Raw genomic sequence first — 57,671 nt, 5'->3', positions numbered from 1 at the left:
ATTTTTAAATTTATCATTTTCAAAAACCAAATTTGCAGCCCAAACACCGATAGACCAAGCTATAAGATATATATGTTTGTATTGTAAAATATCTTGCAATACATCAAAATTTAAATTTGAATAGTCATAAACCACGCACAAATCAAACTCTTTTTTTTGAGTATTTGCAATTAATAAATTTAAGCATTGTGGTAAAAACGAATATCCTAAAAAAATCAATATAAGTTTTTTATTTTCAGCATTATTTTTTATACATTTAACTTGCATACAAAATCTCTTTTAACATTTTAAGTTCGCTTTTTTCTACATCGCCACGAAGAGATATCCTTAAGCGAGATGTATTTGTTGCTACAGTAGGGGGACGAATAGCTGGTATAAAATATCCGTTTTGGATAAGTTTTTTTGAAAGCTCAAGCGTTTTTGAGTTTTCATATGTTAAAAATGGCTGTATATGACTATCATTTAGCCCAAGATAAGCTATATTTTTTTCTAAATTTTGTCTTATTAGACTAAAATCTTTTGAAAGTATAAAATTAGTCCAAGCTACACAGATGCTCGGAATTGCCGTAGAAAAAATAAGGCTTCTAGCTGAGTTAACAAAAATATCTTTATAAAAAGCATTTGATAAAATCACCGCACCGCTACTTCCTATGCCCTTTCCAAGCGTTACAAGTAAAAAGTCAATATCTTTATCAAGTCCGAGTTTATGTGCATTTCCAAGCTCATTTCTAACAAAAAATGAGTGTGCCTCGTCTATATAAAGTTTTACATTTTTATACTCTTTTTTAAGCTCACACAAATGCCTAATATCGGCACTATCGCCATCCATACTAAAAACAGACTCACTTAAAATTATTATTTCATCAAATTTAGAATAATTTTTTAAAAGCAAATCATTTAGCATTTCATAATTATTGTGCTCATATCTTTTAAATTTTGCTTTTGAAATTTTTAGTGCATCAATCATACTTGCGTGAATTAGTTTATCGCATAAAAATAGCGTTTGTTTGCCATTTAAAGCAGAAATACAACTTAAATTTGCACAATATCCGGTGTTAAAAATTGTAGCTTTTTTCCCACAAAATCTCTGCTCAAAATAACTCTCTAGTTTGTTAAATTCATCACTAGATGTATAAACAAGCCTACTTGCACTACTTCCAAAAAAGTAGTCTTTATTTTTAGAAATTTCTAAAAATTCATCTTTTAAGGTCGTGTTTGTAGCAATTCCAAGATAATCATTTGAACCTAAATTTAAAAGCTTTTTGCCATCAAGATATATAAATTTACAAACAGATTGTGAATGTTTTAACTCTCTAAAATTATCATTATTTTTTGCATATTCTATATCAAACATATCTTATTTTGTGTTACACTTTAAAATAAATTTATGGGGTATAAACCCCAAAATGTTTTATAAATTTTCTTTGATTTGTATAGTTTTTATAGTATCGTTTGCCTTTATAGCATCTAGCACTTTTTTACTCTCTTCGTCAATTAAATCACCAAAAACCGTGTGGACGCCATCAAGATGGGATTGTTTACTATGGCAGATAAAAAACTGACTTCCACCAGTATCTTTCCCAGCATGAGCCATAGAAAGAGTCCCTCTTTGGTGTTTGTGTGTTTGATTATCACATTCGCATTTTATTCTCCAGCCAGGTCCGCCTGTGCCAGTTCCGTTAGGGCAACCGCCTTGTATAACGAAATTTGGTATAACTCTATGAAAAGTAAGATTATCATAAAAACCGCTATTTGCAAGGTTTGCAAAATTTGTAACCGTTTGCGGTGCTTCATCCCCATAAAGCTTAACTTTCATATCGCCTTTATTTGTAGAAATCACGGCAAATTTACATTTTTCTAATTCATCTTTATTGATATCATAAATTTTTAATTCTTCTCTCATTTTTTACTCCAAATTTGTATAAACAGCTTGAACATCATCATCATCTTCAAGTTTATCAATAAGTTTTTCTATGTCCTCATACTGCTCATCACTTATCTCTATAGGCGTGTTTGGCACAAACCGCAAAGAACCTTTTTTTATTTCCAAACCAAGTTTTTCGATGCCCTCACTAAGAGTCCCAAAACTCTCATAATCTCCATAAATTACTAAAATTTCGTTATCTTCTTCTTTTACAAGCTTAACATCACTCATTCCATAATCAATCAATTCAAGCTCAAGCTCTTCTATGTCTTTATTTGGCTTTACAACCTCAAAAACCGACTTTCTACTAAACATAAAATTTAAACTCCCGCTTGGTAAAAACTCTCCGCCATTTTTATTGAAAATTGCTTTTACATTTGCAACAGTTCTTGTTGGGTTATCTGTAGCACACTCAACTATTACAAGTCCGCCGTGAGGCATTTTGCCGTCATAATGAATTGTTTTTATCTCGCTACTATCTTTTCCATTTGCTCTTTTTATAGCAGCATCTATATTGTCTTTAGGCATATTTTGAGCTTTTGCAGTCGCAATTGCAGTTCTTAGTTTTGGGTTCATATCAGGATCCAAACCACCCTCTTTTGCAGCAACAGTTATAGCTTTACCAAGCTTAGGAAAAAGTTTACTCATCTTATCCCATCTAGCTTCTTTTGAAGCACGCCTATATTCAAACGCTCTTCCCATAAAAATTCCTTAAATTTATAAAATTAAAATGTAATTATATCAAATTTGAAATTACGCTCTACTTACTCCATTTCAAGTCGCATAAGATACATATCTTCGCCATCTGTCACATCAAGCTTATTTGAGCCACACTTTGGACAAATAAAGTTATTTTCATCAAGTTCAGTGTCAAAACCACACTCTTTACAATGAATTACTATATTTTGAATATGTATCATAAGCTCTGCATTTTCACAAACAGTTCCAGCTTTGAAAACATCAAAACAGCTCTGCAAATAATGAGCCTCAACGCCACTTAATCTGCCTATTTTAAGCTCTAATTTTAATACATTTGTAGCATTATTTTTTTTTAAATTATCCTCACAAAGCTTTACAAGATCTGCTACTATAGAAAGTTCATGCATTAACAAATCCTTGGTAAAAGTTCGCCTTTTGGAAGCTCTAAAAATCGCTGCGATTTATAGGCGTTTTGTAAAATTACTCTTGGCTTTTTGGCCTCAGTAACTTCGCCTATACAAGCTGCATTTTCATCAAAACTTTTTAAAATTTCCAAAGCTTTTTTTTCATCTTTCTCATCAACTCCTAACACGAAAGTTCCTTCATTTGCTAACTCATATGCTTCAAAACCCAAAAGTTCGCAAATTCCCATAACTTCATCTTTTATTTTTATGTTTTCTTCATATATTAAAATTTCGTTTTTACTAAAATTTGCCCACTCGTTTAACACTGCACTAAGTCCGCCACGCGTAGCATCTCTCATACATTGTATATTTATGTTTGAATCAATCAAAGCTAAAACAACATTTTTAAGACATTTACAATCACTCTGAAGAGAACTTTTAAAACCTATATCATCTCTAGCTTCAAGTATCACAGCCCCGTGTCTTCCTATATCTCCGCTAAGTAAAATCTTGGCTTTAGGTTTTAAATTTTTTGTTTTAATAGGTTTTGATATGATTTTACCTATTCCGCTTGTATTAATAAAAATTTTATCACATTTTCCTTTTTCAACTACCTTTGTATCGCCACAAACTATTTTTATATCATTTTTACTAGCTATATCGTGCATTGATGTTAAAATTTCTTTTAGCTCTTCTATTTTTAAGCCCTCTTCTATAATCAAAGAACAGCTTATATACATTGGATTTGCACCAACCATACTAAGATCATTTGCAGTTCCACAAACAGCAATTTTTCCTATATCTCCGCCACGAAAAAAAATCGGCGTTACAACAAAAGAATCCGTGGTAAAAGCTAATTTGCCATTCATTTCTAAAATAGCAGCATCATTTGCTTCACGCAAAATTTCATTATCAAAAATACCAAATATAGTCTCATTTATAAGACTATTCATCTCTTCGCCACCACCGCCATGACTTAAAAGAATCTCTTGCAAATTAACTCCTCTTTTGATATTTGTAGTAAGCCGCACAAGCGCCTTCGCTTGAGACCATACATGAGCCTATAGGATTTTGTGGATTACAAGCTTTGGCAAAAACTTTGCAATCATATGGTTTTGCCCTACCACGAAGTATCTCTCCACACATACATGCCTTGCTTTCGCCTTTACTTTCTACACTGCAATCAAAAACTTTCTTAGCATTTATCTTATCAAAATCACTTTTTAAATCATATCCGCTTGATTTTATAATCCCAAGACCACGCCAATTAAAATCACAAATTTCAAAATATTTATTTATAAGTTCTTTTGCTTTTAAATTTCCATCTTCTTTTACAACTCTTTTATACTGATTATAAACCTCATAAGTACCATTTTCGTGTTGTATTACTAAATTTAAAATGCTATCCATCATATCAAGCGGCTCAAATCCACTTACAGCAATTGGAGTTTTATACTCATTTGCTAAACTTTCATAAATTTTTGATCCAGTTATCACACTTACATGGCTTGGTCCTAAAAATGCATCTATATGAACATTTTCATCATTCATTATAGCTCTAATTGGTGCTGGAACTGTAACATGATTGATATGAAAAAAGAGATTTTTTAAGTCAAGTTCTATGGTTTTTTGTATCACAACTGCACTCATTGGTGTTGTTGTCTCAAAACCAATAGCAAAAAATATAACTATTTTGTCCTTGTTTTCTAATGCTATTTTTATAACATCTAAAGGCGTGTAAAGCGACCTTATATCATGCCCTTTTGCACGAAGTTTTTGTAGTGATGTGTTACTTCCTGGAACCCTTAGCATATCAGCAAGTGTGCAAAATATAGTATCTGGCATAGAAGCAAGTTTGATAGCTTCATCTATGCTTCTTTTTGGCATAACACACACGGGACAACCTGGACCATGAATGAAATTTATATTTTCTCCAACCAAATCATTAAGTCCAAATTTCATCAAACTATGCGTATGTCCGCCGCAAATTTCCATGATATTAAGCTGATTTTTGCTATGTTTTTTTATAAGCTCACTTAATGCTAAAATAAGCTCTTTGTCTCTAAATTCAGATATTAAATCCATTTGATTTCTTTAAGAATTTTTGCTAAGAAGTCCCATATCGCCTTCAAATTTGTCTATGGTACCATCTTTCATCATTTTAGCTATTTCTTCATATGCCTTTAAGCTCTCTAGAGCATAAGCTGTGTCTATTTTTTCCATCGCAAAACCAACATGAATCAACACATAATCCCCAACTCTAACAGGTTCACTTATGAGATCTAAGCTCACACCCCTTTCTACGCCTAAAGTTTCAACTATAGCATAGTTGTTCTCATCTATGCTTTTAACTTTTGATGGGATACTTAAACACATTATCTAAGCTCCATTTTTATTTTTAAATAATTAATCCACTTATCAAAACCATCGCCAGTTCTGCTATCTAAAACTATGATATCAGCTTTTGGATTTAGTTTTCTAAGTTCGGCTGTAACGTCTTTTATATCAAACTCAAAATGTTCTATCAAAGATGATTTTGTAATAACCACAAGATCGGCTGTCCTAAACATAACAGGATATTTAGCGACTTTATCACCTCCTTCTGGAGTGCTTAATAAAACTACATTTAAATGAGCTCCGACATCATAACTTGCAGGGCAAACTAAATTTCCAACATTTTCAATAAAAACCAACTTTACATCATTTAAATCAAGATGATGAAGACCATCGTGAACCATGAATGCATCCAAATGACAGCTTTGTCCAGTTGTTATCTGATAAGCTCTAGCACCAGCTTTTAAAATTCTATCTGCATCGCGGTTTGTTTCTAAATCCCCTTCTAATACCGCTATATTTAAATCCATTTTTTTTATAGTGCTTTCTAAAAGCGTAGTTTTACCAGCACCTGGGCTACTCATTAAATTTATACACAAGATACCATTTTCATCAAAATGCTCTCTTATATGAGCTGCTTGATTATCATTTTGAGATAAAATTTTAGTTATAACCTCAACTGTTTTTGTATCATTTAAAGCAGGGTGTGAGTGCTCGTGTATAGCATTTTCTCCTTCTTTATGCATATGCTCGTGAGTGTGAGTATGAGAATGAGTTACGCCATCGCTGTGTGTATGTTCGTGAGAATGTAAGCTACAACCACAATCTTTGCACATTTTTTACTCCTTATAATTTATTTAAAGATTATACTATTTTGATTTAAAAGCATACTTAATTTAAAAAACTACTATTTTTCAACAAAGGTTGCTCTATGTTTTCCAAAATCTTTTGATATATAAAGCCCACGATCAGCTCTTTCTAGCATAGTTTCAAAAGTATCGCCATCTTTATATTTTGTATATCCAACACTGAAATTTACAACTAATTTTTCTTCTATTCCATTTTTATTTACAGCATAAACAAAGTCGTATTTTTGATTCATTACTCTATCTATAATATCTTTTATGAACTCATCACTAGCCCCACAAATACTTATCAAAAATTCATCTCCTCCATATCTTGATACGATGTCTATTTTTCTTACGGTATTTGCTATTTTCTTTGCGGTAAATATTATGATATCATCTCCAACACTATGACCATATTTGTCATTAAAGCTTTTGAAATTATCAATGTCTAAAAAAATCAAATATAAATTATCTTTATTTCTTTGAGCCCTATTCATCTCTCTTGTGAAAATATCTATAAATACAAATCTATTATAAACGCCGGTTAATCTATCTGAATTTGAAACTTTTTGGAGTCTATAGTAAAATAATTTTACATAATTTATAAGTGCTATGACTATGATAGACATCAAAAGAGATATCATAGCCGCCATTATCATAGTTAATATAAATATATTTCTAGTTTTTTGCATAATTTCTTTATATTTTTCTATGCTTACATCTATACCAATAGCTGCAACAAATGTTTGATTTTTATCATACACAGGAGCTATTGCTGAAAGAAATGTGCCATGGTTATCTGTCTCAAAATCTTTATTTATATACACTTTACCAGATTCAACTAACTCAAACCAATTGTCAGGGTTGTCTGTTTCTACAAGCTCTTCCATGATCTCAGCAGGAACAGAAATGGGGTCTTTAGCGATTGCATTTTGTGCATTTGCAACATCTAAAACATAATACTTTTTACCATCTCTTTTTACAACTGTGTATATATCATAAACTTCCCTATAAAGAGCAAAAAAATCAAACAAAGGAGCTGTGGCTTTTTGATAATTATCACTTGAAGCATTTTGCTCATCTTCTACAATCTTATGTAAATTTGGATTTACACTAAAAGAAAGTGCGTATGCCGCCATTCCAAGATGGTGCCTAAATTCCTCATATGCCAAGCTATTTCGTTTTTCATAAGTATAAATAATTGGTATAGAAATTATTATAAAAAATATAAAAAAACATACAATACCAACATGTTTTGGTTTATTTAAAAATATATTAGAAATTCTTTGCATAACCTACCAATAAAAATTTTATAATAAATTATGTTATATTGTATCATATTTTCAATTATTTTTGTGAAATAATGCAAAGTTTCTCGCTTTTATTCATATTAAAACTTTGTATGTTTTTATAACCTACTTCTTTTAAAATATTGATTAATTCATTTTTTGTAAGTTGATTTTTTAAATACACTTCTTTACTCCACTCTTTTAAAATCTCTTTTGTGCTTCCTTCAACAAAAATTAAAAATTTTCCACCATCTTTTAAAACTCTTTTTATCTCTAAAAAATCATTTTTTATATCAGGCCAAAAATATATCGTCTCAAATGCACAAACAATATCAAAAAAACTATCTTTAAAGTTCAAATTTGAAACATTTTGTTCGTCTATAAAAACTCTTTTTTGCTCTATAAGATGTGAATTAATTTCACTTGCAAAATCTACACTAGTGCTAGAATAATCTACTCCATAGATAATACTATCGTTAAATTTAGTAGCTAAATTTGATATATTTTTTCCGCCACCGCAACCAACATCTAGTATATTTAAATTTCTGCCAAACTCTAAATTTGATATAGCCCAAGTTGAACCCTCATTATGCATCTCATTCATTCTAAGAAGCGTTTCTTTACCCTCTTTCCCTTTTGGAAACCTGCAATTATCTTTATTCATTTTTATCCTTTAATAAATTTAATCTTTTTTGTGCCATTTGTGCCAAATTTTCATCCATATCATAATACTCAAAAGTCGCACCGTGTTGAATAGTTCCATCTAGTATATCGCCACTTTGACGGTTTTTAAGATCAATATTTGCTACCTTAAAACCATCTAGAGTTTGGCTAAATTCTTTTAATCTAGACGGAATATTTTTTAACTTTGTATACAAATAGCACCAACCATCGCCACCATTTCTACCGACTCTGCCACGAAGCTGATGAAGTGAAGCAAGACCAAGTTTTTCAGCCCCAACTATGACAATAATGCTAAGTTTTGGTAACGATATTCCAACTTCAACTACAGTTGTAGTAAGCAAAAGCGAACCTTTATCTCTAAAATCTAGCAAAATTTGTTCTTTATCCTTGTCTTTCCCGTGTGTCATATAAACATTTTTAAAATTCTTAAACCAAAAATCCTTTGCTTCATCTATACTTTGATAATTACTAACTTCACTTTTTTCTACAAGTGGATAAACCACTATAGCTTGTTTTCCACGATTTATTTCTTTTTTTATATGATTAATAAGATTTTTAAAACCATCATTTTGAATCACAAAAGTATGTATATGTTTTTCATATGGTAGAGTTTTTAAAAAACTAAAATTTACAAGAGAAGATTGAATCAAGCTAAGCGTTCTTGGTATCGGGGTTGCACTAAATTGTAAAAAATGCGCCCTAAATCTGCCGTCACTTGTTAAAAAATTGATTTTTTGCCTTTGATTTGAACCAAACCTATGCTGCTCATCTACCATAACAAGGGAAGTTTTTGGAAGTTTTTGATATAATAAAACATGTGTTCCTATAATCAAATTTACGCCATTAAAATTTAAGTTTTTATCGCCACTTTTAACAAGCATTACATTCATAAAACTTGGTAGTAATCTTTTTGCTTCGCTATAAATTTGCTCAGCTAAAATACTCGTTGGTGCCATCAAAATAGCATTTTGCGGATACGCCATAAGAGCTGCTCCAAGCATCACAAGAGTTTTACCGCTTCCAACATCACCCATTATCACTCGCTTTGCTGCTTTTGCTAAAAGAAAATCACTTTTTATATCATCTAGTGCATTTAACTGATCTTTTGTTGGCGTAAATGGTAAAGTTTTTAGCCATAATGTTATATCAAAAATATCAATTTTTTTAGCCATAAAATTAGTTTTTTTAGTGCTTAATTTTTTCATATAATTATAAATTTCAACAAATTTAAGAGTAGTAAAAATTTCTTTGTGTTCTTTTAAATTTGATAGCATTTCTATGCTTTTTGAATTGTTTTTATGTAAATTTAGTAATAAATTTATCTCTTTTTCATTTAAACCTTGGGAGAGTAAATTTTCATAAGTTATGTATTTGTGTATTAAATTTGCAATATCTTGATCTTTTATATCTCTTTTAAAATGTGGCAAAATCTCGCCTATTTTTGTAACAATTTTTGGATTTATAAATTGCCAAGAGCCATAAACAAACGACGATTTTGCATGTATAAACACTTTTTGACCGCTTTTAAATGCAGCAAAATGCCATTTTCTAGCATTAAAAATTATGATTTTTACATCACATTGCCAAGTTATACAAAATGCGGTTATTTGAAGAATATTAAGTTTTCTAGTTTGATATTTGATTTCTATTTCTACTACATTTTCGCCCTCATTGGGGCTATTTTTTACGCTTAAATCATCATACTTTTTTGGTAAAAGCAAAGCAAGATCAAGTAAGCTAGTTACTCCTATTTTTTCTAAATTTGATCTATCTTTTATATCAAATTTCATTACTTACTATGCTAAAACTTAACTTTGTTATCTCATCGTGAGATGAAATGTAATCATTTATGTCTTTTAATTTTAAATTAGCGATTTTCTTTAAATTTTCATCAAAAAAGCCCTCTTTTTGTCCTAAATAATACTCACTTTGAGCTACGCTTAATCTTTTTGATAAAGTTTCTTTTCTAAGAGGCTCACTTCCAAGAAGAAAGTTTTTTGCCATATCAAGTTCTTTTTTACTAACGCCATTTTTTACAAATTCATCAAACTCCTTTTTCACAACGCTTAATGCTTCGTCTTTGCTCTCATTTTTGGTTTGCAAATATCCCCATATCTGTTTATGAGAAAGATTTAGAGAATTTCTAGCGTAAGCACTATACGCAAGCCCTCTTTTTACGCGTATTTCTTCCATAAGTCTACTTCCAAAGCCACTACTTCCTAATATAAAAGTAGCCACATTTGCTAGATAATACTCATCTATGTTGACATTATATGGCGAACCAAAATATATATAAGCTTGTTTGCTATCTTTTTGTTTTTGATTTATAATCTCTTTGCTTGAAGTTTCAAATTTTGGCAATACTCTAGGAATTCCTGCATGTAGAGAATTTAACATATCTTTTAACATATATTCCTCAAAATCTACATCACCTCCTAAAACTATAAACAAATTTGAAAGATCTAAATTTTCTTTTAAAAATGTTGAAATTTCATCCTTTGTTATGGCATTTAAACTATCTTCGTATCCTAAATCAGGATGTGATAAAATACTACCTTCGTATAAAATTTTATTTAATTCTGTCTTTGCTAAATAATCAAAATCGCTATTTAAATTTGAAATTTCACTTGATGTTATAAGTTTTAGTTTTTCTATAGTATTTTCATCTAAATTTGGATCACTTAAAAGCTCTTTTATCGCCTTAAGCCCAAATTCAAAATGCTCTTTAAGCAAATCTAAACTTATACTAAATGTCTCAAATCCACAACCCACATAAAGACTAATTGCTCTCATATCAAGTTTTTTGTAAAACTCACTAACTCCGTCTTTTTTAGTTCCTTCGTTCATAATTTTTTCACAAAATTTAGCAAGTCCAAAAATATTATTATTTTGTATGCCACCAGCAACTCTGAAAACAAGCTGCATACTAATTATAGGCAAAGAGCTATCTTTTTCGTAAATAACAGGAACTTTTATATCTTTTATATCTATAAATTTTCTTTCCACCTAAAATACTCCATCATTTATAAATTTCTAAAATATCATAATTTGTATTGCGTTTCGCAGGCGTTTCTCCAACATCTTTTATGATATCAATGAGTTCTTGTGTATTCATTTTAAATGTTGCACCAGCTGCGTTTACGACATTTTCTTCCATCATTGTTGAGCCCATATCGTTTGCACCAAATTTAAGTGCGAGTTGACCTACATATTTTCCCTGCGTTACCCAGCTACTTTGAATGTTTTTAAAATTATCTAAAAATAATCTTGCAGCTGCAACCAAACGAAGATATTTGTTTGGTGATTGCTTGATAATATTAGGGTATTCTTGTATTAGTTTTGTATTTCCACTTTGAAAACTCCATAAAATAAAAGCCCTAAACCCGCCTGTTTCATCTTGCAAATCCCTTATCATTTCCCAGTGCTCTACTATCTCTTTTGTTGTTTCAATTGTTCCAAACATTTGTGTTGCAGTTGTTTTCATATTTAGTTTATGTGCACTTTTATGGACATTTAACCAAGTTTTTGCATCTATCTTTTTTGGAGCTATAATTTTTCTTACTCTTTCGCTCAAAATTTCAGCCCCAGCACCAGGAATACTATATAAACCCTTATTTTGAAGTCTTTTTAGTGTTTCATCAATGGAAATTTGACTAATTTTAGCTATGTAATCTATCTCGATAGCAGAAAAACCATGGATGTCTATATTTGGATATTTTTTATGAATATGCTCAACTAAATCCTCATACCACTCTATCTTAAGCTTTGGATGAACACCGCCTTGAAAAAGTATCTCTGTTCCGCCAATTTCTATAAGCTCATCTATCTTTTTATCTATCTCATCATAACTTAATATATAAGCCTCTTCTTCATTTACTTTTCTGCAAAAAGCACAAAATTTGCAATCTACAAAGCAAATATTTGTATAGTTTATATTTCTATCTATAACAAAAGTTGTTATACCTTTTGGATGTAACTCTTTTTTGCGCTCATTTGCCTTTTTGCCAAGCTCGTTTAAAGGCATATTTTCTACCATCCAAACAGCTTCATCAACACTCATTCTATTTTTCAATTTAACACCTTTTAAATTTATATCAAAACTCATCACGGCTGATCATAAATATATTTAGCATCATTTTCAACCGTATCTATAAATCTACCAATTCTCTCCCATCTAATCTTATACTCACTATCCCACGAAAAATATATAAACCAAGGCTTTCCAACAATAAATTTATAAGGCACACTACCCCAAAATCTGCTATCATAGGAGTTGTCTCTATTATCTCCTATCATAAAAAACTCACTAGCTGGAACTTTAAAATAAAAAGCATTTACATTAACATTATAAAAATTATCTCTTTTTGGCAACTCTTTTACAAATGTCGGTATCATCGCGACTTTATCGCCTTTTTGCATAACAGCAAGCATTGTTAAAAACAGATCTTTTCTGTCTGTATAATGGATACCTTTTTTATCATAAGGCTCTTTTACAAAAAGTTTATCATTTAAGGTTACAAATTCTCTGCCTTTAAATTTTTTTTTCATATACTCATCGCCCTCATTTGCTCTTAGATAAAATGTCTTACCATCAAATATAACCTCATCATCGCCAGTTGCAAAATTTCTTTTTACATAGTGAATTTTTTCATCCTCTGGAAATCTAAAAACAACTATATCGCCTCTTTTTGGCTTATCTCCATTTATGATATGACCATCTCCATCAAAATCAGGAAACACTGGCAATTCAATCCAAGGAATGTGTGGCGTTGGTATACCATAGCTGTATTTCTTTACAAAAAGATGATCGCCTATTAAAAGTGTATTTTTCATGGAGCCACTTGGTATTACAAAAGCCTGCGCTACAAAAAATATAATAAGCAAGACTATTATAATAGTTCCAGTCCAGCTACTTGAAAAATTATATGCTTTAGAAAAAAATCGTCTCATTTTATTTTGCTTTATTTAGTCTATTTTGAGCTGATTTTATAGTATTATTAAGTAGCATTGCTATTGTCATCGGTCCAACTCCACCAGGAACTGGAGTTATAAAAGAGCACTTTTCTTTAACATTTTCAAAATCAACATCTCCAACCAAAGTTCCATCATCAAGTCTATTTATACCTACATCTATAACAACAGCACCATCTTTTACCATATCGATTGTCAAAAAGTGTGGTTTTCCAATGGCAACTACTAGTATATCAGCTTGTTTTGTAAGTAAGCCTAAATCTTTCGTTTTGCTATGGGTTGCTATAACTGTAGCATTTGCATTTAAAAGCAAATTTATCATTGGTTTTCCAACTATATTACTTCTTCCTATAACACAAGCTAATTTTCCAGTTAAATCAATGTCATATTCACTAAACATTCTCATAATTCCAAGTGGCGTACAAGGCACAAAACCATCTATACCACTAACTAAATTTCCAGTATTTATCGCATGAAATCCATCAACATCTTTAAATGGCGATATAGATTTTATAACTTTTTGTTCGCTTATATGTCTTGGAAGTGGAAGTTGAACCAAAATACCATCAATGCTATCATCTAAATTTAACACATCTATAAGTGCAAGAAGCTCATTTTCAGATATATTTTCAGGAAGTCTATGCATTATAGAGCGTATTTCACAAGCATTGCAAGCTTTTTCCTTTGAGTTCACATAAGTTTGAGAAGCTTTGTCTTCACCCACTAAAATAACAGCAAGAGCTGGCTGAATTCCTAAATTTTTTAACCTAATAGCTTCTTGTTTTACTTCAGATTTTACCTTAGTGCTAAGTGCTTTTCCATCTAAAATTTTCATATTTTTCTCCAGATATTTATGCTTTTTTTATCACAAAAATTGTATCATAGCTAAATTTTTATTTAAAAAGAGTAAATTTATATGAAATTTATAGTTTTTTTGAGTATATTTGTATCAAATTTGTTTTGTGCCGATTTTATCACAAAAGATGAATATGCAAAGATGCTATATCAAAATCCAAGAGGAATTTCTTGTGCAAAATGTCACGGAAAAGATGCCAAAGGAAGTGTTATAGCAAGATATAAAGATATAAAGACAAAAAAAGTTGATGGAGAGATATTTAAAGAAGAAGTAAGCAAAACACTAGAAGCTCCAGATATAACAAATCTTAATTTTGAAAGATTTAAAAACGCAGTAGTGGATTCAAAAGGCGTAATGCCTACATATTTTCTTACCATTGATGAAATAAAAAGTTTATATTATTATGTTAATAAAAATACTAACCAAACAAAAGGAAAAAAATGACAAATAAATCAGCATTTGACGCAGCAAAAAAACTAATTCCAGGCGGAGTTGATTCTCCTGTTAGAGCATTTAAAAGTGTTGGAACTACACCTCCATTTATAGATCACGCAAAAGGTTGTTATATTTATGATATAGAGGGAAACAAATACATAGATTTTGTTCAAAGTTGGGGACCTTTGATATTTGGGCATTGTGATAAAGACATACAAGAAGCCATTATAAAAAGTGTAAAAAAAGGTGTGAGTTTTGGAGCACCGACACTTAGTGAAACAAATTTAGCCAAACTTATACTTGATGAGTTTAAATTTATCGATAAGATACGCTTTGTAAATAGCGGAACAGAAGCTACAATGAGTGCAATAAGGGCTGCTAGAGGATATAGTAAAAAAGATGGTTTAATCAAATTTGAGGGTTGTTATCACGGACATAGCGACGCACTTCTGATTAAAGCTGGAAGCGGTGCTACTACATACGCAAATGCGAGCAGTAGCGGTGTGCCAGAAGATATTGTAAAAAATACATATCTAGCCATATACAACGATATTAAAAGCGTAAAAGATATATTTGAGGCAAACAAAGATAAGATTGGCGTTGTTATAATTGAAGCAATAGCTGGAAATATGGGCTTAGTTCCTGCTAAAAAAGAGTTTTTGTCACAACTACGAGAGCTTTGTGATAAGAATAAAGCAGTTTTAATATTAGATGAAGTAATGAGTGGATATAGAGCTAGCAAAAGAGGAAGTTTTGGTTTTCATGATATAAAAGCCGATATGATAACTTTTGGTAAAGTTATAGGTGGAGGAATGAGTGCAGCAGCATTTGGTGGAAAAAAAGAGATAATGGACTGCTTAAGCCCAGATGGAGCTGTATATCAAGCTGGGACACTAAGCGGAAATCCTGTTGCTATGAGCGCTGGAATTGCTGCACTTAGAAAAATCAACAATAACAAAAATTTATACAAAAAACTAAGTTCTCTTAGCCAAATGCTAATGGATGGATTTAGTAGTGCAGCCAAAAAGAACAACATCCCACTACAAACACAAACAAGAGGCTCTATGTTTGGATATTTTTTTAGCGATAAAAAAGTTGAAAATTATGAAGATGCTCTAAAAAGCGATACATTAGCATTTGCTAAATTTCATACAAATATGTTAAATCAAGGCATTTATCTTGCACCAAGTCAGTTTGAAACAGGCTTTGTATGTGATGCAATGGATGAAAAAATCATTAAAAGAGCCATAAAAGCTGCCAATAAAGCTTTTAGGGAAATTTGAAAATGTCAAAAACGAATGAATTTATAAAAGGTGCAAATGCCCTAAGTCTTGGTATATCGATGGTTGTTGCTGTATTTTTGGGTATAGGACTTGGTTATTTGCTTAAAAAATTTACTGGAATTGGGTTTTTATTTTGGATAGGTGTTGGTTTTGGAATTATTGCGGCTATTTTAAATGTATATAAAGCTTATAAAACTCAGTTAGCCTCTCTAAATGAACTAAAAAATGATCCAAAATACAAAAACCTAAAATACGAAGAAGATAAAGAAGATGATGAATAAAAATAGTGAGCTTAAAAAACTATTTTACATATATTCTATACTTGATTTTACATTGATAATATGCTCTATTTTTGTGGGTTTAAATTTCTTTTTAAACTCACAAATATCTTTTTTGTGTTCTTTAATAATATTATCTTTAAATATTTATGTATACAAAAAAAGAGTATTAAAAGATAGTTTGTATGGTGATGATTTAAGCTTAAATCCAAAAAAACCAAAAAAAATAGTATTTCAAAAAATCACAACTTTTTTATCTCCATTTAAAATATTTGGCTACATTTTGTTAATAGTCGGATTTTTCTTTTTAAGAAATAGTGATAGATTTGAGATAATTCCATTTTTATTAGGCATTTTACTTATGCCATTAGGCATAATAATATTTGCTTTTAGACTAAAATTATACGACAATTTAGCCGATAATACTCATTAAATGACAAAAAAGGTAAAAATTGGAATCCGCAATAAATAGCAATGTAAATAGTGGAATTGGAAGTGAAGTTTTAAAAAACACACAAAAGCCTGTTCAAAAAAATGATGGTAAAACAAATTCTTCAGTTCAAAATTTATTAGAAAAAAAAGATCTTTTTAAAAAACCAGATATTGTTACAAACATTGCTATAAATGAAGAAAAAACATCAGCAACTCTTGAAAAACTTGTGAATAAACTTTTAGATGCAATAAAATCTAATTCAAATTTACTTATAAAAAACACACAAATAACAAATAGTGCCAAATCTCTACAAGTTGCCCCAAATTTATCAAAGGATTTAGCACAACTTACAAAAGTTTTAGATACTTTAAGTGAAAATTTACCAGAATTAAAAGAGTTAAATACAAAACTAAAAGAATTCTTAAAGCCTATAGAAAATATCAAAACAACGCCTTTAAAAACTCAAATTCAAAAATCAGGCATAATGCTAGAAGCTGCCATAAAAGACGCTTTAAATAAAGAAAATATACCAAAAAACATAACTAAACTAATAAATGAAATGAAAAGAGTAAGTTCTGATAAGCTTATAAAAGAATTTACAAAACTAGCACAAAATGAAGCTCTAAGCACAAAAGAATCTTTTAATGAATTAAAAAAAGTTTTAGATGAAGTAAATATTTTTGCTAAAAAAATAATAGATAATCCACAAAACAAAGAGCTTAAAACCATAACTAATATAGCTTTAAAACTTGAAAATATAGTTAAATTTTTAAATAAAACAAACTCAAAAACTATACTTACGCAAGTTGTTGATGAAAAAGCAAATTTAATCAAAAACAGTGCACCACAAAGAAATCAAAATATAACCAACAATAATACAAATCCAGTGCAAAATCTGGCAAATCAGCAAATAAACGATAAAATACAAAATAATACAAATTCACAACAAAATGAATTGCAAAATCTTAAAACAAATATCACAGCAGATAAAATCATAGATGAAATTCCAACAAAACAAAACACTCCAAAATCGCCGCTAGAAACTTTGATTCAAAATACATCAAATGCTAAACAACTATCAGCACAAGAAAAACTTCTTTCGCAAGATAATATAAAGCAATTTACTCGTAGTATAAATAAAGTTATAAATGATTTAAAAACCGAACTAAACACTATAGCGATGCCTAAAAATAAGCAAATTTCCCAACTTCAAAAAGAGATAAAAACACTAATAAATAGCACTCAAAACTCCTTAAATACGATAAATTCAAGCGGACAAGCAATAATTGAAAATTTTAAACAAAGCATAGCGACAGATAATCTTATATCAAAAGGAGAAAATTTCACGCTTCAAGACAAATTAAGTGCTGCTGCAAATAAGCTAAATCAAATTTTAAAATTAACAAATAAAGAATTTAGTGATTCAAAAATTACATTTAATGAAACTAAAAGTTTGTTAAAAACATTTAATGTCGCACAAAAAGAGTTAGAAAACATTACTCCAAAAAATAGAGCCGAAGCTATGTCAAATTTAAATGACGATATGAAAAACACTTTATTAAAAATAAGCAAAAGCACTGAAAATAGCTCACTTCCCAATGCAAACCAAGCAAATAATATCACAAACAAACTTCTTGCTCAAATAGACATTCATCAACTAGCATCATTTGCAACAAATAGCCTTCAAACTTATGTGCCTTATGTTTGGGATTTAGTAGATGGCGGAAATATCGCATTTAAGCAAGGTAAAAAAAATAAATATTACTGCAAAATAGATTTAAATTTTAAAGATCATGGTTTACTAAATGTAATGCTAGCTCTTTCAAAAGATAGATTTTTAGAGATATCAATAGCAGCACAAAGTGAAAATTTTAAAAACTTAATACTTGAAAATTCAAAAGAATTAAAAGTAGCCATAATAAATGCAGGTTTAAATATAACAAATTTTACATTAAAAACTATGCCTAAAAATAGTCTTTTAAATGCTTATGAATTTTCTAGTATGTTTGATCTTGGTTTTGACAAAAGAGCATAAATGGCAAAGATAAAAAAAGCTGTAGCATTAGGATATAATCGCGAAAAAGACAATGCGCCAAAAGTTTTAGCAACTGGTAGGGGCGAAATTGCAACAAAAATTATAAATTTAGCAAAAGAACACAAAATTCCAATAAAAGAAGATACTGATTTGGTTGAACTTTTAAGCAAAGTTGATATAAATCAAGAAATACCTCAAAATTTATATAAAGCAGTAGCTGAAATATTTAGCTTCTTATACAAAATAACAAATAAAAATAAGTAGTGCGTATTTTTACTTATTTGTAAATAAACATATATTATGGCATAATAAAAAATTATTAGATTAAATTACGAGTAAACATAAAAAGAGATTAAATGGCACAAAAAATTGTTTTAATAGGATCTTCAACTGGCGGACCTGGTCATCTAAAAAAGCTACTTTTAGATATAGATATAAATAACTGCACTATAATCATAGCTCAGCACATGAGTTTAAATTTTATGGATACTTTTATACAACAGATAAAAGATTTTTTTAAAAGTGAAACATTGATAAATAAAATAGATAAAAAAGTATTTATAAAAAGCGGAGTTTATGTTTGCACTCAAAACTCTATAATATTACCAACACAGCCGCTTTGCATAGCACCATACAATGGAGATATCAAAACAACTTATAACCCAAATGTCGATATGCTTTTTTCCTCAGCCGCAAAAATCACAAAATTCGCCGATATAATGGCTATACTTCTTACAGGAATCGGGGATGACGGCGCAAAAGGACTTTTTGAGTTATATAAAGCAAAAGCACAATGTGTAGCTGAAAATGAAGAAAGTGCTATAGTTTATGGTATGCCAAAAAGAGCAAAAGAGTTAAATCCTCAACTATTAACACTTAATTTAGCAAATATCAAATTAAAATTAGAAAGTTTCTTAAAGGAAAATAATAATGAGTGAAAAACAATCTTTGCAGGATAATCAAAAATTTGATAGCCTTTTAGATGTCATTAAACAATTCACCGGCTCAGAACTCATAGATAAAAAAGATATCACAAAAAAAAGATTAAGTGATTTTGCTATTTCTAAAAACATAAACTCTTTTGAACAACTAACAAATAAAATCATAGTAGATAGGACAATAAGACAAGAGGTTATAAATTTAATAACAGTAAACGAAACATATTTTTACAGAGAAGTTCACCAGTTAGAATCAGGCGTATATTATTGCAAAAAAAGCAATTGGCAAATGCATATACTTTGTGCCCCTTGCTCAAGCGGAGAGGAAGTTTATTCGATTGGAATGATAGCTTATTCGCTTGGATTAGACAAATCAATGATTAGTATAACAGGTGTTGATATAAACTCACAAGCGATATTAAAAGCAAATGCCGCAGAGTATCAAGAAAGGGCTTTGCAAAAACTTACTCTTTCTCAAAAAAATATATTTTTTGATAAAAAAGATGATTGCACTTATAAAATAAAAAAACACCTTATGCCAAGAATAAATTTCAAAGTTATGAATGTTTTTGATCATAATTTCGAAAAAATGGGTAAATTTGACATAATTTACTCAAGAAATATGCTTATATATTTTAATGATGAATTTAGACTAAAAGCAATCGAAACTTTTTGGAAGCTTTTAAATCAAGGCGGAAGATTATATGTAGGACATGCAGATACTGTGCCTTTTACAGATGTATTTAAAAAACGAAGCGAACTTGGAATTTCTTTTTACGAAAAAGCCTAAATTTAAATCAAAATAATTTAAAAATAAAAGAAAATTTTGCTTTAAAATAACAAAATCTTCTTTATCAAATATAATTTTTATTGATATAAACTTAATTTATCTTCAAGTTCTTTTAATGTCTCTTTTTCTCTTTGTCTAGAAAATTCAACAATCTTATTTATACCAAATTGATTTTTATCAACTATTTCAAAACAATATCTCATAGATCCTTGATAATTAATTGCTACAACCAATTTAAAGTTTAAATTTAAATCAAATTCTTCTGAATTTTGAGGCATTACCAAAGTAAATTTAGCATTTATAATCTGCGAGTTTTTAAATCCAGCATTTTCTGAGCTAACTACGCCCATTCCACCTTCTGATATATCATAAAGCTTTCCAATCAAACTAATGCCATCTTCACTACTTAGCGTAACTTTTGTAAATTTATTTGGATGAACTCTTGGAAACCTTCTATCTTTTGCAGGCATCTTCGCTTGTCTAGAAAAATTACCAAGCAATACAGTTGAGTTTTTTATATCAATTGATATAATATTTGCTTTTAGATGTTGTGCTAAATTCTCATCTTGAAGTATGTAGGCATTACCCTCTTCTTTCATAGCTAAAATTTGCATAAGATTTACTTTACAAATCACTCTTTCATTTTCTATATTGACTATACTTCCATCACATTCAACTTTAACACCATTATATAAATTTAAAAAATGCACTTTATTTGAACTATTTTTTACCCTCACTAAACTATCTATAATATTTTCAAATAGAGAAAATCCACTACTACTTTGTATATTTAATGTAGATTTTTGCCTATTTATAGTTTGCTTTTGTTCATATAAAGCCAATAAATCATCATAAATTTTATTTGTGATATTAAATAAATGCAATATGGCTATATACAAATTATTTCTTTTAGATGACAAAATTTCTCTAGAAAAAATATAATTTAGCCTTAAAAACATAGCAGATAAAAAATATTTCTCAAAATTTATGTCCTCAAACATTACTTTAAGAGTAGAACGCACTGAACTAACATCTAACTTTTCACTGCTTATAGATAAAAAAACGGCATTGCAAAAGTCTTGCAAATCATAAGTATCTACACTGCCTTTTTTATACTCATTGCATTTATCTTTAGCATAATTTTGAAAATCGTTTTTAAGTGAATTTAATATACTTAAACAATTTTCTCTTATAAATTCTTGATCTTCGTAAAGCATGCAAGTCCTTACTTTAATAAATTTAGCAATCATTATAGCATTATTATTTGAAATTTTAGTAAAATATAATTAAAAAGTGGTGGGTTCAGTAGGACTCGAACCTACGACCATCCGGTTATGAGCCGGATGCTCTAACCAACTGAGCTATGAACCCAATTAAATGAAGTAGAACTCGGATTATATACAATATAAGCTTTAAATTAGATAAATTTATTTATACACAAAGAGATAAAATTATACATTTTTATACAAATCGCCACTATATTTTATATTTTTTGCGTCTATGTCATCATTTAAAAAACTATCAATTAAACTTTGACTTAAATCCTCTTTTATATCCTCTTGATACGAATATACCATAGATACACTATTAACATATTCTAAATGCTCTATACTTTTAATTTTTTTTAGCTCATCATCTAAATTTAAAGCTGTAATTAAAACAACTATTTTTTCGTTATTTGATGCAACAATTTCACATCCTTTTAAATCACTAATCATCTTTTTTACTTGCTCTGTAAAATTTTCCTTTACATTTACAACAACACTTGATATATTCATCTAAATCTCCAAAATAAAATCTCATTACCATATCCCGATGTAATCAAAGTTGAATCATCTATAAAAATAATGCTATTTATAGTATTCATAGAAGTTTGCAAAGTTGTAATTTTTTGCATGCTTATAGTATCTCTTATGGTTATATCACTATTTTCACCATCCATATAAGCAAATATCTTGCCATTATTACTTATGCCAACGCAATAAACTAAAAAACTACTAGCAACAAAATTCATTTTTAAATCTTTAATAACAACTATATTTTTATCCGCACTTCCACTTACTACAACCGAATTTCCACAATCTATAGAATACACACTATCTTTATGTGCATTAAATTTATTTACAATCTCTTTTTTTTGTGTATCAAAAACATAAATAGTGCCGCCTTCATCGGCAACATAAAGCATTTTTTTATCTTTGCTAAGCGTTATATCGCCTAAAGCTGCGGTTGAAAATTTAAAAGAAAAAATAACTTTAAAACTATCTATATCAAAATAATAAATTTCATTACTAATTGATGCAAGCAGTGCCGTATTTTCATCTAAAAAGAGTGCTTTTTTTATTGACTCATTTTTCAAATTTATAGTATTTAATCCACTTTTTTTATATAAACTAATTGCTTTTTTGCCAAAATCTTCTTCATGTAAAATCATAATTTTATCACTCATAGTATCTATGCTAAAGGTTTTTGCAGGTATTTCATCACTAAAATATGTTTTAATATAAGGAAGTTTTATAGGTTCTAACATTTTGCTTAAATTTATATCATAAACCTCAACGCTTGAATTATCAGTTGCTATGAAAAGCAAATTTCTATCTAAATGCATACTCATTACATTTGATGAAAGCTCTATCTTATCGTAAGGCTCAACGCCATAAGAAAGTGTTAAAAAAATCAAAAAAAGAATTACATTTTTTATCATCATAAATCCTTTTTAGCGACTAAATTTATAGATTTTACAAAACAACTCTCCACACACTCGCCACATCCTATACAATTTTGATTTATAACTGGCCTAAAAACTCCAAAATATTCTATGGCTTTATATCTACAAACTTCTAAACAATTATAACACACCGTATCATTCCAAGCTAGGCATGAATTTACATTTATTTTTGCAAAAGCGTTTATATATTTAGGATTTTCCGTGCTTAAAACAGAATTGACACAAGCATCAGCACACTTCGCACAAAAATTGCAACCATACTCATTTACTATAAACTCTACTCTCGTTTCATTAAATTTAAGCAAATTTCGTTCACAAGCTACAACGCAAGGTGCAATGCAACCAATGCAATCAAATTTACCGCTAAAATACGGGGGATTAACAGGTTTTTTACTTCCTGTTAATCTAAAAATTACACCCATATCTTACTTAACGCCTTCATTTAAAATATCTAATAAATTTGATTTATTTACGCTATCTTTTGACCTAAAATCGGCTTTAAATTTATTTTCAACCAAAGGCTTTGCATTTGCTTGCGGAACATGACAAGTTAAACAAAAATATCTCTCATCATCAAGTTTTCCACCAAGATCTTTCCCGGTTCTTAAACTTACAAGATGAGATTTTGGAACAGATGTTGCATTAACACTAGAGGCAACCTCTGGCATATGACAAGTTAAGCACATATTTAAATCAGCAGTTATAGGAATTTGCCCTTCTAAATCATGAGAAATAAGCGGCGGTGCATTTTCAAATGATCTTTTATATTTTGTAGAAAGTCCTGCTGGCTCTTTTGTCCAATCAATTTTGGCTAATTTTATATCTTCATTAGCAATGTTTTGTCTTAATCCAAGATCAGAACTTGAAATAACCCTACCATTTTTACTACAACCAATGAATACTGCAATTATTATTAAAAATATTGCAAATTTTTTCATCTATTTTCTCCTTAAATTTCTTATATCAAATTTTAGTGAGTTATGCTTACAAATGTCTATACATTTACCACAACTTATACACTCACTAGATACATAACCATTTTCTTTTCCTACCATATTTAAAACATGTTTTTCAGGACATACACTTTTGCAATCCATACATTTTGAGCAATTTTTCATATCATAATGAACTCTAATGAGAGCAAATTTACTGATTATTGCATAAAATGCACCAAGAGGGCAAATGTGCGAACAAATTCCTCTATCGCTGATATATAACTCAAAAATAAAAATAGCTAATATCCAAAGTATTACACTTAAATCCAAAAATATAATTCCTCTTTGTATAATACCAATATAGCTAATATTTTCAAAAGCCGGTACTCCTAATAAAAAACTTAAAACAAAAGATAAAATCAGCAAAAAATATCTTAAATTTTTTGATAAATTTAAAACTTTTGTATCTTTATTTATACCAAATTTTTGTTTGATAAAATAAGCAAAGGAGGTTATTAAATTTACAGGACAAACCCAAGAACAAAACACTCTTGGAGCAATAAGCGAATATACACAAAATATCACAAAAGCTCCAATTATAGCATTTAAACTTATACTAAAACTAGCTAAATAAATTTGAAGCACAGCAAATGGATCACTTAATGGTATAGTGTTAAACAGCACAGATGAGCTTAAATCGCCTTTTAATACATTAAGTCCATAAAAATTTCCAACAATAAAAACAATCAAAATAATAATTTGAGATATTTTAGAAATAAAGCCGTATTTTATCATTGTAAATTCTCGCTATTTAAGTAATCAAGTGTTTCTTTTTTATCTAAATAAATTTTAGTATCAGCGTCTTTTAGTTTTTTATCAGCCCCTTCAATCCAGCCTTTTACATAATTATCATTGCTTTTTCCAATAACAAATTCTCTAGGAATTACACTTATAGAAGCTTTTTTGGTTATACAAGCTCTTTCACATTTTCCACATCCAGTACAATAAGTGCTATCTACAACAGGCAATAAAAACGCATGTTTGCTTGTTCTTTCATTATGTTTATAATCCAAAAACAAAGCCTTATCCATAACAGGGCAAGCCCTATAGCAAACATCGCATTGAATTCCCCAGTAAGCAACACAGGTTTTATCATCTACTATAGCAACGCCCATTTTAGATTTTTTGATATCAAGTTTGCCATTAGTTTTTAACAAATTTATATCTAAAGCTCCGGTAGGACAAATTTTGGCACAAGGTATATCCTCACACATATAACATGGTATGTTTCTTGGCATAAAAAAAGGTGTTCCAATGGTGGCGCTATGATTGATACTAGCTAATTTTAGAGTATCATATGGACAGGCTTTAACACAAAGACCGCATTTTATACACTTTGATATAAAATTTTGCTCTTTAAGTGCACCAGGTGGTCGTAAAAAAACCTTACTATCTCCTTTTGCTCCAACACTCCAAATAAAACCGCCACAGACTAGCAAACTTGCTATCTTAAAACCTTTTTTTAAAGCCTCTCTTCTTTGCATTTTTACGCTTTATAAATTTTTACTGCACATTTTTTAAAGTCAGTTTGGTTTGAAAGAGGACAGGTTGCATCTAAACAAACTTTATTTATATACACTTTTTCATCAAACCAAGGCACATATACAAGACCAACTGGGGGCTTATTTCTACCTCTAAAATCAACCTTTGCTTTAACTTTTCCACGACGAGACTCAATCCAAACTACATCATTTTGAGAAACCCCGAGTTTTGAGCCATCAAGCTCATTCATATAACAAAGTGCCTCTGGAACAGCTCTATAAAGCTCTGGAACTCTCATAGTCATAGTTCCACTATGCCAATGTTCTAAAACCCTTCCTGTGCTTAGCCAAAATGGATATTCATCATTTGGAGTTTCAGGTGGATCCATATAAGGACGGAAGAAAATTTTAGCTTTATTTGCTAAAGGAAATTTCTGTTCGCCACTTGTTACGCCTCTTAAATCTCCATTTGGCAAACTTGCTTTTGCATTACCATAAAATGCAAATTCATCATTAGGAGCCGAAAGTTTAGCATAAGGATCGTATTTTGTATTAAATCTCCACTGCGTTTCTTTACCATTTACAACAGGCCATCTTAGACCTCTAACTTTATGATATGTATCAAAATCCGCCAAATCATGACCATGACCTATGCCAAATTTACGATATTCTTCCCAAAGATATTTTTGCACAAAAAATCCATATCCCTTAAATTCCTTATCATCGCTTCCTACAACTTTTCTATCATCGCCTTTAACTTCAGTATTATCAAAGCCTTCCATTATAATATCGTTTATAGGGAATTTTTTGGCCTCATCATTAGCAAAAAGCACATCAAAAAGAGTGTCATCTTCTTTATAACCCATAGAAATAGCCTGTGGTAAAACATTAGGTAAAGTTAGTTTATCATCTATCTTTTTTTCGCCCCAAACTTCTTTTAATTTAAAACGCTTAGAAAATTCTAACATCTGCCAAGTATCGCTCATTGCATTTCCAACTGGAATTACTTGTTGTTTCCAGTGCTGTGTTCTACGCTCAGCATTCCCATAAGCACCCCATTTTTCATATATCATAGCACTTGGAAGTATAAGATCTGCTACTTTTGCAGAAATTCCAGGATATGCATCACTTACAACTATAAAATTATCCATTTCCCTAGCTGCTTTTATCCAGTGGTTTGCATTGGCTGTATTTTGCCAAGGATTATTTACTTGAACCCATGCAAATTTAATCTTTCCATCTTCTAAATCACGCATAATTTGCATAAAATGCGAACCATTTTTTGGATTTATCGTGCCAGCTGGAAGTTTCCAAATTTTCTCAGTTATCTCTCTGTGCTTTGGATTAACAACAACCATATCAGCAGGAAGCCTGTGTGAAAAAGTACCAACCTCTCTAGCAGTTCCACATGCACTTGGTTGTCCTGTTAAAGAAAACGCACCACTTCCCGGTTTTGCTTGTTTACCAAGTAAAAAATGCACCATATAGCTTTGTTCATTTACCCAAGTTCCTCTTGTGTGTTGATTAAAGCCCATTGTCCAAAAGCTTACAACTTTTCTGTTTTGCTCTATATAAAGATCTGCAAGAGCTTTTAGCTTACCTTTAAACTGCTCTATATCTTCATTTGCATCGCCTTTTGCTAAATTTGCAACAAAATCAAGCGTATAAGGCATTAAAGCTTTTTTAAACTCATCAAAACTTATTTGCCAATGATTACCAGCTTTTGTGGCATTTGAGTTTTCCATAATATCGCCACTTTTCATGCCAAGATAAGCTAGAGTTATACCCTCATTATCGCTTAAAATTTTGCTTTTTTGTTTAGCAGTAGTATCAAGTTCACTTGGCTGATATTTAGCATATTTTATATCTTTTCTCATACCATAGCCAATATTTACAGGTCCTGTTGTAAATACGCAATGTTTATCAATGAAATTTTTATCTATCATCTCAGGATAGTTATAAACTATCTCTCTTGCGATATAGTTCCAAATAGCAAGATCTGTTTGAGGTCTAAAAATGATTTCGATATCGGCTAAATTTGAAGTTCTTGTTGAAAATGTAGATAAATTTACAACTTTTACTTTTTGCGGATTACTCAGTTTTCTATCGCTTACTCTTGACCAAAGAATTGGATGCATTTCAGCCATATTTGCACCCCAAGTTACTATGGTATCAGTTAGTTCTATATCGTCATAACAGCCGCTTGGTTCATCAATACCAAATGTTTGCATAAAACCAACAACAGCACTTGCCATACAATGTCTCGCATTTGGGTCAATGTTGTTACTTCTAAATCCACCTTTTATCAGTTTTGCAGCCGTATATCCTTCTTGGATTGTGTATTGACCACTTCCAAAAACACCAATACCAGTTGGACCAAGCTCATTATAAGCTTTTTTAAACTGCTTTTCCATCTCATCAAAAGCTCTTTTCCAACTAACTTCTTTAAATTTACCATTTTTATCAAACTCACCATTTGAATTTACTCTTAAAAGTGGGTTTTGAAGTCTATCAGCTCCATACATAATTTTGGCATTAAAATAACCTTTTATGCAATTTAGTCCGCGATTAACTGGTGCAGCAGGATCGCCTTTTACTGCAACTATTTTGCCATCTTTTGTAGCAACCATTATGCCACATCCAGTTCCACAAAAACGGCATACTGATTTATCCCAACGCCAGCCATTTTCGGCACTATTTGCATCAGCCAAAACAGAACTAGGAATTGCTATCCCAGCACTACTGCAAGCCGCCGCACTAGCCGCACTCTTTATAAAGCTACGTCTATCCATCAAAGCTCCTTTAAAATATTATACGGCTATATTATACAAAATAATATTGTAATTTATATTGAGATAAATCAATAAAATTGGATTTTTTTATAATATATAAATTTTTAAGTAAAAATAAAGATTGATTAAAAAGGCGAGAGAGCTCTCGCCTAAGCTTTAAAGAGCAGCTTTAGCTTGTTTTACAACTGCACTAAACGCAGCTGCATCATTCATAGCCATATCTGCTAAAATTTTTCTATCAAGTTGTATGCCTGATTTTCTAAGTCCATTCATAAATTTAGAATAACTAATATCATTTAGTCTGCAAGCGGCATTTATTCTAACTATCCACAATCTTCTAAAATCGCGTTTTTTCGCTCTTCTATCTCTATAAGCATAACACAAACTTCTTTCTAGTTGCTCTTTTGCTTTTCTAAAATGTTTGCGTCTACCACTATAAAAACCTCTTGCTAGTTTTAAAACTTTTTTATGGCGTCTTCTTCTAACTACACCTGTTTTTACTCTTGCCATGTTTATTTCCTTTCACAAAATGGCGCCCAATGGGTCTTTCCCTTTTTAAAGGGGAGTTTGAATGATTTAAATCAAAACCTTAATTATGCTTTGCAAAGCATTTTTTTAACTGCGGTTACATTTGTAGAATCGACATAACCAGGAGCTCTTAAGTTCCTTTTGCGTTTTTGAGTCATTTTGGTCAAGATATGACTTCTAAAAGCTGAGCCTCTTTTTATCTTGTTTTTACCAACTTTAAAACGCTTAGCAGCACCACGAATAGATTTCATTTTTGGCATACTAATCCTTTAAAAAATTTGTAAAGAAAAAAGATTGTATCTAAAATTTGCTTTAAATAAATTGAATTAAGCAAATTTAACACTAAAAGTAGTGATTTTATTTGAGCTTTCACATCTTACTATAAAATTTAACTCATCTGCAAATTTTTTAACCAAACTTAACCCTATTCCAAAGCCACCACGATTTTGATTAAATCTAGTAAATTTATCATAAATTTTTTCTAAATTTTCCTTGCTTATCTCTTCACCAAAATTTGTTATGCTAAAACCAGTGTTATATAAATTTACAGTAATTACACTATCTTTACTAGCATATTTTATAGCATTGTTTAATATATTATCAAATATCATTTTAAATTTATTTTCATCTGTTTTAAGCAAAACTTCTTTTAAATTTTGTTCTATTTTTAGTGAGTTTTGCTCTGCCATAACTTCAAAATAATCTATGCGGTTTTTTATAATCTCTTTTAAATTTAAATCTTTTGGTTCATTTTTTGGTGATTTTAATGTTAAAAAAACAAGATCATTATATAAATTTGAAAGTGTTTTCGAAGCTGTTTTGATATTATTAAGATATTTTTTAGGGTCCGTTTGAAACATCTCTATACTCATTAATATCACACAAAGCGGCGTATTTATCTCGTGCGTTGTATCTTTTATAAATGAATTAAGTTGTTCTATATGAAGCAAAAGTGGCTTAAATGATAGTTTGATGATAAAATACGAAATAAATAAAAAAATAAAAAATATACTAGCAAATCCAATAATAAGTTTTACGACAAATAATGATATAAGTTTAGCATACTTCTGAGTTTTTAAAGTTATAGTAAATGATTTTGGGTTATGCATAGACATAGGTCTTAATCTATAAAAAAACTTGGTTTTCATATAAGCAACATCGTCTAAAAAATATATTTTATACTTTTCATTTTGTATATTATCATCTTGCAAATTAGGAATATCAAATTCTTTTAATATAAATTTATTTTCAATGTTATCTTGTATATTTGCATTTATTTCATGCTCTTTTAAAGTCTCTAAAATATCATTTAAATTTAAATCCATTCTAATAGCACTAAAAATCTCATTTGTATGATTTCTTAGTTCTAAATTTGCTTCTTTGATTATTTCTGAGTAGTAAAATTTATATAAAAAAATACAAAATATAGATAAAAATGCAGTGCTTGTAATCATATAAAGCAAAAAAATAGGCAAAAAATGTTTTTTATGAGACATAAATGTAACCCATTTTTGGTTTTGAAATTATTTTTTCATCTCCTAAAATTTTGCGTAAATTTCTTATATAAACTCTCAAACTCATCTCACTTGGAGCCTCATCATAATCCCACAAAGCTTCGTAAATTCGTTCTCTTGAAACAATTTTGTTTTGATTTTTTAAAAAAAGTGCTAAAAGTTCATTTTCTTTTTTGCTAAGTCCGGCATCTTTTTTGCCATTAAAAAGCGTTTTTGATGATATGTCATAACTTATCTCATTACCTAAATTTAAAACTTTATTTGAATTATGAAAAAACTCTCTTTTTAGTAAATTTTGCACTCTTAAAAGTAGTTCTTTGAGTTCAAAAGGCTTTTTTATATAATCATCACAACCAACCTTAAAACCGATATTTAAATCTTCTATTGTATTTAAAGAAGTTGTAAAAATACAAGGCGTGTTTTTGCCATTTTTTCTAAGCTCTTCTAAAAGATTAAAACCACTCCCACCTATTATTTTGACATCAAATATCCACAAATCAAAACTTTTTTCATAAGCCAAGCTTAATCCATCATCATAACTTGCAGCAGTTGTTATCTCATAACCATTTGCTTCAAGATACGAACTCATCATATCTTGAAGCATAAGCTCATCTTCTATTATTAAAATTTTACTCATTAGTGATTATGCTGCATATGATTATCCATCATATCCTTACTCATGCCGCTGCCATTTTTCATACCTTTGCCCATACCTGAACCATTCATCATACCACATCCGCCTTTTGACATACCTGCATTTGAAATATATTTTTTACAAATAGCAAAATCAAAATCTGCCTTTTGAGATGAACTAAGTGTATTTATACGCTCACTTAATTTTTTATGAAAATCATCTCTAAAAGCTTGTCTGTCAGCAGGACTTTTACTCATCATCTCCGCTTTCATAATATTATGAAAACTTTGGCACATTTTTGAAATTTCATTATAGTTCTTATTTGCTCTTTTTCTTATCTCAAAAGCAGCGTCAGCTAAGCTTGATGTATCAGAGCTATTGATACCTGAGATAATCTCACTTCCCATTTTATCGCTCAAATCTGCACCAAATAGCATTGTAGCTAAAACCAAACTAGTAAATAATAATTTTTTCATACATAACTCCTTAAAAATATGTAATGAAATTATATAAAAAAGTTGTTAAGCGATTGTGAATTATTTATCTGATACAAAAATAAATCTTTTTAATACAATTATTTATTTCACTGCTTAAGTGAATTTTGTCAATATAAAAAGTTTTTAAATTTATATATTACTATAATATAAACTTATAAAGCTTAAATTTAACCGATTTTTTATACAATATTTCTTAATTTTTACAAAGAAAGTTTAAAAATTTATGCAAAGATACAAAACAAAAAAAATATTTGTTGGGGATGTTGCAGTTGGTGGCGATGCACCTATTTCTGTGCAATCTATGACATTTTCAAAGACAAAAGATATTGCTGCTACTCTTGAGCAGATAAATAGACTATACTTCGCAGGAGCAAACATAGTGCGTTGTGCCGTGTTAGATCATGAAGACGCAAAAGCTCTTAAAGAGATAAAAAAACAAAGTCCATTGCCGATAGTTTCTGATATACATTTTAACTATCGCCTTGCATTAGAGGTTGCTCCTTTTGTGGATGCTGTGCGTATAAATCCTGGAAATATTGGCGGAAAAGACAGAATAAAAGCCGTAGTTGATGCGTGCAAAGAAAGAAAAATACCTATAAGAATAGGCGTAAATTGGGGCTCTTTAGAAAAGCAGTTTGAAGAAAAATATGGAAGAAATGTTGAGGCTATGATAGAGTCTGGATTATACAACATAAAATTATTAGAAGATTTTGATTTTACCGATATTGCGATATCATTAAAAAGCTCAGATACAGTTCAAACAGTCGCAGCTTATAGAAAATTAAGACCACTTGTAGATTATCCATTCCATCTTGGCGTAACAGAAGCTGGAACCAAATTTCACGCAACCATAAAAAGCGCTATGGCTCTTGGCTCACTTTTAATGGAAGGTATCGGGGATACAATGCGTGTTTCCATAACTGGCGAACTTGAAGAAGAGATAAAAGTAGCAAAAGCCATACTTCAAGATAGCGGTAGACAACAAAGTGGCATAAATATAATCTCTTGCCCAACTTGTGGGCGTTTACAAAGCGATTTAGTAAGTGTTGTAAAAATGGTAGAAGAAAAAACAGCACACATAAAAGAACCTTTAAATGTCTCAGTGATGGGATGTGTTGTAAATGCTCTAGGTGAAGCAAAAGGAGCTGATGTAGCGATAGCTTTTGGAAAAGATGGCGGACTTGTGATAAGACATGGTGAAATAGTAGCAAAAATGCCACAAGATAAAATTCTTGATAAATTTTTAGATGAATTAAACGATGAAATAAAGATAAGAAATGACAAATGAAATAATCAACTCAAATCTCTTTGACATAAGTATGGAAAGAGCTATTTTAAAAAGTATAATATATAATAATGATATGTTTTCAGAGGTTTATGACATTATAAAACCAGGGGATTTTTATCTAAAAAGTCATAGTGATGTATTTAAATCTATGATAATTTGTATGAACGAAAACTTACCGATAGATACTTCTTTTCTTAAGAAAAAACTAGGTAATGACTATGATGAACAAACTTTAGTAGAAATTTTAGCAACAAATAGCATAATTGATATAAAACCATACGCAAAAGAGCTAAAAGATAAATCAATAAAGCGTTCATTAGTAAAGCTTGCACACAAAATACCGCAAAAAGTTAGCGAAGATATAAATTCTCTTGATATGGTTGATAATATCAGCAAAGATTTGTATGAGTTAGTTGATGAAAATAAAGACGCTAGGATAAAAGAAAGCCCAGAAATAGTCTCAGAAGTTGCAAGTTATCTAAGAGAGCAAAAAGACAAAGATGATAGAGATATAGTTGGCATAGATACAGGTTTTAGAGAATTAAACGAGATGACAAAAGGCTTTAAAAAGGGTGAACTTATAATAATAGCAGGTCGTCCTGGTATGGGTAAAACAACTCTTGTTTTAAATTTAATGTTAAATGTTGCTTATAATGGCGGTGGAGTTGTTATGTTTTCACTTGAAATGGATGCAATGCAAGTAATGCTTAGAATGATGAGTTCAAAAACTTCTATACCATTGCAAGATCTTTTAAGTGCAAAACTAAACGATGATCAGTGGAGTAGAGTTAGCGATGTATCTCAAGCTCTTAGCGAAAAGAAAATTTTTATTCATGATGGTGGATATGTAAATATCCATCAAGTTCGCTCTCAACTTCGCAAACTAAAAGCAGCTCATGGAGAAATTTCTTTGTGTGTTATAGACTACATAGGACTTATGACAAGTTCTAGCTCATTTAACGAAAGACATTTACAAGTTGCCGAAATTTCAAGAGGATTAAAACTACTAGCAAGAGAACTAGATATGCCAATAATTGCACTTTCGCAACTAAATAGAAGTTTAGAAGCAAGAAATGATAAAACGCCAATGCTTAGCGATTTAAGAGAAAGTGGTGCTATAGAGCAAGATGCTGACTTAATCTTATTTGTTTATAGAGAAGAAATTTATCTTGAAAAAGAAGAAAAAGAAAGAGAGAAAAAAGCCAAGCTTGAAGGTAAAGAATATCAAAGAAATTTCATACCAAACAAATTAGAAGAAGATGCTGAAATAATCGTAGGCAAAAACAGAAATGGTCCAACAGGTAGAGTAAATGTGATATTTCACAAAGAATACTCAAGATTTGTCGATAAAAACTACATGGGACCTAGCGAAATTTCAACTTTTGAAGAGTAGTTTTGAGTACTATTTCTCTTTTTCAAAAAAGAAGAGAAATAGCCATTTTTTCATTTGTTTGCATATTAATTTTTATAGCAAATGTTACTTTTAGTTATACTGAGTTTAGAAATTTAAAATCCAAAGATAAAATTTTTACAAATGGTCAAATTTTAGCCTCATATCTGAAAACAAATAACAAAAATAGAACTTATAGAGTTTTAAAGATTAAAACAAATTATGGCAAAATTTACACAACACTAAATAAAAATAGCACTATAAAATCAAATGATATGCTACATTTTGGATTTTATACAAAAAATATCAAATTTAAAGACTATTTAAAAGGCACATTTTACGCACCAAGTTTTGCAAGAAAAATCAATGGCGTATCAAATAATACCTCAACAAAACTCTCAAATTTGATTAAATCACAACATAGTAATGAAAAAATAGGTGAATTTTACTCAGCACTATTTTTAGCAACGCCTATTAGTAAAGAATTAAGAAATGATGTATATTTTTGGGGAATCTCGCACCTTGTTGCCATAAGTGGATACCACGCTGGCATAATATTTTCTTTTTCATTTATAATATTTTTGCCAATTTATAAATTTTTTCAAAATAGGTATTTTCCATATAGAAATTCCAAATTTGACATAAGCATAGCAATTTTTACACTACTTTGTTTTTATCTTTATTTAACTGATTTTGTGCCGTCATTTTTTAGATCTATTTTGATGGCGTTAATAGGCTTTTATTTTATGAGTAGAAATTTAAAAATCTTTAATTTTCAAACACTATTTCTAACAGCTATGATAGCTATTTGCATATTTCCATCGTTACTTTTTTCAATCGGATTTTATTTTTCTATGCTCGGAGTTTTTTACATATATCTTTACATAAATCATTTTTATCATAAATTTCCGCTTTGGATAAATTTGATATTTCTAAACATATGGACATTTTTAGCTATGGTTATACCGGTATTATACTTTTTTCCAATGTTAAGCTTTCAACAACTATTTGTAGTGCCACTAACTGTAATTTTTGGAGTTTTTTATCCATTAAGTGTATTTGCTCATTTATGTGGTTATGGGGATTTTTTAGATTTTGTGTTAATAAATTTTTCTTCTCTCAGGTTTGAATATACTATGATAAAAATACAATCTTGGCAATTTTATGCTATAAATTTACTCTCATTAATCGCTATTAGATACAAATTCGTCGCTGTTTTTGTCGTTTTGCTCGGAATTTTGCCATTTTTTACTCTTATCTAAATCATCTAAAATCTTGCAAATTCTAACGCCATATAAAAATATTATCCACGAAAGATATATCCACACAAAGAAAAACAAAAGCACAGAAAATGACCCGTATATGCTAAGATAAGTTTTATTATAAACCGCATACGCAACAAAACCTATCTTAGATATATCCCAAGCAAGGCTGGCTAAAAATGAAGCTATAAGGATATTTTTAATATCTATTTTTTTATTTATAGATATTGTGTATGTAACACAAAATATCGCCCAAATTATTATATAAGGAAGTATAGCAAGTAAATTTATCCAATCAGTTAAATAGTTTGAATCTAAAATATTTTGAACTTTATTTGATAAAAAAAATGAAGCTCCAAGTCCGAGTGGTGCTAAGGTTATAAGCGTCCAATAAGAACTAACATTTCTCCAAAATCCTCTACTTTTTGCACCTGTTATTTTATTTATAATATACTCATAATCGCTAAAAAACATAATAGAAGTAAAAATTATAGCTCCAAATCCCATAAAACCAAGGCTTAATGAATTTGATAAAAACTGCTCTACATAAGTCGATATGGTTTCTTGATGTGTTGGCAAAAGAGAGGAAAAAACAAAGTTTTTTATCTTTGCGTAATATTCGTTAAAACTTGGCAATTGCGTAAAAATAGAAAAAGAAATTAACAAAACTGGAATAATTGACAAAAGCGTATGAAAGCTAAGACTTGCAGAAAAATGCATTAAATCTTTGTCATATACAAGATTTGCGGTTTTATATATTTTATCATAAATATTTTTCAAATTTTGTTTCAAATTCTACCCTTTTATTTATTGCGTTTATGTTATCAAAGTTTGTTTTAAAGCTAAATAAATGATATAATAAACTAAATTCATTTACAAAGGAACAAAAATGCAAATAGGCGCAAGAAATCAAATACAAGCTAAAATCACAGATATTAAAACAGGCTCTATAAACTCTTTAATAACAGCAAAAACAAGTTGTAATAAAATTTTCAAAGCTACAATTACAGCCGAATCTGAAAAAAACCTAGACTTAAAAGTTGGAAAAGAGGCTTATTTTATATTTAAGGCAATAAATGTAATCATTTCAAAAGATAACTCTTTGAAATTTAGTGCAGCAAATCAAATAATTGGAAAAGTAAAAGATATTGAACTTGGCTCTGTAATGTCTAAGATAATTATAGATTCCAATGGTCTTGAAATTTCATCAGTCATAACAAAAGAATCTACTCAAAGCTTAAATTTAAAACAAGGCGACACTGTTACAGCCATGATAAAAGCTACAAATATAGTTGTTGGAGTAAAATAACATATCGCCACAAAAAGTGGCGATAATCTTAATAAAATCCGCTTATTTTTCCTGTTAAATCTATCATAATATTTTTCATTTGAGTATAGTGCTCTAAAATGACTTTATGAGTTTCTCTACCAATGCCTGAGTTTTTATATCCGCCAAATGGAGAACCTGCAGGAATTTGGTTGTAACAATTTATCCAAACACGACCAGTTTCCATAGCTCTTGCAGTATTTAGTGCTTTTGTGATATCGTTTGTAAACACACCGCCACCTAAACCATACTCGCTATCATTTACCATTTTTATGAGCTCATCATAGTTTTTAAATTTAATCACAACTCCAACAGGACCAAATATCTCTTCTCTTGCAACTCTCATATCATTTGTTACATTTGTTAATAAAGTTGGTTCAACAAAGCTTTTACCGCAATTTGCATATTTTCCGCCAACTGCTACAGTTGCACCTTCTTTTTTACCAATCTCAACATAATCTAAAATTTTCTTAGCTTGATTTTCATTTATCTGTGAGCCCATTTGAGTATTTGGATCTAGCGGATCTCCAACTTTTATAGCTTTAAATTTATCAACCAAAGCATCTACAAATTTATCATAAATTTCCTCTTCTACAAATATTCTACTTCCCGCACAACAAACTTGGCCTTGATTAAACAAAATTCCCATCTGTACACCATCAAGTGCTTTTTCCCAGTTTGCATCAGCATATATAATATTTGCACTTTTGCCACCAAGCTCTAAAGTAGCTGGTATAAGCTTATTTGCTGCGGCTAATGCTATATCCCTGCCTATCTCAGTTGAACCAGTAAATGCAAGTTTATCTAAACCTGGATGATTTTTTAGATACTCTCCAGCTTTTGAGCCTTTTCCAGTAACAACATTGACAACACCTTTTGGCAAAACATCTTTTATAAGTTTCATTAACTCTAAAACACTCAAACTTGTCTCAGATGATGGTTTAAATACGCTTGTATCTCCAGCAGCTATAACAGGAGCTAATTTCCAAGCAGCCATTAAAAATGGAAAATTCCACGGAACTATCTGACCTACCACACCAATTGGCTCTCTTAAAACTATAGAAAGTTGCTTTTCATCCAAAACATTTGAACTTCCCTCTTCGCCTTGTATAACACCAGCAAAATACCTAAAATGCTCCGCAGCATAAGGTATATCAACATTTAGTGTTTCTCGTATAGGTTTTCCATTTTCCATACTTTCTACTTCTGCTAGAAATTTAGCATTATCGTCTATAATTTCCGCTATCTTATTTAGTATTTTGCTTCGCTGGCTTACTGTGCTATGTCTAAATTTATCAAATGCTTTTCTAGCTGCCTTGTAAGCTTTATCTACATCATCTTTACTTGCATCTGCAATGCTTGCTATTTTTTTACCATTTGCAGGATTATAAGTGTCAATTGTAGCTGAATTTTCGGCTTCTACAAACTCTCCATCTATAAACAAACCATAATTTTCTTGTAACTTAGACATATTTTCTCCTTTGATATTAATTTATTATCATTATAAGTTATGTTGATAAATAAAGTTGTAATTAATTGATAATAAAAATTATATTATTGCTATAGATTAAATAATAACAATTATTTTCACTTTTTAAAGATAAAATAAACAGCCAAAACCAAAAAGATAAAGCCAATCAAATGATTTAACCTAAAAACTTCATTTTTAAAAACTAAAAGTGTAAAAATAGTAAATACGCTTAAAGTTATAACTTCTTGCAAAACTTTTAGTTGCCAAATATTAAATGCTCCGCCGTTTTCTACAAATCCATAGCGATTTGCTGGGACTTGAAAGCAGTATTCAAAAAACGCTATCCCCTAACTAATTAAAATAATCCAAAACAAACTAAGCGAAGTAAAGCTTTTAGCAAATTTCAAATGTCCATACCAAGCAATTGTCATAAAGATATTTGATGCAATTAAAAGCATGATTGTGTAATATGATTTCATTTATTTCCTTCTAAAATATAATCTAAAATAACTAAACAATAATATTTATAAACCCTTCTTAAAAGTCCAAAAATTTTAAATATCTTAACAAACATTAGGATATTATCGCAGCTTATTTGTAAATAACCTTTCTTTTTACTTTTAATTTTGCGACCAATAAAGCTAAAATTTCCATTCTCATCTTTAATATTTGCTAGAGATATACAAAAATAAAACATAGGCATTGTACCAAACTGCTCTTTGTTTTTCAAGAACAATAATTTCACAAAGCAAGTTATCATCTTCAAATTTACTAATTAAAAGTGGTTAGCTTACTTTTGATTTTAAAAACCATATATTATTTATGGTTTTAGGAAGAAAATGAGAGCGAGTAATCTCTTTTTTTTCATCTATAAAAATTTATTTTCCAATATTTTATTTTTTAAATTTTCTAAAATTTCAAATGATATAAGACTGTTTTCTAACCCAAATTTCAAAAATTCACTTAGTTCATAAATTTGTTTATTTTTGCTATTTGCTCCCGCAAAATGAGTTTTTGCACCTTTTTTATAACTTTTATGCGAATTTTTCCTGTAACACTTGTTAATGGAAACTCATAATTTAAAACTTTCAAATATACTCCTTAAATAAATTTTTAAAATAACTCTCTATAACTGGATTTTTCTTTAACTCTAAAAACTCATCTGATATTTTTAAAAATTCACTATTATTTATAAAAATATCTAAATTTCCAAAATAGTATGGAAGTTTGTTTGCGTACTGCTTAAAATGATGGATATAGCAGTAATATTTTAAATTTTCAGCAAAAACCCTTATTGAGTTTGAGTTCTTTTTTTGTTTGAAAAATTTGGTTCCTTTTTAAGGCGTTTATATCTATTAAGGTGTGAAAGTTGCAACTTCTTTTCTTTTATCATTTGGGTTAGATATTTACCTACATAGTTTGTTATAAAATTAAAGTCGTTTAGTCTAAATTTGTGGTTTTCTAATGTTTTGAACTTAAAATTTTTTATAAACTCATAACTCATTCTAGCTCTATTTTTTTCATAAAGTACTATGATAATTGGAAAAAACGTACTTGAGTTTGGCGTAAAAATTTCACTACTGATAATTAAACTATCTATTAAAAAATAATTTTCTTTAAATTCTTTTAAGGCATTGAAATTAGTAGGCTTTATAAGATAAGAAAGGGGATGCAATATACATAATCTGGATATAATTTAGCATAAGAGCGTAAAAATGAAATACCTAAATCTCTATAGGCTAAATTATCATCGATTTCATAGAGTGATTTTTAATATGGCTATGTATAATAGAAGTTTTATCGTTATATGGAGGATTGCCTATTATAATTAAATTTGTATCTTTTTCTATACCAAATTTTTCTCTACTTACATCTTTCAATAGTTTGTGTGAATAGTGGGTGCTTTTGATTTTGTAATAGCAAATTCATCAATATCAGCTTAAATTATTATATCATTTAATCTAAAGATGTTTTATCATATTTTTCTGAATGAATTTACAATTCTTTGCTCTGCGTAAATCTGCGCTGTATAATATTTTTCAAAAATAATGTTATGCAATAATTTTATATCATCATTACTTTTAATGTTAAAATTATTATTTTCAAAATTTTTATTATCTGGAAAATAATTTATAATATATTCTCTATACATATTAAAATTATTTTTAAATTTCTCTAAATTATCACAAATCTGAGCTAGTTTTTTTAAATTTGTTTTATTGATTTTTTCTAATTTAAGTTCATCTGAAAAATTAATACCATCACTACTTTTTAGATTTTCTAAATCTTTCTCTTCAGCTTTTCTATAATATTTTCCTAAATTTGGAAAAATTTTCTCTAAATGAGTAAAATCTGTAAAAAATACCTTTTTTCCATCAAACATAACATCAGTTCTATCATTTAAAACTATAATTTTTTTGTGTTTTTAAAGAACAGCTAAATCTAATTAAATTTGGTATTTTATCTATATTTTTTATATTATTTTTAGAAATTATAAAAATTTTATAGCTTGCTTTATTGTTATTTTCTATTTGAGCTTCATAAAATGACCATTTTAGCAATACAAAAGGATTAAAAAATATAAATTTGCATCTACAAATAAGAAGTATAATAATAAAATAAATAAGCCAAAACATTTCCCAATTATTTGCCTCAATGCTCAAAGATACAACAAAATATGCAATATAAATAGGTATAAATTTAGGTTCAGCTATTTCAACCAAATTACACAAACCACTCGTTTCATTAGCTTCTTCTTTTGTTTTTATATAGATAAATAAATTTGAAAAAATATAGGCTATTATACAAATAACAATAGAAAAATAAATATAATTATTTTTTATCAAATATATAATTAAAATAGGCGAAATAGCCATTAAAAGATATAATAATTCTAAAATCTTTAAGGTAATATTTTTCATTTATTTCCCAAGTTTTTAATTTCAGCTTCAATTTTACTAAGCTGTTCTTTTGCTAAATTTAAGCCATCTTTATTCGTTTGAATTACTTGTGCTGGTGCATTTTTGATAAAATTTTCATTACTAAGCATATTTTCTAGCTTTGAAATTTCTTTAACAAGTTTGGTTTTTTGAGCATTAAGTCGTTTTACAAACTCACTTGTATCAACGCCACTTAGTGGCACAAATGTGCTTAAATTCTCGCTTACATCAGTAATAGAATTTTCTATCTTAGAATCTGTAAATTTAACATCTTCGCATTTTGATAAAAGTTTTATAAATTTTATAGCATCATTTAAATCGATATCTCCATTTAACTTTACATAAGCAAGTGGAATTTTTGCATTTCCTAAATCAATCACAGCTTTTGCGCGACGTATAGAAATAACAGCTTCTATTAAAATACTAAAAAGTTTTTCTATCTCTTCATCATTTTTTGAAATTTTAGGATAGTTTGAGACTATTATGGATTTAGAATTTTCTAAATTTGAACCACTTAATTCATGATATAAATACTCACTTAAAAATGGCATAAATGGACTAAGTAACTTCATCGCTTCTTTAAAAATCGCTCCAAGTTCTATAACGCTTTCTTTTTCAGCCTTGCTTAACTCAATGCCCCAATCGCAAAACTCATCCCATAAAAATTTATAAATCGTATTTGCCGCATCGTTAAATCTATAAGTATCTAAATTTGTGCGAACTTCATTTACACAAACTTTAAAGCGACTATGTAAATACAAACCGAGTTTAGTTTTTATATCACACTCATTTAAATCAGGGAATTTAGAAGCATTCATTAGTAAATATTTATGAGCGTTATAAAGTTTGTTTGTAAAATTTCTAACTAGCACCATTTTTTCTTCGCTAAGCCTGATATCACGCCCTTGAACGCAAAGAAGTGCGAGTGTAAAGCGTAAAATATCAGCACTATACTCATCTATTTTTTCAAGTGGATCTATAACATTTCCACTACTTTTACTCATTTTTGAGCCATCAGCAGTTTTAACTAAAGCGTGTAAGTAGATGTCTTTAAATGGCAATTTTCCCAAAGCGTTTTGGCTTTGAAACATCATTCTTGCAACCCAAAAAAAGAGTATATCAAAACCAGTTATTAGCATTGTATTTGGATAAAAATCATCTAAGTCGCTTTTAAACCATTTTTCATCTTTATATGCTTCGCCATTTCCCCAGCCAAGGGTTGAAAACGGCCAAAGCCCGCTACTAAACCAAGTATCAAGCACATCAGGGTCTTGATGAAAGTGATTTTTGCCACATTTTGGACAACATTTTGGCATATCTTCTTCGCTAGCCCACTCATGGCCACATTCATCGCAGTAAAACACAGGGATTTGATGTCCCCACCAAAGCTGCCTTGAAATGCACCAGTCTTTTAGCTCTCTCATCCACGCATTAAAGCTATTTATCCAATGAGCTGGAAAAAACTCTGCTTTACCATCATTTACAGCCTTTATAGCCTCTTTTGCGATATCACTTTTAACAAACCATTGTTTTGAAATGTAAGGCTCAACAACATTTTTACAGCGATAACAATACCCAACTTGATTTGTATAATCTTCTATTTTTTCTATATTTCCTAAATTATGAAGTTTTTCAACAACCTTATCTCTTGCTTCAAGTCGCTCTAAGCCTTTAAATTCACCACACTCATCATTTAAAATTCCTTTTTCATCAAAGATAGTTATAAATTCTAAATTATGGCGATTTCCAACTTCATAGTCATTTTGATCATGAGCTGGAGTTACCTTTACAACGCCAGTTCCAAAGCTCATATCTACATACTCATCAGCTATTATCTCAACTTCGCGGTTAATGATCGGTAAAATCACCTTTTTGCCTATTAAATGCTTGTAACGCTCATCGTTTGGGTTTACCATCACAGCAGTATCACCAAAGAATGTCTCAGGGCGAGTAGTAGCAACTACTACATAACCGCTTGTCTCACACGCCATCTTTGAAAAATTCTCACTTGAACTGCACTGACTATTAGTGCATCTTATTTGTTCTTCGCTCGAATTTTCCAAATCTAACGCACGATACTTCGCCTTATTATCATCTGGTAAATTAACAAAATCAGATAAATAGTATCTTAAATAATAAAGCTTTCCAGCGTTTTCTTTGTGCTCAACTTCCACATCACTTAATGCACCATCGTGTGTGCACCAATTTACCATATAATTTCCACGAACGATAAGTCCAGCGTTATATAAATTTACAAAGGCTTTTTTTACAGCACTTTTTAAGCCATCATCCATTGTAAAACGAAGTCTAGACCAAGCTGGAGTAATGCCTAGTTTTCGCATTTGCTTTAATATAGTACCACCGCTTTGTTCTTTCCATTTCCACACTTCATCTAGGAATTTCTCACGCCCAAGTTCTTCTTTTGTAATACCACGCTCTAAAAGACGCTTTTCAACTACATTTTGAGTTGCGATTCCTGCATGATCCATACCTGGTTGATATAACGTTTTATAGCCATCCATTCTTTTGTAACGAGTCATTATATCTTGTAGCGTAAATGTTAGTGCGTGTCCGATATGAAGCACTCCTGTAACATTTGGTGGTGGCATCATTATGCAAAATGTCTTATCATCTTCTTGAATGCTTTTGTTTCCATCTATCTCAAAATATCCGCGTTCTTCACAAATTTTATAAAATTTATCTTCAATCTCTTTTGGGTTGTAAAAATCTGCCACTTGTTGTCCTTAAAAATTATTATTCTTAAATTTTACCTAAAATATTTTGATAAAATGATTAACACAAATAATCCGCTAAATTTTTATTGATTTATAATTTTATAAAAACAAAAAACAATATTTTACTATCTTTTCAAACCCAATAAAAACGCCATTTTCTAAAATTCATAGTATTTATATTTTAAAAATTTGATTATTGCTTTTATGATATAATCAATAGTATAAATTAAAATTTAGGGGTAAACTATGCTAAAAGATATACTTTATATAGGACTTGGCGGCTTTTTAGCAACAAAAGATAAAATTCAAAAAGAACTAGATGCTTTGGAACAAAAAGGTAAATTAAGCAAAGAGGACAGCAAAGCTTTTCTAAAAAGTCTATATGAAAAAGGGGAGGATGAGCATGAAAGACATATGCAAATTTTAAAAGATGTTTTAAAAGACATTATAAAAGATTTAAATTTGGCAACAAAAGAAGACATATCAAAATTAGAAAAAAAGATAGATGATAAAATTTTATAATCCATTAAGAATTTGGAAAATTTTTCGCTTATTACTCACATTTTTTCTTTTAATTAGAAAGAAAAAATCTTTTTTCCTAATTAAACCTTTAAAAGCAAATCAAATTTCAACACACATAAACTCGCTTGGTGCAAGTTTTATAAAACTAGCCCAAGTTCTAGCAACTAGAAGTGATTTTTTCTCCCCAAAATATTTAGAAGAGTTAAAAAAGATTCACGATTTACTTCCTCCAATGAGCGAAAGTGATTTTAAAAAAATATATAAAGATGGTATTTTTACTAAATTTAACAAAACCCCTATAGCGTCTGCTTCTATAGGACAAGTTCACGAAGCTTATCTTGAAGATGGCACAAAAGTTGCAGTAAAATTAAGAAGATATAACATAAAAGAGATGGTGGTTTGCGATATTCAGATTATTTCTTTTCTAAGCCATATATTTTCTCCGCTTTTTTCTCATTACACAAAACATTCTATAGAGGCTGTAATTTCTGAATTTTCATCAACTATATTAAGAGAAATTAGTATGAATGAGGAATTTAAAAATTTAGAAAAATTTTCACAAATTTATAAAAATTGCAATATTAAATTTCCCAAAACATATAAAGAATATTGTAACGACGATATGCTAACAATGAGTTATGAAGAAGGTTTTAGGTTTGATGATATACAGAATATAAAAAAACACAACATAAATATAAATAAGATTATAAATGATTTAGTTATGTTTTATGTCGAGCAAATGCTCATAAATGGATATTTTCACGCTGATCCACATCCTGGAAATGTGCTTATAAATAAAAATTCCGAGATAATATTGCTTGATTATGGTATGATAAAAATGGTTCCAAATGATACAAGACTTGCCATTATATCTTTACTTAAAGCCGCAAATGAAGGGGATTATATCAAATACATAGCCGCTTCAAAAAAACTTGGGATAAGTGCTTACGAAACACCAGATATTTTATTGGCTGAATTTGTTGAAAGAATTTTTGAAATCTTTTCAAATAACGCTCTAAGTAGCTCAAATATGCAAGATTTGGCAAATGAAGTAATGCAAAGCACTAGGAAATTTCCATTTAAATTTCCAATGGAAGCAATTTATATTTTAAGAGTAAGTGCTATCATAGAAGGTCTTGGAACAAGTTATATAGAAAATTTTAATGGTATTAAGGATATTTTGCCGATTTTAGTTAAAAATATACCAAGAGCTTATACCAAAAAGGATACATTTGTTGAGTTTGCAATGGATGAGATACAAAGCATTCCACAAACCATACATAACGCAAAAAATAGCCTACAAAAGCTAAGCTATGGAGAGCTTGAAATAAACATATCAAAACAGCAACTAAGTTATTTTAAAAAAGCCATAGCCGAAACAATAAATTCTATTTTAATAGGATTTATTTTTATAATTACGGCATTTTTTTTAATTATTTTTGATAAAAACTATGCTTTAATTGCCACTATATTTTTAATATTAGGATTTATAAAACTGCTTTATAGAAAGTCTTAAATAGCTTTTTCTTTCATTTCTTTAATCTGTTCTAAAAGCTCTTCTATATTGTATTTTGCTCTATAAGCTGGATCAAAAAGGTGAATTACTATATCTCCTAAATCTATAACGCTCCATTCATCTGAAATTTCCACATTTAAAAACTCTTCTTTAAGTGGTTTTAGTTGATTTTTTAACTCATCTATGAGAGCTAAAGAGTGTTTAGCGCCTAGTGTTGTAGCTATGATTACATAATCTACAAAATACTCATCTTTACTCATATCAAAAAACTGAATTTCTTCAGCCTTTTTTTCGTCTAAAATTTTGATTATATTTTCTATTCTTTGATTCATCTCTTTCCTTGGTAAAATTTAATAACTTCATCTTTGATAATTTCAGGTATTTTTTCATCTTCAAGATTTGTTCTAATTTGCGAAGATGAAATATTAACATTTATATCAAATTTTTTCAACTCGTTAGGTATATTGATGTGATCTCTTGAAGCTATTATAAATGTTACCATTTTGCATAGTTCATCAAAATGATGCCATTTTTCTAGTGTTGCCAAATGATCAGCCCCAACTATGAGATAAAAAGTATTTATATTATAAATTTTATACATATATTTTACGCTTTGTATAGTTGGAACTGGTCTATTTTGATTTATCTCAAAATCACTTATTATCACTTTAGGTAAATTTCCCCAAAGCTTCTTAGCCCACTCATATCTAAGTTTAGGAGGAGCATTAAACTCATTTTTAAAAGCACTTATAAAAGTTGGCATTATTATAAATTTATCAATATCAAGCGTTTGCAAAGCCATTTTTACAATGCTGTCATGTCCAAAATGCGGTGGATCAAAACTACCACCAAAAAAAGCTATATTCATTTAACCTTTTTTAACCTTATTTTTTGTAAAATTTACGCTATTATAACCAAAAAGGAACAAAATGTCAGTAAAAATTGCTATAAATGGTTTTGGAAGAATTGGCAGATGTGCTGCAAGAATAGCTTTAAATAGAGATGATGTCGAACTTGTAGCCATAAATGATACAGCTACCTCTAGAGATATTACAAGATACTTACTACAATATGACACAGTCCATAGAGAATTTAATAAATTAGTAGAAGTTATAGATGATCACACAATATCAGTTGATGGCAAAAAAATACAAGTTTATTCAACACGCGATCCAAAAGAATTAGATTTTAAAAGCTATGGAGTAGACGCGGTTTTAGAATGTACTGGAGCTTTTTTAACACAAGAAAAATGCCAAGTTTATATAGATAATGGGATAAATTTAGTCGTTATGTCAGCACCTGCAAAAGATAATACTCCAACTTTTGTAATGGGAGTAAATGAAGAAAAATATGGCGGTGAAAAAATCATTTCAAACGCAAGTTGCACAACAAACTGCTTAGCACCTATTGCAAAAGTTATAGATGAGAAATTTGGAATAGTAAAAGGTTTGATGACGACAACTCACGCTTATACAGCAAGTCAAAATTTACTAGATGTAAAAGGGAAAGATTATAGAAAAAGCAGAGCTGGGGCAACAAATATCATCCCAACTACAACAGGTGCTGCAAAAGCAATCTCCTTAGTTTTACCAAATTTAAAAGGAAAAATGCATGGTCTTGCACTAAGAGTACCAGTTCCAAATGTTTCTATGGTTGATTTAAGCGTATTACTTTCTAAAAAAGTTACAGCAGATGATGTAAATGCAGCTTTTGAAGAGTATGCAAAAGGACCCATGAAAGGAATTTTGTTAGTTGATAAAGACAACAAAGTTTCAAGTGATTTTACAACTTGTCCGTATTCAAGCATAGTTGCAAAAGATTTAACACAAATTATAGATGGAGACATGCTAAAAGTGATGGCTTGGTATGATAATGAATGGGGATACTCACAAAGACTTATAGATTTGGCAATTTATGCTGCAAAAAAAGGAAATAAATAATGGAAGATTTGCTTTCTATAAAAGACTTAAAGTTAAAAAAAGGTAGCAGTGTTTTTATAAGATGTGATTTTAACACGCCAATGGATGAGTTTTTCAATATTACAGATGATAGACGAATTCGCTCAGCTCTGCCAACTATAAAATACTGCTTAGATGAAGGTTGTAAAATAGTTTTAGCAAGTCATTTAGGTCGCCCTAAAAATGGATATGAGGAAAAATTCTCACTAGAACCTGTTGCAAAAAGATTATCAACTCTTATGAAAAAAGATATCGTTTTTGCAAAAGACATAATAGGAAATGACGCAAAAGAAAAATTTGAAAATTTAAAAGATGGAGAAATTCTTCTTCTTGAAAATTTACGCTTTGAAAAAGGCGAAACAAAAAATGATGAAAATTTAGCAAAAGAGCTTTGTAAATTTGGAGAATTTTTTATAAATGACGCATTTGGAGTTTGCCATAGAGCCCATTGTAGTGTTGAGGCTATAACTAAATTTTATGATGATGAACACAAAGCCGCAGGATTTTTGCTGATAAAAGAGATAACTTTTGCACAAAATCTTATCAAAAGACCAGCTCGTCCATTTGTTGCTGTAGTTGGCGGAAGTAAAGTTAGCGGAAAACTACAAGCACTTACAAATCTACTTCCTCGAATTGATAAGCTTATAATTGGTGGTGGAATGGCTTTTACTTTTCTAAAGGCAATAGGTTATAATATAGGAAATTCTCTCTTAGAAGAGGATTTGATAGAAGAATCACTAAAAATATTAAGAAAAGGCAAAGAACTTGGCGTAAAAATTTATCTTCCAATCGACACCATAGCAGCACCAATTTGTTCTCAAGACACAGTTATGAAATATGTTACAACACAAGAAATTCCATCTGGTTGGATGGGGCTTGATATAGGACCTGCTAGTGTTGTACTTTTCAGAGAAGCCCTAGAAGATGCTCAAACCATATGGTGGAATGGACCAATGGGTGTGTTTGAGATAGATAAATTTGCTAAAGGAAGCTTAAGAATAAGTCATGCTATAGCAGAAAGTCATGCTACAACCATAGTTGGTGGCGGAGATACGGCTGATGTTGTAGAGCGTTCTGGAAATGCAGATGAAATAACATTTATCTCAACTGGCGGTGGAGCAAGTTTGGAGTTAATAGAAGGCAAAGAACTTCCTGGAGTAAAACCGCTTAGAAAAAAGGATGAAGATTGATATATGCTGCAAATTTCAAATGCAATCATACAAGAGAAAGTTTTTATAAATATGCTAATGAGCTAAATGATATTATAATAAATTCAAAAATAGATGATGAAATAATGGTTTTTCCAACTTCATCGTCATTTTTAAAAAATGAAAATTTACATTTCACGCAAGGCGCACAAAATTTTTATCCTTGCGAAAATGGTGCTTATACAGGAGAAATAGGCAAAGAACAACTTGATGAATTTGGCATAAATACGGTTTTGATAGGACATTCAGAAAGACGCACAATACTAAAAGAAAATGATAGTTTATTAAAAGATAAATTTAATTTTGCTATGAAAAATAAATTTAAAATAATTTATTGCATAGGCGAAAGTTTAGAAATTTATGAAGATAAAAAAACCGAAAAATTTTTAGAAAAACAACTAAGTAGTATTGATTTAAACTATTCAAATTTAATCATAGCTTATGAACCAATTTGGGCGATAGGAAGCGGTAAAATACCGAGTATAAACGATATAAAAAATATACTTGATTTTATATCTACAAACACAAAAGCTCCTTTACTTTATGGCGGAAGCGTAAAAAAAGAAAATATAAAAAGTATTTTAGATGTAAAAAACTGCAGCGGTGTTTTAGTTGGTGGTGCGAGCTTAAAAATACAAACTTTTTGCGAGCTATTTGTATAACTCGCAATTACTATGTATCTTTTTAATCAAATTTAAAAACCAAATTTACTATAATAATAAAAAATTAACATTTTAAAGAAAATTTATGTCTCAACAAAAATGTGAACACTGTAAACTTAAATTTGATACAAATTCCATGATAAGCGATGAAAATGGTCTTAAATTTTGCTGCAATGGTTGTAAAAATGTTTACCATATACTAAACGAATATGGATTTAGTGAGTTTTACGATAGACTTGGTAAAAATACACTCCAACCTGTAACACAAAGCACAACAAATACTGATAGCATAGATTATATATATAAAAACTATGTTACAAAAACGGATGATGGCTTTGATGAAATTTACATAATAATAGAAAGAATTCATTGTCTTGCTTGTATTTGGTTAAATGAAAAAATACTTTTTAACACAAAAGGGATCGTAGAAGCTGATATAAACGCTACTACAAACAAAGCTAAAATCGTCTGGGATAGTAATGAAATTTCACTAAAAGAGATATTTGAAAAAATTAAACTAATCGGCTACAATCCAACTCCATATGATGCCAAAAGAGCAGAAATAAGGGCAAACTCACTAAGAAGAGAATTTTATGCAAAACTTCTAGTTGGGATTTTTGGCGTTATGAATATTATGTGGATAGCTATAGCAAATTATGCTGGATATTTTAGCGGCATAGATAAAGATATAAAAAGCGTATTAGCATTTGGGGAATTTACACTTGCTACGCTTGTATTGTTTTACACTGGTAGCGTATTTTTCAAAGGTGCATTAATAGCTTTAAAAACCAAAATGCCAAATATGGATCTGCTTGTAGCAAGTGGGGCAAGTATAGCTTATGTTTATTCTATATATGCTATGTTTTCAAGAGTCGGTGAGACATATTTTGACTCTGTTGCAATGATAATTACATTTGTTTTTATAGGAAAATATTTAGAAATTTTAAGTCAAAAAAGAGCCACAGATACGCTTGATTCTTTAAGTTCTTTTATGCTCTCAGATGTCTTTGTGTTGCAAGATGGAAAAAGTGTAGAAAAAAACATAAATGAGATAAAAAAAGGTGAAATTATCATACTAAATAGCGGACAAAAGGTTTTAATCGATGGCGTTATATTAAGTGGCGAAGGAAGTTTTGATTATTCAAGTTTAAGCGGAGAGAGCATTCCTGTATATAAAACAAAAGGCGACGAAATAACAAGCGGAGCGATATGTTTAAATGGTAGTTTAACTTACGAAGCAAAAAATGAATTTAAAAATTCTACTTTATCAAAAATCATAAATTTACTTCAAAACGCTACTTCTAAAAAACCAAAAATTCAAAATATCGCAAATGCCATATCATCTAAATTTTCTCTTGCTATTTTGATTTTAGCGACTATAAGCTTTATTTTTTGGTATGCAAAAACTGGAAATTTTTCTATATCTATGCTTATTTTTATATCTGTTATTATCATAGCTTGCCCTTGTGCGATAGCGCTTGCTACACCTATTTCATCGATAGTTGGATTAAATGTAGCTTTAAAAAAGGGTATTCTTTTTAAAGAGGCTAAATTTATAGAAGATTTATCAAAATGCGATACGGTTATTTTTGATAAAACAGGAACACTTACAAAAGCAAAACTTAGTGTTAGCAAAGTTGAAATTTATGAAAAGTTTGACATAAGCTTGCTTTATTCACTTGTTTTAGCCTCAAACCACCCAATAAGCATTAGTATAAAAGAGTATATAAAAAATAGTTATGGAAATTTACACATATTAAAACTTAGTGAGATAAAAGATATAACAGCAAAAGGAATGAGTGCTAAATTTGAAAATAAAATAATTTATGGCGGAAGCTACAATCTAATGAAAGAACTTGGCTTTGATTGTCAAAAAAGCAATTTTAGTAACTATTTTTTTGCTATAAATAATAAAATAGTAGCCAAATTTGAACTAAAAGATGAAATCAAAGATAGTGCATATGAACTTATAAAATCATTAAAAGAAAATGGTCTAAAAACGATAATGCTAAGCGGAGATAATGAAAATGCAGTAAAAGAAGTATCGCAAAATTTAAAAATACAAGAGTATAAAAGTGAACTTTCGCCTATACAAAAAGCACAATTTATAGAAAATTTAAATAAAAAAGGTCACAGCGTTGTAATGGTAGGAGACGGTATAAACGACGCATTAGCACTAAGTTATGCAAGAGTTTCGATATGTGTTGGAAATGGAGCTGATATAAGCTTGGAAAAAAGTGATATAGTTTTGCTTGGAAATGAAATACTAAATTTAAAAAATGCTTTTTTAATAGCAAAACACACATACAAAATAATCAAACAAAACCTTATTTTTTCACTAATATACAACTCTCTTACCATACCCCTTGCAATGTGTGGATATATAATACCGCTATTTGCGGCACTATCGATGTCTTTTAGCTCTATAATAGTTGTGTTAAATGCACTTCGTATAAAAAGTATAAAGGAGATAAAATGAGCGTAGAAATAATAGCTTTAATGCTAAGCGTGTCCATATTTCTTGGTCTTATAGCCTTAGGGGCTTTGCTTTGGGCTTTAAAAAATAGACAATTTGACGATCATGATAAATTTTTAAGAGCAACTCAAAATGATGGAGAAGACGCACTAAATGATGCATATAATATGGAAATAAAGAAAAAAGAAGCTTTGAAAAAAAAGTCGGGAAGCAAGAGCTTCCCGATGTATTAAATTATTTCAATGTTGAAATATAATCATTTACCGCTTTCATATCCTCTTCAGATAGTGAAGACATTTGAAGCTTCATAACAGCACCCATATTAAATTTACCTTTACCGCCATTTACTGTTCCAGCTTTATAAGCTTTCATATCTTCAAGTCTTGTTGCAGGATCAACTTGTGTAAGTACTGGAACTTTATTTAGATAGCTTTTTTCAGCTTTGGTACCATGACATGCTATACATTTTTTAAAAATAGTAGCACCATCAGCCCCAAAAACTGATCCAGCAGTAAAACATGCTAAAATACTAGCTATAACTAACTTTTTCATTTTTATATCCTTTATTTGATTTAATTTTAAAATTATAATTAAATTTAGTAAATTTATGATTAATTAAATTGATATTATAAATATAAAAACATTTACCTTTGCCACCATTTACTGTTACAGTTTTATAAGCTTTCATATCTTCAAGTCTTTTTTCTAGCTCAATTGTTGTTAAAACAGAAACTTTGTTTAGATAGCTTCAGCTTTAGTACCATGACATGCTATACATTTTTTAAAAATAGTAGCACCATCAGCCCCAAAAACTGATCTAGTGGTAAAATTTGATTTAGCAACAAAATTATAATTAAATTGCATAAACCTATAATTAATTAAAATAATAATATTTTTATTTAACATTAATTTTATATAAAATATTTTACAAAAAAATATCCAAAAGCCAAAAGCCAAATAGCTATTATTATTGCTTGTAAAAATGGCTTAAATCCAGCATTTTTTAGCACATCTTTTCTGATTGTAAAGCCAAGTGCACACATAGCAACACTTAATAAAAATGTATCGAAAAGCTCTATATAAGGCAGTGTAAATTTAGGAAAAAAACTAATTGAGCCAACACCAACGGCAACTAAAAACCATAATGCAAAATACGGCACAGAAGATTTTAAATTTCTCTTTTTCTTTTCTTTTTCATCGCCAAATGATAAAAGTCCTATCATTATCAAAAATGGCACAAGCATCAAAACTCTAAGCATTTTTATTATGACAGAATTATTTGCACCCTCGCCTCCAACAGCAGCTCCAGCTGCAACAGCATGGGCTACCTCATGCAAAGTTCCACCCATCAAAACTCCCATATGAGAAACATCTAAATCAAATAGACCCATTTTAAATAAAATAGGATAAGCAAACATTCCAATAGTTCCAAAAACAACAACCGTGCAAATCGCAACTCCAACATGCTCGCTTTTACCTTTTATAACACTATTTGTCGCTAAAACTGCAGCAGCACCGCAAATAGAACTTCCAGATGCTATCAGTGCTGATAATTTTTTTTCTATTCTCAAAGCTCTGCCTATAAAATATCCGATAAAAAATGTCAAAAAAACCACACAAGCAGATAAAATAACACCTTTTGCACCAACATAAATAATATCATCTATAGTTATTCTAAATCCATAAAATATAATTCCAAGCCTTAAAATCTGTTTTGTGCTAATAGCAATCACGCCAGTTCTAATAAGAAGAGATGTCAGATTTCTCGCTATATTTCCAAAAAAAGCTCCAAGTATAATTGCAATTATAAGAGGACTTAATCCAAGTGTAGAAAATGGCTGCATTTTCGATAAACCAAAAGAGCACATTGTCAACACAAAGAGCAAAATATAAGCTCTATTTTTTCGTTTTTTAAAAATTTTCTCATGAGCTATCTGTTTTTTAGATACTTTGTTGATATTTTTATACATATTTATCCCTTTAGAAAGCGTGATTATAACAAAATATATTTTAATTGAATAATTATATTTTTTATTATAAAATAATTGAAAAAATCAATAAGTAAAAATATGACATTAAAACAGCTAGAATATTTTTTTGAAGTTTGTAAAAATGGCAGTATTACAAAATCTGCTCAAAATGTAGGTATATCGCAATCAACATTGAGTTTATCTATAAAAGATTTAGAAAAATCTTTAAATACGCCTCTTTTTGATAGAATTGGTAAAAATTTGATATTAAACGAAAAGGGCAAACTGTTTTACAAAGAAAGTTTACCAATAGTTTTAGAATTAATTAATGTAAAAAATAAAACAAAATATGGCAATAAAATAAAAATAAATCTTCACTCTAGCCAAAATATTGGCATGTACCTACTTCCAAAAATTCTCTTAAAATTTGATGAAATGGCAACAATAGACTTAAAAATTACAAATAGTGAAATGATAATATCAAATATACTAAACAATACCTGCGACATTGGAATCATAGAAAGCTCAAAATACAACTCATCTTTGATAACAAAAAAAATTTGTGATGATGAATTAGTTGTAATTACGGGCGATAAAAATTTTAGTCAAAAAGAGTTTTTTATAGATGAAATTTGTAATGAAAAATGGATATTAAGAGAAAATGGCTCTGGATTAAAATATACATTTTTAGCAAATATACCAAGCGGCGTAAATTTAAATATAATTATGCAAATAAATAACACAAAAACTATAATTGAATTGATTAGAAAAGAGAGAATTTTTAGCTGCATTCCTAAATTTATACTAGAAAATGAAGCTAAAAATGAGATATTTGAAGTAAAAATAAAAAATATCAAATTTATACGCTATTTAAATTTGATATACAGAAAAGAAAAAGAAAAAAATAGCACTTTTATGAATTTTTGCGATGAACTATGTAATAGTTTAAACAATACTCACAAATCCTAATGCTCCATTTTATCTTTTGCTTTTATACCCATTAATGATAATCCGGTTTTGATACAAAGTGCAACAACTCCAAAAAGTTTTAGAAGCTCATTTTCATTTTCGCTACCAACAACCCTATTATCATTATAAAATTTATGAAAGCTTGATGATAAAGCATATAGATAATCGCTAAGCTTTTGTACCTGTCTTGAGCTAAAGGCATCTTCTAAGACTTCATTTAAAAGAAGTGCTTCGAAAAGTAAATTTTTACAATCCTCGCTTAAATTTGAAAAATCTGCATCTACAACATCATTTAAATTTTTGTTAGCTTTACCAAAAACTTGATTTATCCTTGCATGAGCATAATTTATATAAAAAATAGGGTTTGAGCTATCTTGTTTTTTAAGACTATCAATGTCAAATTCTAGCTGTGTGTCGTTTTTCTTGCTAACAAAAATAAATCTCAATGCATCAGAACCTAACTCTTGTGTAACCTCACTCATAAGCACAACATTTCCAGATCTTTTACTCATCTTGTATGGCTTTGAGTCTTTAAGCAAACTTACCATTTGCATTAAAATAACTTCTAGTTTATTTTCGTCATAACCCAAAAAATGAATGGCTGATTGCATTCTTTTTATATAGCCATGATGATCAGCACCCCAGATATTTATACATTTATCAAAACCGCGTTCAAATTTATCATTATGATAAACTATATCTCCGGCTAGATATGTTGGACGACCATCTTCTCTAATGACAACTCTATCCATCTCATCGCCAAGTTCGCTTGATTTTATCCAAACTTTTTCATCTTTTTTATACATACCGCCAGTTTTTTGCAGTTTTTGTATAGTTAAATCAAGTTTATCATAAAAACTTCTCTCGCTAACCCAGTTTTGTATAGAGATATTTGCATCGCTTAAATCTTTTTTAATTATTTTTAAAACTTCATCTTTTGCCCATAAACAGAGTTTTTCAAAGTAATTTTCATCATAAAAAATTTCTTTGCCAAAAAGCTCATTTGCCTTTAGTGCAAGTTCATTTATATACTCGCCTCTATAAAATTTTTCAGGATAACTTACTTTTTCGTTAAATAAATTATCTTTTGCATATAAAATAATGGAAACTCCAAGAAGATCTATTTGATTTCCAGCATCATTTATATAATACTCCGTAGTGATATCATAACCTACATGAGTTCCAATTCTATACAATGTATCACCATAAACAGCACCTCTAACATGACCTATATGAAGCGGTCCAGTCGGATTTGCACTAATGTATTCTATAAGTATTTTCTCATCTTTTTTGTCACTTTTAGCAAAATCGCTACTATGATTTAATGCATTTAAAGCAAGTAAATTTAAAAAATTATTTGATAATTTAAAATTCAAATATCCATTTACTGCTGTAATTTCGCTAAAAATATCACTATTGACAAATTTCTTAGCTAATTCTTCGGCTATAATTTTTGGAGATTTTTTCATCTCTTTTGCAAATGAAAACGCTACTGGACTAGCATAATGTGCTAAATTTCTATCTTTAGGTTTTTCTAAAATAACATCAAAACCTAAGATATTTTTTATCTCGTTTAAAACAATATTTTTCAAAAATTTTCCTAATTTTATTATGCTTTTTTATCTTCTAATTCATCTTTTGTTTTAGATGCGACATTTTCATCATCTTCTAACTCTTTTTTAAATGTTTTAATTCCCTTACCAACGCCCTTTGCAAGTTCTGGTATCTTTTTTGCTCCAAAAAGCAAAACTATAATAATTAAAACTATAACCCAATGGCTAATACTTGAAAATCCCATTTTTTACCCTTTAATTAAATTTTTTAAGATTCTAACCAATTATTTATGCTTTCGCGTAAATTTATGTTAGAACTTTTTATACGCATACAATTTAAAATAGAACGCAAATTTTTATATGATCGCTCCAAATCATCATTTATAAAGAAATAATCATATTCTAAAATATGTTCCATCTCTCCAACTGCATTAAAAATCCTCTGTTCTATAGTATCATCGCTATCTGTGCCTCTATTTTGAAGTCTTTTTTTAAGTTCTTTTTGATCTTTTGTTGTTATAAATAAAGATGTTGTAATATCTGCAAATTTTGACATTACTATTTTAAAACCTTGAACATCTATATCAAAAATAACGATTTTATCTTGCTCTAATGCTTCTTTAACAGGCTTTAATGAAGTTCCGTAATAATTTTTATGAACCTTAGCCCACTCCAAAAAATCGCCATTTTCTATACCTTGCTTAAATTCATCTTGAGATATGTAATGATAATTTACACCATTTTTCTCGCCATCTCTAATATCTCTTGTTGTAGAAGATATAGAAAAATAAATTCCATCTTCTTCTTTTAGTAATCTTTCTAAAAGTGTGCTTTTACCACTACCGCTAGGCCCAGAAATAACTAAAATTTGTCCAGCCAACTTTACTTATCCTCAAAAGTTATATTTATATTTATTTTCATATTTTTCAACGCTTCTCTAATGCTGCTTTGACTCAAAGTTGAATTAATCTCATCGCTAATTTTGTTGGCAATATCATTCTTTAGAGAGTCATTTTTTATATCAAGTTCATCTTGAATATTTAAATTGGCATCTT

67 protein-coding genes, 1 tRNA gene and 1 pseudogene (2 of these 69 running past the window's edge) are annotated in these 57,671 nt (G+C 29.5%); 20 read left to right on the top strand and 49 right to left on the bottom strand.

Features of this window, described 5'->3' with window-relative positions:
* The 16 genes from CSPB_RS02680 to folD all read right to left on the bottom strand — a co-directional run.
* Window positions 1-267, bottom strand: partial view of a pimeloyl-ACP methyl esterase BioG family protein gene (locus tag CSPB_RS02680; RefSeq protein WP_089193048.1) — the 5' end (the start) only. It extends 387 nt beyond the left edge of the window; 267 of the gene's 654 nt are visible here — the first part of the coding sequence; it begins with the start codon at window positions 265-267; its stop codon lies beyond the left edge, outside the window.
* Window positions 257-1,354: an aminotransferase class I/II-fold pyridoxal phosphate-dependent enzyme gene (locus tag CSPB_RS02675; RefSeq protein WP_089193047.1), complete on the bottom strand. Its 1,098-nt coding sequence runs from the start codon at window positions 1,352-1,354 to the stop codon at window positions 257-259. The genes CSPB_RS02680 and CSPB_RS02675 overlap by 11 nt, the downstream gene beginning before the upstream one ends.
* 57 nt (window positions 1,355-1,411) lie before the next feature.
* Window positions 1,412-1,903, bottom strand: a complete 492-nt coding sequence (locus CSPB_RS02670) for a peptidylprolyl isomerase (RefSeq protein ID WP_089193046.1) — start codon at window positions 1,901-1,903, stop codon at window positions 1,412-1,414.
* Window positions 1,904-1,906: 3 nt separating this feature from the next.
* Window positions 1,907-2,626, bottom strand: coding sequence for a YebC/PmpR family DNA-binding transcriptional regulator (locus tag CSPB_RS02665; protein ID WP_089193045.1), 720 nt, complete (start codon window positions 2,624-2,626; stop codon window positions 1,907-1,909).
* A gap of 62 nt (window positions 2,627-2,688) precedes the next feature.
* Window positions 2,689-3,030, bottom strand: a complete 342-nt coding sequence (gene hypA / locus CSPB_RS02660; RefSeq protein ID WP_089193044.1) for a hydrogenase maturation nickel metallochaperone HypA — start codon at window positions 3,028-3,030, stop codon at window positions 2,689-2,691.
* The gene (gene hypE / locus CSPB_RS02655) at window positions 3,030-4,022 is read right to left on the bottom strand and encodes a hydrogenase expression/formation protein HypE (RefSeq protein ID WP_089193043.1); all 993 of its coding nucleotides are present in this window, start codon (window positions 4,020-4,022) and stop codon (window positions 3,030-3,032) included. Before hypE ends, hypA begins: the two co-directional genes overlap by 1 nt.
* Window position 4,023: 1 nt before the next feature.
* Entirely contained in the window at window positions 4,024-5,112 is a 1,089-nt protein-coding gene (gene hypD, locus CSPB_RS02650) for a hydrogenase formation protein HypD (RefSeq protein ID WP_089193042.1), read from the bottom strand.
* 9 nt (window positions 5,113-5,121) lie between these two features.
* Window positions 5,122-5,403: a HypC/HybG/HupF family hydrogenase formation chaperone gene (locus CSPB_RS02645; RefSeq protein WP_089193041.1), complete on the bottom strand. Its 282-nt coding sequence runs from the start codon at window positions 5,401-5,403 to the stop codon at window positions 5,122-5,124.
* The gene (gene hypB, locus CSPB_RS02640) at window positions 5,403-6,197 is read right to left on the bottom strand and encodes a hydrogenase nickel incorporation protein HypB (protein ID WP_089193040.1); all 795 of its coding nucleotides are present in this window, start codon (window positions 6,195-6,197) and stop codon (window positions 5,403-5,405) included. The genes CSPB_RS02645 and hypB overlap by 1 nt, the downstream gene beginning before the upstream one ends.
* 71 nt (window positions 6,198-6,268) lie before the next feature.
* Complete coding sequence (locus tag CSPB_RS02635; protein WP_089193039.1) at window positions 6,269-7,501, bottom strand: GGDEF domain-containing protein; 1,233 nt, start codon at window positions 7,499-7,501, stop codon at window positions 6,269-6,271.
* 55 nt (window positions 7,502-7,556) lie between these two features.
* Window positions 7,557-8,162, bottom strand: coding sequence for a class I SAM-dependent methyltransferase (locus CSPB_RS02630; RefSeq protein ID WP_089193038.1), 606 nt, complete (start codon window positions 8,160-8,162; stop codon window positions 7,557-7,559).
* Entirely contained in the window at window positions 8,155-9,972 is a 1,818-nt protein-coding gene (recG, locus tag CSPB_RS02625) for an ATP-dependent DNA helicase RecG (protein ID WP_089193037.1), read from the bottom strand. Before recG ends, CSPB_RS02630 begins: the two co-directional genes overlap by 8 nt.
* Complete coding sequence (locus CSPB_RS02620; RefSeq protein ID WP_235606494.1) at window positions 9,962-11,188, bottom strand: M16 family metallopeptidase; 1,227 nt, start codon at window positions 11,186-11,188, stop codon at window positions 9,962-9,964. The genes recG and CSPB_RS02620 overlap by 11 nt, the downstream gene beginning before the upstream one ends.
* A gap of 13 nt (window positions 11,189-11,201) precedes the next feature.
* Window positions 11,202-12,287 (bottom strand): dehypoxanthine futalosine cyclase, encoded by a 1,086-nt coding sequence (locus CSPB_RS02615; RefSeq protein WP_089193036.1) that lies wholly within the window; start codon window positions 12,285-12,287, stop codon window positions 11,202-11,204.
* Window positions 12,287-13,132 carry a signal peptidase I gene (gene lepB / locus CSPB_RS02610; RefSeq protein ID WP_089193035.1) on the bottom strand — a complete coding sequence of 282 codons (846 nt, stop codon included), beginning with the start codon at window positions 13,130-13,132 and terminating at the stop codon, window positions 12,287-12,289. Before lepB ends, CSPB_RS02615 begins: the two co-directional genes overlap by 1 nt.
* A 1-nt stretch (window position 13,133) precedes the next feature.
* Window positions 13,134-13,988, bottom strand: a complete 855-nt coding sequence (folD, locus tag CSPB_RS02605) for a bifunctional methylenetetrahydrofolate dehydrogenase/methenyltetrahydrofolate cyclohydrolase FolD (protein ID WP_089193034.1) — start codon at window positions 13,986-13,988, stop codon at window positions 13,134-13,136.
* An 81-nt stretch (window positions 13,989-14,069) separates the two neighbouring features.
* Here folD and CSPB_RS02600 point away from each other — a divergent pair, with 81 nt between their 5' ends.
* From CSPB_RS02600 to CSPB_RS02565, 8 genes are all read left to right on the top strand, one after another.
* Window positions 14,070-14,453 carry a hypothetical protein gene (locus tag CSPB_RS02600; RefSeq protein WP_089193033.1) on the top strand — a complete coding sequence of 128 codons (384 nt, stop codon included), beginning with the start codon at window positions 14,070-14,072 and terminating at the stop codon, window positions 14,451-14,453.
* The gene (gene hemL, locus CSPB_RS02595) at window positions 14,450-15,727 is read left to right on the top strand and encodes a glutamate-1-semialdehyde 2,1-aminomutase (RefSeq protein WP_089193032.1); all 1,278 of its coding nucleotides are present in this window, start codon (window positions 14,450-14,452) and stop codon (window positions 15,725-15,727) included. The genes CSPB_RS02600 and hemL overlap by 4 nt, the downstream gene beginning before the upstream one ends.
* Before the next feature lie 2 nt (window positions 15,728-15,729).
* Window positions 15,730-16,008 (top strand): AtpZ/AtpI family protein, encoded by a 279-nt coding sequence (locus CSPB_RS02590; RefSeq protein ID WP_089193031.1) that lies wholly within the window; start codon window positions 15,730-15,732, stop codon window positions 16,006-16,008.
* A complete protein-coding gene (locus CSPB_RS02585) occupies window positions 16,001-16,438 on the top strand; it encodes a hypothetical protein (protein WP_089193030.1) in 438 nt (145 codons plus the stop codon). The genes CSPB_RS02590 and CSPB_RS02585 overlap by 8 nt, the downstream gene beginning before the upstream one ends.
* Before the next feature lie 19 nt (window positions 16,439-16,457).
* Window positions 16,458-18,473 (top strand): flagellar hook-length control protein FliK, encoded by a 2,016-nt coding sequence (locus CSPB_RS02580; protein WP_089193029.1) that lies wholly within the window; start codon window positions 16,458-16,460, stop codon window positions 18,471-18,473.
* On the top strand, window positions 18,474-18,737 hold the full coding sequence (locus tag CSPB_RS02575) for a FlhB-like flagellar biosynthesis protein (RefSeq protein ID WP_033916438.1): 264 nt from the start codon (window positions 18,474-18,476) through the stop codon (window positions 18,735-18,737).
* Window positions 18,738-18,829: 92 nt separating this feature from the next.
* Window positions 18,830-19,411, top strand: coding sequence for a CheB methylesterase domain-containing protein (locus CSPB_RS02570; protein ID WP_033916439.1), 582 nt, complete (start codon window positions 18,830-18,832; stop codon window positions 19,409-19,411).
* Window positions 19,404-20,201 carry a CheR family methyltransferase gene (locus CSPB_RS02565; protein WP_089193028.1) on the top strand — a complete coding sequence of 266 codons (798 nt, stop codon included), beginning with the start codon at window positions 19,404-19,406 and terminating at the stop codon, window positions 20,199-20,201. The genes CSPB_RS02570 and CSPB_RS02565 overlap by 8 nt, the downstream gene beginning before the upstream one ends.
* Before the next feature lie 77 nt (window positions 20,202-20,278).
* Here CSPB_RS02565 and CSPB_RS02560 read toward each other — a convergent pair whose 3' ends face one another.
* The 14 genes from CSPB_RS02560 to CSPB_RS02495 form a co-directional block, all read right to left on the bottom strand.
* The gene (locus tag CSPB_RS02560; protein WP_089193027.1) at window positions 20,279-21,418 is read right to left on the bottom strand and encodes a PilZ domain-containing protein; all 1,140 of its coding nucleotides are present in this window, start codon (window positions 21,416-21,418) and stop codon (window positions 20,279-20,281) included.
* 77 nt (window positions 21,419-21,495) lie between these two features.
* Window positions 21,496-21,572: transfer RNA gene (locus CSPB_RS02555), tRNA-Ile, on the bottom strand.
* 80 nt (window positions 21,573-21,652) lie between these two features.
* Complete coding sequence (locus CSPB_RS02550; RefSeq protein WP_089193026.1) at window positions 21,653-21,979, bottom strand: chaperone NapD; 327 nt, start codon at window positions 21,977-21,979, stop codon at window positions 21,653-21,655.
* The gene (locus CSPB_RS02545) at window positions 21,976-22,905 is read right to left on the bottom strand and encodes a WD40 repeat domain-containing protein (RefSeq protein ID WP_089193025.1); all 930 of its coding nucleotides are present in this window, start codon (window positions 22,903-22,905) and stop codon (window positions 21,976-21,978) included. The genes CSPB_RS02550 and CSPB_RS02545 overlap by 4 nt, the downstream gene beginning before the upstream one ends.
* On the bottom strand, window positions 22,905-23,351 hold the full coding sequence (locus tag CSPB_RS02540) for a 4Fe-4S dicluster domain-containing protein (RefSeq protein WP_089193024.1): 447 nt from the start codon (window positions 23,349-23,351) through the stop codon (window positions 22,905-22,907). The genes CSPB_RS02545 and CSPB_RS02540 overlap by 1 nt, the downstream gene beginning before the upstream one ends.
* Before the next feature lie 3 nt (window positions 23,352-23,354).
* Window positions 23,355-23,867: a nitrate reductase cytochrome c-type subunit gene (locus tag CSPB_RS02535; protein ID WP_089193023.1), complete on the bottom strand. Its 513-nt coding sequence runs from the start codon at window positions 23,865-23,867 to the stop codon at window positions 23,355-23,357.
* On the bottom strand, window positions 23,868-24,656 hold the full coding sequence (gene napH / locus CSPB_RS02530) for a quinol dehydrogenase ferredoxin subunit NapH (RefSeq protein WP_089193908.1): 789 nt from the start codon (window positions 24,654-24,656) through the stop codon (window positions 23,868-23,870).
* Window positions 24,656-25,408, bottom strand: coding sequence for a ferredoxin-type protein NapG (napG, locus tag CSPB_RS02525; RefSeq protein WP_089193022.1), 753 nt, complete (start codon window positions 25,406-25,408; stop codon window positions 24,656-24,658). Before napG ends, napH begins: the two co-directional genes overlap by 1 nt.
* Before the next feature lie 2 nt (window positions 25,409-25,410).
* Window positions 25,411-28,197 (bottom strand): nitrate reductase catalytic subunit NapA, encoded by a 2,787-nt coding sequence (gene napA / locus CSPB_RS02520; RefSeq protein WP_089193021.1) that lies wholly within the window; start codon window positions 28,195-28,197, stop codon window positions 25,411-25,413.
* 156 nt (window positions 28,198-28,353) lie between these two features.
* A complete protein-coding gene (gene rplT / locus CSPB_RS02515) occupies window positions 28,354-28,707 on the bottom strand; it encodes a 50S ribosomal protein L20 (protein WP_033916448.1) in 354 nt (117 codons plus the stop codon).
* Window positions 28,708-28,790: 83 nt separating this feature from the next.
* Window positions 28,791-28,985, bottom strand: a complete 195-nt coding sequence (gene rpmI, locus CSPB_RS02510; RefSeq protein WP_033916449.1) for a 50S ribosomal protein L35 — start codon at window positions 28,983-28,985, stop codon at window positions 28,791-28,793.
* 66 nt (window positions 28,986-29,051) lie between these two features.
* Entirely contained in the window at window positions 29,052-30,221 is a 1,170-nt protein-coding gene (locus CSPB_RS02505; protein WP_089193020.1) for a sensor histidine kinase, read from the bottom strand.
* Window positions 30,211-30,876, bottom strand: coding sequence for a response regulator transcription factor (locus CSPB_RS02500; RefSeq protein ID WP_089193019.1), 666 nt, complete (start codon window positions 30,874-30,876; stop codon window positions 30,211-30,213). Before CSPB_RS02500 ends, CSPB_RS02505 begins: the two co-directional genes overlap by 11 nt.
* Window positions 30,876-31,349 (bottom strand): DUF1104 domain-containing protein, encoded by a 474-nt coding sequence (locus tag CSPB_RS02495; protein WP_089193018.1) that lies wholly within the window; start codon window positions 31,347-31,349, stop codon window positions 30,876-30,878. Before CSPB_RS02495 ends, CSPB_RS02500 begins: the two co-directional genes overlap by 1 nt.
* Window positions 31,350-31,593: 244 nt before the next feature.
* Between CSPB_RS02495 and ispG the strand changes: the two genes are divergently transcribed.
* The 3 genes from ispG to CSPB_RS02480 are packed head-to-tail and all read left to right on the top strand — an operon-like array spanning window position 31,594 to window position 35,310.
* Window positions 31,594-32,658 (top strand): flavodoxin-dependent (E)-4-hydroxy-3-methylbut-2-enyl-diphosphate synthase, encoded by a 1,065-nt coding sequence (gene ispG, locus CSPB_RS02490; RefSeq protein ID WP_033916452.1) that lies wholly within the window; start codon window positions 31,594-31,596, stop codon window positions 32,656-32,658.
* Between the two features lie 4 nt (window positions 32,659-32,662).
* Entirely contained in the window at window positions 32,663-34,051 is a 1,389-nt protein-coding gene (locus tag CSPB_RS02485; protein ID WP_404813371.1) for a replicative DNA helicase, read from the top strand.
* Window positions 34,052-34,053: 2 nt separating this feature from the next.
* Window positions 34,054-35,310, top strand: coding sequence for a ComEC/Rec2 family competence protein (locus CSPB_RS02480; RefSeq protein WP_089193016.1), 1,257 nt, complete (start codon window positions 34,054-34,056; stop codon window positions 35,308-35,310).
* On the opposite strand, the gene CSPB_RS02475 is transcribed toward CSPB_RS02480, so the two are convergent.
* Window positions 35,233-36,030 carry a YihY family inner membrane protein gene (locus CSPB_RS02475; RefSeq protein WP_089193907.1) on the bottom strand — a complete coding sequence of 266 codons (798 nt, stop codon included), beginning with the start codon at window positions 36,028-36,030 and terminating at the stop codon, window positions 35,233-35,235. The two genes, CSPB_RS02480 and CSPB_RS02475, sit on opposite strands and share 78 nt — an antisense overlap.
* Before the next feature lie 169 nt (window positions 36,031-36,199).
* Between CSPB_RS02475 and CSPB_RS02470 the strand changes: the two genes are divergently transcribed.
* Window positions 36,200-36,619 carry a TOBE domain-containing protein gene (locus CSPB_RS02470; RefSeq protein ID WP_089193015.1) on the top strand — a complete coding sequence of 140 codons (420 nt, stop codon included), beginning with the start codon at window positions 36,200-36,202 and terminating at the stop codon, window positions 36,617-36,619.
* Between the two features lie 28 nt (window positions 36,620-36,647).
* Here the strand turns inward: CSPB_RS02470 and CSPB_RS02465 are convergent, their stop codons facing one another.
* The 9 genes and pseudogenes from CSPB_RS02465 to CSPB_RS02435 all read right to left on the bottom strand — a co-directional run bounded on the left by CSPB_RS02465 (window position 36,648) and on the right by CSPB_RS02435 (window position 43,782).
* Entirely contained in the window at window positions 36,648-38,108 is a 1,461-nt protein-coding gene (locus tag CSPB_RS02465) for an aldehyde dehydrogenase family protein (protein ID WP_089193014.1), read from the bottom strand.
* A 116-nt stretch (window positions 38,109-38,224) separates the two neighbouring features.
* Window positions 38,225-38,566: pseudogene (locus CSPB_RS02460) on the bottom strand (DMT family protein).
* A 17-nt stretch (window positions 38,567-38,583) separates the two neighbouring features.
* Entirely contained in the window at window positions 38,584-38,811 is a 228-nt protein-coding gene (locus CSPB_RS09035; RefSeq protein ID WP_472297446.1) for a R.Pab1 family restriction endonuclease, read from the bottom strand.
* A 260-nt stretch (window positions 38,812-39,071) separates the two neighbouring features.
* Window positions 39,072-39,200, bottom strand: coding sequence for a hypothetical protein (locus tag CSPB_RS08910; RefSeq protein WP_256363469.1), 129 nt, complete (start codon window positions 39,198-39,200; stop codon window positions 39,072-39,074).
* Between the two features lie 199 nt (window positions 39,201-39,399).
* Entirely contained in the window at window positions 39,400-39,783 is a 384-nt protein-coding gene (locus CSPB_RS08785) for a hypothetical protein (protein ID WP_089193012.1), read from the bottom strand.
* Window positions 39,784-39,847: 64 nt separating this feature from the next.
* Window positions 39,848-39,988 (bottom strand): hypothetical protein, encoded by a 141-nt coding sequence (locus CSPB_RS08780; protein WP_227484187.1) that lies wholly within the window; start codon window positions 39,986-39,988, stop codon window positions 39,848-39,850.
* A 95-nt stretch (window positions 39,989-40,083) separates the two neighbouring features.
* Window positions 40,084-40,491: a hypothetical protein gene (locus CSPB_RS02445; RefSeq protein ID WP_033916458.1), complete on the bottom strand. Its 408-nt coding sequence runs from the start codon at window positions 40,489-40,491 to the stop codon at window positions 40,084-40,086.
* A gap of 13 nt (window positions 40,492-40,504) precedes the next feature.
* Window positions 40,505-41,029 carry a KwaA family protein gene (locus CSPB_RS02440; RefSeq protein ID WP_089193011.1) on the bottom strand — a complete coding sequence of 175 codons (525 nt, stop codon included), beginning with the start codon at window positions 41,027-41,029 and terminating at the stop codon, window positions 40,505-40,507.
* Complete coding sequence (locus tag CSPB_RS02435; protein WP_089193010.1) at window positions 41,026-43,782, bottom strand: valine--tRNA ligase; 2,757 nt, start codon at window positions 43,780-43,782, stop codon at window positions 41,026-41,028. Before CSPB_RS02435 ends, CSPB_RS02440 begins: the two co-directional genes overlap by 4 nt.
* A 246-nt stretch (window positions 43,783-44,028) precedes the next feature.
* On the opposite strand from CSPB_RS02435, the gene CSPB_RS02430 reads away from it, so the two are divergent.
* Together CSPB_RS02430 and CSPB_RS02425 are read left to right on the top strand one after the other, a co-directional pair.
* Window positions 44,029-44,304, top strand: a complete 276-nt coding sequence (locus CSPB_RS02430) for a phasin family protein (RefSeq protein ID WP_089193009.1) — start codon at window positions 44,029-44,031, stop codon at window positions 44,302-44,304.
* The gene (locus tag CSPB_RS02425; RefSeq protein ID WP_089193008.1) at window positions 44,288-45,820 is read left to right on the top strand and encodes an ABC1 kinase family protein; all 1,533 of its coding nucleotides are present in this window, start codon (window positions 44,288-44,290) and stop codon (window positions 45,818-45,820) included. The genes CSPB_RS02430 and CSPB_RS02425 overlap by 17 nt, the downstream gene beginning before the upstream one ends.
* On the opposite strand, the gene rsfS is transcribed toward CSPB_RS02425, so the two are convergent.
* Window positions 45,817-46,152 carry a ribosome silencing factor gene (gene rsfS / locus CSPB_RS02420; RefSeq protein ID WP_089193007.1) on the bottom strand — a complete coding sequence of 112 codons (336 nt, stop codon included), beginning with the start codon at window positions 46,150-46,152 and terminating at the stop codon, window positions 45,817-45,819. The genes CSPB_RS02425 and rsfS overlap by 4 nt on opposite strands.
* The gene (gene nadD, locus CSPB_RS02415; RefSeq protein ID WP_033916464.1) at window positions 46,149-46,688 is read right to left on the bottom strand and encodes a nicotinate (nicotinamide) nucleotide adenylyltransferase; all 540 of its coding nucleotides are present in this window, start codon (window positions 46,686-46,688) and stop codon (window positions 46,149-46,151) included. The genes rsfS and nadD overlap by 4 nt, the downstream gene beginning before the upstream one ends.
* Window positions 46,689-46,749: 61 nt before the next feature.
* Here nadD and gap point away from each other — a divergent pair, with 61 nt between their 5' ends.
* The 5 genes from gap (at window position 46,750) to ccoS (ending at window position 52,357) form a co-directional block, all read left to right on the top strand.
* A complete protein-coding gene (gene gap, locus CSPB_RS02410; RefSeq protein ID WP_089193006.1) occupies window positions 46,750-47,760 on the top strand; it encodes a type I glyceraldehyde-3-phosphate dehydrogenase in 1,011 nt (336 codons plus the stop codon).
* The gene (locus CSPB_RS02405) at window positions 47,760-48,968 is read left to right on the top strand and encodes a phosphoglycerate kinase (protein WP_089193005.1); all 1,209 of its coding nucleotides are present in this window, start codon (window positions 47,760-47,762) and stop codon (window positions 48,966-48,968) included. Before gap ends, CSPB_RS02405 begins: the two co-directional genes overlap by 1 nt.
* Window positions 48,965-49,648 carry a triose-phosphate isomerase gene (locus CSPB_RS02400; RefSeq protein ID WP_089193004.1) on the top strand — a complete coding sequence of 228 codons (684 nt, stop codon included), beginning with the start codon at window positions 48,965-48,967 and terminating at the stop codon, window positions 49,646-49,648. The genes CSPB_RS02405 and CSPB_RS02400 overlap by 4 nt, the downstream gene beginning before the upstream one ends.
* A gap of 85 nt (window positions 49,649-49,733) precedes the next feature.
* The gene (locus CSPB_RS02395; RefSeq protein WP_089193003.1) at window positions 49,734-52,127 is read left to right on the top strand and encodes a heavy metal translocating P-type ATPase; all 2,394 of its coding nucleotides are present in this window, start codon (window positions 49,734-49,736) and stop codon (window positions 52,125-52,127) included.
* Window positions 52,124-52,357 (top strand): cbb3-type cytochrome oxidase assembly protein CcoS, encoded by a 234-nt coding sequence (gene ccoS, locus CSPB_RS02390; protein ID WP_089193002.1) that lies wholly within the window; start codon window positions 52,124-52,126, stop codon window positions 52,355-52,357. Before CSPB_RS02395 ends, ccoS begins: the two co-directional genes overlap by 4 nt.
* Window position 52,358: 1 nt before the next feature.
* Here the strand turns inward: ccoS and CSPB_RS02385 are convergent, their stop codons facing one another.
* The 3 genes from CSPB_RS02385 to CSPB_RS02375 form a co-directional block, all read right to left on the bottom strand.
* Complete coding sequence (locus CSPB_RS02385) at window positions 52,359-52,676, bottom strand: c-type cytochrome (protein ID WP_089193001.1); 318 nt, start codon at window positions 52,674-52,676, stop codon at window positions 52,359-52,361.
* Window positions 52,677-52,862: 186 nt separating this feature from the next.
* Complete coding sequence (locus CSPB_RS08905; protein WP_256363468.1) at window positions 52,863-52,988, bottom strand: hypothetical protein; 126 nt, start codon at window positions 52,986-52,988, stop codon at window positions 52,863-52,865.
* A 47-nt stretch (window positions 52,989-53,035) separates the two neighbouring features.
* Entirely contained in the window at window positions 53,036-54,094 is a 1,059-nt protein-coding gene (locus CSPB_RS02375; protein WP_089192999.1) for a YeiH family protein, read from the bottom strand.
* A 99-nt stretch (window positions 54,095-54,193) separates the two neighbouring features.
* Between CSPB_RS02375 and CSPB_RS02370 the strand changes: the two genes are divergently transcribed.
* Window positions 54,194-55,063: a LysR substrate-binding domain-containing protein gene (locus tag CSPB_RS02370; protein ID WP_089192998.1), complete on the top strand. Its 870-nt coding sequence runs from the start codon at window positions 54,194-54,196 to the stop codon at window positions 55,061-55,063.
* Here CSPB_RS02370 and argS read toward each other — a convergent pair.
* The 4 genes in view from argS to CSPB_RS02350 are tightly spaced (at most 23 nt apart) and all read right to left on the bottom strand, a layout consistent with a single transcriptional unit that may run on beyond the window.
* On the bottom strand, window positions 55,060-56,655 hold the full coding sequence (gene argS / locus CSPB_RS02365) for an arginine--tRNA ligase (protein ID WP_089192997.1): 1,596 nt from the start codon (window positions 56,653-56,655) through the stop codon (window positions 55,060-55,062). The two genes, CSPB_RS02370 and argS, sit on opposite strands and share 4 nt — an antisense overlap.
* A gap of 17 nt (window positions 56,656-56,672) precedes the next feature.
* Entirely contained in the window at window positions 56,673-56,861 is a 189-nt protein-coding gene (locus CSPB_RS02360) for a twin-arginine translocase TatA/TatE family subunit (protein ID WP_052137668.1), read from the bottom strand.
* 23 nt (window positions 56,862-56,884) lie between these two features.
* Window positions 56,885-57,496 (bottom strand): guanylate kinase, encoded by a 612-nt coding sequence (gene gmk / locus CSPB_RS02355; RefSeq protein ID WP_089192996.1) that lies wholly within the window; start codon window positions 57,494-57,496, stop codon window positions 56,885-56,887.
* A gap of 2 nt (window positions 57,497-57,498) precedes the next feature.
* Window positions 57,499-57,671, bottom strand: partial view of a hypothetical protein gene (locus CSPB_RS02350; RefSeq protein ID WP_089192995.1) — the final stretch only. 1,204 nt of this gene lie beyond the right edge of the window; 173 of the gene's 1,377 nt are visible here — the last part of the coding sequence; the start codon falls outside the window, past its right edge — the gene reads right to left on this strand; its stop codon occupies window positions 57,499-57,501.

Origin of the sequence: Campylobacter sputorum (genome assembly GCF_002220775.1) — a bacterium.
Lineage (GTDB): Bacteria > Campylobacterota > Campylobacteria > Campylobacterales > Campylobacteraceae > Campylobacter_F > Campylobacter_F bovis.
The sequence above is the reverse complement of the archived record's forward strand: the minus strand, read 5'-3'. Positions and strand labels throughout refer to the sequence as shown.

Bases quoted from the DNA above. Each gene is read 5' to 3' on its own strand.
- nadD (WP_033916464.1), bottom strand. From the start codon at position 46,688: ATGAATATAGCTTTTTTTGGTGGTAGTTTTGATCCACCGCATTTTGGA.
- CSPB_RS02615 (WP_089193036.1), bottom strand. From the start codon at position 12,287: ATGAGTTTTGATATAAATTTAAAAGGTGTTAAATTGAAAAATAGAATG.
- CSPB_RS02670 (WP_089193046.1), bottom strand. From the start codon at position 1,903: ATGAGAGAAGAATTAAAAATTTATGATATCAATAAAGATGAATTAGAA.
- CSPB_RS02675 (WP_089193047.1), bottom strand. From the start codon at position 1,354: ATGTTTGATATAGAATATGCAAAAAATAATGATAATTTTAGAGAGTTA.
- gap (WP_089193006.1), top strand. From the start codon at position 46,750: ATGTCAGTAAAAATTGCTATAAATGGTTTTGGAAGAATTGGCAGATGT.
- CSPB_RS02560 (WP_089193027.1), bottom strand. From the start codon at position 21,418: ATGCTTTACGAAGATCAAGAATTTATAAGAGAAAATTGTTTAAGTATA.
- CSPB_RS02565 (WP_089193028.1), top strand. From the start codon at position 19,404: ATGAGTGAAAAACAATCTTTGCAGGATAATCAAAAATTTGATAGCCTT.
- rpmI (WP_033916449.1), bottom strand. From the start codon at position 28,985: ATGCCAAAAATGAAATCTATTCGTGGTGCTGCTAAGCGTTTTAAAGTT.
- recG (WP_089193037.1), bottom strand. From the start codon at position 9,972: ATGAAATTTGATATAAAAGATAGATCAAATTTAGAAAAAATAGGAGTA.
- rplT (WP_033916448.1), bottom strand. From the start codon at position 28,707: ATGGCAAGAGTAAAAACAGGTGTAGTTAGAAGAAGACGCCATAAAAAA.
- hypD (WP_089193042.1), bottom strand. From the start codon at position 5,112: ATGGATTTAATATCTGAATTTAGAGACAAAGAGCTTATTTTAGCATTA.
- CSPB_RS02545 (WP_089193025.1), bottom strand. From the start codon at position 22,905: ATGATAAAAAATGTAATTCTTTTTTTGATTTTTTTAACACTTTCTTAT.
- CSPB_RS02585 (WP_089193030.1), top strand. From the start codon at position 16,001: ATGAATAAAAATAGTGAGCTTAAAAAACTATTTTACATATATTCTATA.
- CSPB_RS02425 (WP_089193008.1), top strand. From the start codon at position 44,288: ATGATAAAATTTTATAATCCATTAAGAATTTGGAAAATTTTTCGCTTA.
- folD (WP_089193034.1), bottom strand. From the start codon at position 13,988: ATGAAAATTTTAGATGGAAAAGCACTTAGCACTAAGGTAAAATCTGAA.
- CSPB_RS02360 (WP_052137668.1), bottom strand. From the start codon at position 56,861: ATGGGATTTTCAAGTATTAGCCATTGGGTTATAGTTTTAATTATTATA.
- napG (WP_089193022.1), bottom strand. From the start codon at position 25,408: ATGCAAAGAAGAGAGGCTTTAAAAAAAGGTTTTAAGATAGCAAGTTTG.
- rsfS (WP_089193007.1), bottom strand. From the start codon at position 46,152: ATGAATCAAAGAATAGAAAATATAATCAAAATTTTAGACGAAAAAAAG.
- CSPB_RS02495 (WP_089193018.1), bottom strand. From the start codon at position 31,349: ATGAAAAAATTATTATTTACTAGTTTGGTTTTAGCTACAATGCTATTT.
- CSPB_RS08905 (WP_256363468.1), bottom strand. From the start codon at position 52,988: ATGCAATTTAATTATAATTTTGTTGCTAAATCAAATTTTACCACTAGA.
- CSPB_RS02375 (WP_089192999.1), bottom strand. From the start codon at position 54,094: ATGTATAAAAATATCAACAAAGTATCTAAAAAACAGATAGCTCATGAG.
- CSPB_RS02635 (WP_089193039.1), bottom strand. From the start codon at position 7,501: ATGCAAAGAATTTCTAATATATTTTTAAATAAACCAAAACATGTTGGT.
- ispG (WP_033916452.1), top strand. From the start codon at position 31,594: ATGCAAAGATACAAAACAAAAAAAATATTTGTTGGGGATGTTGCAGTT.
- CSPB_RS02500 (WP_089193019.1), bottom strand. From the start codon at position 30,876: ATGAGTAAAATTTTAATAATAGAAGATGAGCTTATGCTTCAAGATATG.
- CSPB_RS02385 (WP_089193001.1), bottom strand. From the start codon at position 52,676: ATGAAAAAGTTAGTTATAGCTAGTATTTTAGCATGTTTTACTGCTGGA.
- CSPB_RS02465 (WP_089193014.1), bottom strand. From the start codon at position 38,108: ATGTCTAAGTTACAAGAAAATTATGGTTTGTTTATAGATGGAGAGTTT.
- CSPB_RS02430 (WP_089193009.1), top strand. From the start codon at position 44,029: ATGCTAAAAGATATACTTTATATAGGACTTGGCGGCTTTTTAGCAACA.
- napA (WP_089193021.1), bottom strand. From the start codon at position 28,197: ATGGATAGACGTAGCTTTATAAAGAGTGCGGCTAGTGCGGCGGCTTGC.
- hypB (WP_089193040.1), bottom strand. From the start codon at position 6,197: ATGTGCAAAGATTGTGGTTGTAGCTTACATTCTCACGAACATACACAC.
- CSPB_RS09035 (WP_472297446.1), bottom strand. From the start codon at position 38,811: ATGCCTATGTTTTATTTTTGTATATCTCTAGCAAATATTAAAGATGAG.
- CSPB_RS02475 (WP_089193907.1), bottom strand. From the start codon at position 36,030: ATGCATTTTTCTGCAAGTCTTAGCTTTCATACGCTTTTGTCAATTATT.
- CSPB_RS02440 (WP_089193011.1), bottom strand. From the start codon at position 41,029: ATGAAAAATATTACCTTAAAGATTTTAGAATTATTATATCTTTTAATG.
- CSPB_RS02550 (WP_089193026.1), bottom strand. From the start codon at position 21,979: ATGAATATATCAAGTGTTGTTGTAAATGTAAAGGAAAATTTTACAGAG.
- CSPB_RS02570 (WP_033916439.1), top strand. From the start codon at position 18,830: ATGGCACAAAAAATTGTTTTAATAGGATCTTCAACTGGCGGACCTGGT.
- lepB (WP_089193035.1), bottom strand. From the start codon at position 13,132: ATGAGACGATTTTTTTCTAAAGCATATAATTTTTCAAGTAGCTGGACT.
- CSPB_RS02665 (WP_089193045.1), bottom strand. From the start codon at position 2,626: ATGGGAAGAGCGTTTGAATATAGGCGTGCTTCAAAAGAAGCTAGATGG.
- CSPB_RS02470 (WP_089193015.1), top strand. From the start codon at position 36,200: ATGCAAATAGGCGCAAGAAATCAAATACAAGCTAAAATCACAGATATT.
- CSPB_RS02590 (WP_089193031.1), top strand. From the start codon at position 15,730: ATGTCAAAAACGAATGAATTTATAAAAGGTGCAAATGCCCTAAGTCTT.
- CSPB_RS02630 (WP_089193038.1), bottom strand. From the start codon at position 8,162: ATGAATAAAGATAATTGCAGGTTTCCAAAAGGGAAAGAGGGTAAAGAA.
- CSPB_RS02395 (WP_089193003.1), top strand. From the start codon at position 49,734: ATGTCTCAACAAAAATGTGAACACTGTAAACTTAAATTTGATACAAAT.
- CSPB_RS02540 (WP_089193024.1), bottom strand. From the start codon at position 23,351: ATGGGTGTAATTTTTAGATTAACAGGAAGTAAAAAACCTGTTAATCCC.
- CSPB_RS02575 (WP_033916438.1), top strand. From the start codon at position 18,474: ATGGCAAAGATAAAAAAAGCTGTAGCATTAGGATATAATCGCGAAAAA.
- ccoS (WP_089193002.1), top strand. From the start codon at position 52,124: ATGAGCGTAGAAATAATAGCTTTAATGCTAAGCGTGTCCATATTTCTT.
- CSPB_RS02370 (WP_089192998.1), top strand. From the start codon at position 54,194: ATGACATTAAAACAGCTAGAATATTTTTTTGAAGTTTGTAAAAATGGC.
- CSPB_RS02535 (WP_089193023.1), bottom strand. From the start codon at position 23,867: ATGAAAAAATTTGCAATATTTTTAATAATAATTGCAGTATTCATTGGT.
- CSPB_RS02645 (WP_089193041.1), bottom strand. From the start codon at position 5,403: ATGTGTTTAAGTATCCCATCAAAAGTTAAAAGCATAGATGAGAACAAC.
- CSPB_RS02600 (WP_089193033.1), top strand. From the start codon at position 14,070: ATGAAATTTATAGTTTTTTTGAGTATATTTGTATCAAATTTGTTTTGT.
- hypA (WP_089193044.1), bottom strand. From the start codon at position 3,030: ATGCATGAACTTTCTATAGTAGCAGATCTTGTAAAGCTTTGTGAGGAT.
- hemL (WP_089193032.1), top strand. From the start codon at position 14,450: ATGACAAATAAATCAGCATTTGACGCAGCAAAAAAACTAATTCCAGGC.
- CSPB_RS02505 (WP_089193020.1), bottom strand. From the start codon at position 30,221: ATGTCTCATAAAAAACATTTTTTGCCTATTTTTTTGCTTTATATGATT.
- CSPB_RS02405 (WP_089193005.1), top strand. From the start codon at position 47,760: ATGGAAGATTTGCTTTCTATAAAAGACTTAAAGTTAAAAAAAGGTAGC.
- CSPB_RS02445 (WP_033916458.1), bottom strand. From the start codon at position 40,491: ATGTTTGATGGAAAAAAGGTATTTTTTACAGATTTTACTCATTTAGAG.